Genomic DNA, 57,671 nt, shown 5'->3' with positions numbered 1-57,671 from the left:
CACCACCGCGCCGCGCAATTGGCGGACCATGTGTTGCACTGCATCCAAGCCTACACCGCGCCCGGAGACTTCGGTCACCTTGTCGCGCAGGCTGAAGCCCGGCAGGAACAGGAAGGTCAGCAGTTCCTCTTCGCTCAGGCGTAACGCGGTTTCCAGCGGCGACAGATTGCGCTCGACAATACTGGCGCGCAGGCGCTCCAGATCAACGCCGTTACCGTCATCGCTCAACTCCAGCACCAGCAAGCCCGCCTGGTGCGAGGCGCGCAGGCGGATCAGGCCCTCGGCCGGCTTGCCCGCCAGCAGACGCTGCTCGGGCATTTCGATGCCGTGATCGACGGCATTGCGCAGCAAATGGGTCAACGGCGCTTCAAGCTTTTCCAGCACATCGCGGTCCACCTGGGTCTTTTCGCCTTCGATTTCCAGGCGTACCTGCTTGCCCAGGCTGCGACCCAGGTCACGCACCATGCGCGCCTGCCCCGCCAGTACATCGGCAAACGGGCGCATGCGACACGCCAGCGCCGTGTCATACAGCACCTGGGCACGCTGGCCGGCTTGCCAGCCGAATTCATCGAGCTCGGCGGTCTTTTCTGCCAACAGCAACTGCGCTTCGCCCAGCAGGCGGCGGGCATCGGCCAGGGCTTCCTGGGCTTCGAGGCTCAGGTCGACGGTCTTGAGCTGGCCATCGAGGTTGTCCAAGGCCCGGGCGCCGTTGCTTTGAATGCGTTTGAGGCGTTGCAGGCTGGACAGATACGGCTTAAGCCGCTGGGTTTCCACCAGGGACTTGCTGGACAGGTCCAACAGGCTGTTCAAGCGCTCGGCCGTGACCCGCAACACGCGCTCGCCGCCTTCGATCATGCGTTTGTTCTGACGCGGCGCTTCACTGCCCAGGGGCGGCGCGGCCTCTGGTTCCGGGGGCAATAGCAGCGACTCTTCAAGGGACGCCAGCGGCTGCGCAAGCGGCTCGGGCAGCGGCGGCGGTGCAACCACTTTGGCCGTGGGTTGCGAGGGGTCCAGCAAGCGCTCCATCAGCGCCACATACCCCTCGATATCGGCCGGGCCCACGGTGTTGCCCGGCGTGGCGATGCGCATCAGCAGGTCAGTGCCCTGCAACAACGCGTCGATATGCTCAGGTTGCAGGTACAACCGGCTTTCCTGGGCGCTGACCAGGCAATCTTCCATCACGTGGGCAACGCTGACGCCAGCGTCAACCCCGACAATCCGCGCCGCGCCCTTGAGCGAATGCGCCGCGCGCATGCAGGCTTCAAGCTGGTCAGCCTGGGTCGGGTTGCGCTCCAGGGCCAGCAAGCCGGCGCTGAGCACCTGGGTCTGGGCATCGGCTTCCAGGCTGAACAGTTCCAGCAGCGAGGCGTCGCGCATCTGATCGGGGGTCATGACAGGCTCCGGGTCACGGCAGACAACAGTTGCGCCTCGTCCAGCCAGCGCAGGCTGCGGCCCTTGAACTGCAACACACCCTGGGTGTAGCGCGCACTGGCCTGGGTGCCGGAGGCAGATGCCGCCTTGAGGGTGCGCTCATCGATGGCGTGAATGCCATCCACTTCATCCACCGGCACCACCACCGGGCCATCCTGCGCGGCGATGATCAACATGCGCGGCATGATCCGCCCGCCGCTGGGGCCGCCGGCGGTGCTGTCGAGCCCCAGCAGTTCCACCAGAGACAGGCAGGCCACCAGCGCACCGCGCACATTGGCGACCCCGAGCAGCGCCCGGGAACGCTGGTGAGGCAAGGAATGGATCGGTTGCAGGGGCGCGACTTCCACCAGGCAACGGGTGGCGATGCCCAGCCACTCCTCGCCCAGGCGGAACATCAGCAATGAACGGGTAGCGACCTCATCATCGGCCTGCGCGGCGACGGCATGACGATGGTCTTGCTGGGCCAAGGCATAACGATCCAGCAGGCGGGTGGCGGCTGCGGAATACACCGCGCAATTGCGGCAATGGATATGCTCGGCCAGCAACGGGCAGGATTTATCGCCGTGGATGCCAATGCGGTTCCAGCAATCATCGATAGCCTGGGTATCGGCGACCGTCAGGTCCAGGTGGGTTTCCGGGGATGCAGAGCTACTCATCGTTTACGCTCACTGTCAGCGGCTCGCTCGCTGCGGGCAGCACGGGCTTGCAAGCGCCGCGCCCCCGCCGTATCGCCCTGGGATTCCAGCAGCGCGGCCAGGTGCATCAAGGCCTGCGGATGCTGGGGTTCCAGGTACAAGGCTTTTCGATAATACCCCTGGGCTTCGAGGGCGCTACCCGCCACATCACTGAGCAATCCCAGCCAGTAGAACACCTGGGCCGCCGGTGGATGGTTTTGCAGGTAGCGCTCGCAGGCAGCGCGGGCCTCAAGGCTTTTGCCTTCATTGGCCAGGGTCGCGATCTGACCGAGCAGCTGCGCCGCATCCGAGTGCACGGGAGCAGGCTTGATCGGCACCACCGGCGCCGCGAACGCACTGAATGGCCGGGGCTTGCTCGGAATCGGCGCGGCGCTGCGCTGGGGCACCGCAGGCGCTACGGGGACGTAGACCGGCTCGGGTGCGGCTTCGGCATGACGGCTGAAGGCAAATGACTGCGGCACACCAATCGAGCGCATGCCCAGGCGTCCCAGCAGGCTGCCTTCGGCCGGGCCTATAAACAGCACGCCGTCGACATGGGTCAGGCCCTTGAGCACTTCAAATACCTGCTTCTGGGTCGGCTGGTCGAAGTAGATCAGCAGGTTGCGGCAGAACACAAAATCATAGGTGGGCTCGTTGGCCAACAGCTGCGGATCGAGCAGGTTGCCCACCTGCAGACGCACCTGTTCACGCACCCGGTCGCAGACGCGGTAGCCATCCTCTTCGGCGCTGAAATGTCGCTCACGGAATTCGATGTCCTGGCCACGGAAGGAATTCTTGCCATACACCCCACGTCGCGCCCGCTCCACCGACAGTGGGCTGACGTCCATGCCTTGCACCTTGAACTGGTGAGGCGAAAGGCCCGCATCGAGCAGGGCCATGGCGATGGAATAAGGTTCTTCACCGGTGGAGCACGGCAGGCTGAGGATGCGCAGGGCGCGCATGTGCTTGATCTCGCCCAGCCGCGCCACCGCTAGCCGCGCCAGGGTGGCAAAGGATTCGGGATAACGGAAAAACCAGGTTTCGGGGACGATGACCGCTTCGATCAGCGCCTGTTGTTCCTCGCTGCTGGTTTGCAGGCGCTGCCAGTATTGATCGGCACTCAGCCCCTGCAACGCCTGGCTGCGCTGACGCACCGCGCGCTCGATAATCGCCTCGCCCACCGAGGCGACATCCAGACCGATTCGCTCCTTGAGGAAGTCGAAAAAGCGTTGATCATTGCTCATCACACCTCCCCAACTGTCGGGTCGGGGGCAAACAGCAAGGCACGGACCTCGGCGGTGAGCAGGTCGGCGACGCCGATCCACTGCGTCAGGCCCTGTTCGTCTTCGCGCACCGGGCCCAGATACGGCGCTTGGCGATTGTCCAGGCCATAGGGTTGGAAATCCGCCGGATCGCAGCGCAGGGTGTCAGTCGCCTGCTCGAGGATCAGCCCCAGCCAGCGCGATTCCAGCCAAGCCTCTGGACGATAGTTGACCAGTACCAGCCGTGTACTGGTGCGGGCCTGGGCCGGCGTACCAAAGGTCAGGGCGCTGAGATCGATCACCGGCACCATATTGCCGCGATGGGCAAAGATCCCGGCGACCCACACCGGCGCGTGGGCGATGGGCTTGAGCGGCAGGCGCGGCAACACCTCGGCCACTTCCGTGGCCTTGAGGGCATAGCGCTCGCTGGCGATATGAAACACCAGGAACAAGGCTTTTCTGGCTGCCGCCGCCACGCCGCGTTTCGCCGCCGGATCACTCATCAGACTTTGAAACGCGACACGCCGCTGCGCAGACCCACCGCAACCTGGCTCAATTCATCAATGGCAAAGCTGGCCTGGCGCAGGGATTCCACGGTCTGGCTGCTGGCATCGCCCAACTGTACCAAGGCATGGTTGATCTGCTCAGCACCCGTGGCCTGGGCCTGCATGCCCTCATTGACCATCAGCACCCGCGGCGCCAAGGCCTGGACCTGGTGGATGATCTGCGACAGTTGCTCGCCCACTTGCTGCACTTCGAACATGCCGCGACGCACTTCTTCGGAGAACTTATCCATGCCCATCACACCGGCCGATACGGCGGACTGGATCTCGCGCACCATCTGCTCGATATCGTAGGTGGCCACGGCGGTCTGGTCTGCCAGGCGCCGTACTTCGGTGGCCACCACGGCAAAGCCGCGTCCGTACTCACCGGCTTTCTCGGCCTCGATGGCGGCATTGAGGGACAGCAAGTTGGTCTGGTCGGCCACCTTGACGATCGTCACCACCACTTGGTTGATGTTGCCGGCCTTCTCATTGAGGATCGCCAACTTGGCGTTCACCAGATCGGCGGCGCCCATCACCGAATGCATGGTTTCTTCCATGCGGGCCAGGCCTTGCTGGCCGGAACCGGCGGCCACCGAGGCCTGATCGGCGGCGGTGGACACTTCGGTCATGGTGCGCACCAGGTCCTTGGACGTGGCTGCGATTTCCCGCGAAGTGGCGCCGATTTCGGTGGTCGTCGCGGCGGTTTCAGTGGCAGTGGCCTGCTGCTGCTTGGAGGTGGCGGCAATCTCGGTCACCGACGTGGTGACCTGCACCGACGACCGCTGGGCCTGGGATACCAGGGCGGTCAGCTCGGCCATCATGTCGTTGAAGCCAGTCTCGACTGCACCGAACTCGTCCTTGCGGTCCAGGTTCAGGCGCTTGCTCAGATCACCGGTGCGCATGGTTTCGAGGATATCGACGATGCGTTTCATCGGCGCCATGATCGCGCGCATCAGCAGCAGCCCGCACAGGCCGGCGGCGAGGATCGCGAGGAGCAGCGACACACCCATACTGATTTTCGCGGCAACTACGGCGTCATCGATGGCGGCAGTGGCCCTGTCCGCGACCTGTTTGTTCTCATTGATGATGTCATTGAGCTTCATGCGCCCTGCAGTCCAGGCCGGGGTCAGTTGCTCGTCGAACATCTTGACGGCCTCGGCTTCCTTATTGGCCTGGTGCAATTCCAGGACCTGGGCCAGCACTTGGTTGTACTTCTGGTGCAGGGCCTCGAAGGCGTCGAACTCGCTACGATCCTGGTCGATATTGATCGTCTTGGCATAACTGTCCATGTGCTGCTCAAGGCGCGCCTCGAACGTTTTGTAATCCTGCCGGTCAGCATCGGAAATGCCCTGGTGCTCGCGCAAACCGATCAATTCCTGGGTCTGCAGGTAGCTGTCGACCCAGGCGCTGCGGATCATCGAGCTGAAAAAAACCCCCGGCACGGCGTCGTCGCGCACCGAGTTTTCGCTCGCTTCGATCTTCAGCAACCGTGAATACGAGACCACAACCATCAGCAGCATGATGGCGATAATGACCGCAAAGCTCGCCAATATGCGTTGGCGCAAGGTCCAGTTCTTCACAGTATTTCCTCGAGGGCCGATCAAATGCCGGGGAGTATAGCTGAGGCCGTGCCATCATTTATCAATGGGTTGTGGAGCAAGTCTCAAGGAATACAAAAACACCCCGCAACCTATCCGGGTGCGGGGTGTTTTTTGTGCGGGGCGGGTCAGAGCGTGGCTTGGCGTACCTGTTTTTCCAATTCACTCTTCAAACCCGGTTCCAACTTGAGCTGGCGGGCCAGTTCGTCGAGGTAGGACTTCTCCATGAAGTTTTCCTCGTCCACCAGCATGACGCTGGCAATGTACATTTCGGCGGCCATTTCCGGGGTGCTGGCGGCACGGGCTACATCGGCGGGGTCCAGGGGTTTGTTGAGCTCGGCATGCAGCCAGCGTTGCAGCTCCTGGTCGTTGTCCAGCTTGACGAATTCACCTTCGATCAAGGCGCGCTCGCGCTCGTCCACATGACCATCGGCCTTGGCGGCGGCCACCAGGGCCTTGAGAATGGCCTGGCTATGCAGCTCGACCTGGGCTGGCGGCAGGCGGTCGAGGGTCTGTGGCTCGCCTTTCGGCGCACCGGCCTGTTGTGCTTGCCAGTTGCCGTAGGCCTTGTAGGCAATGACGCCTAGTGCTGCAAGACCGCCATAGGTGAGGGCTTTACCGCCAAAGTTGCGGGCTTTTTTGTTGCCCAGCAGCAGGCCCATGGCCCCGGCGGCCAATGCCCCGCCACCCGCGCCGCCCAACAGGCTGCCGAGCCCGCCACCGCCGAGCAGGCCGCCCAGTGCGCCTTTGTCATCGCCTTTACGTTGACCGCCCGCCTTGTTTTGCAGCATGTCCTGGCCGGACTTGAGCAACTGATCAAGCAATCCACGGGTATTCATTCATAGCCTCCAGAAACTTGGGTTCATAGGTTTAATAGGCTGTCAGCGTAAAACTAAGTGCCAATATTCCTGGATATAGAGTGCTTCCAGATGTAACTCATGACTGGGGTTGGGGTTGGGTACATATCCGTTGCTGCGGTAACGGCGGCTATGGGTTCCGCCCTTACGGCGGGTCACTTTGGAAAAGAGCCCCAAAGTAACCAAAGGGCTCTTGCCCCACCACTCGGTGCCTCGCCTAGGCTCGGCATGCCCGTAATCCGACATTGATTTGGGGGGCCGCCGCGATGGGCCATCCATGGCCCAGCGCGGCTAAACCGGCGTCCTGCCGGTTTACCCCCCAAATCAATATCGGATTACGGCCAGCGTGGTTTAACGGGGCGCCTAAGATCAAAATCACAAGCAAAACGAGGCGGCCTGACAGCCGACCTGATCGTCGAAGCGTGCGCGTATCCTTGGGGGAGCGGGCTTGCTCGCGAATGCAGTCTGTCAGTTGATAAATGTATTGACTGATACTCCGCATTCGCGGGCAAGTCGAATCGTCGCACCGCCGCTCCCACAGGGGGACGCAGCTCCGCGCTCTGGCGTTGCTGTTGCTCAGCTTTTGATCTGGCTTTTGATCTTAGGCGCCCCGTCAAACCACGATGGCCGCAGGCAGGTATTGCGCAGTGGGCACCCCGGCAGGATGCCGGGGTAGCCGCGACACGGCCATGGATGGCCGATCGCGGCGGGCCCACGGAGCAATGCCTGACTGCGGGCATGCCGAGCCTAGGCGAGGCACCGAGTGGTGGGGCATGTACGGGACAACCACATGGGTTACAAAAAAGTGCATTCACATAGGTGACACTTTGATTGAGACATAACCGTTCTTTGCATCTCTCGCATTCACATGGCCCAAGATCACCGGACCGAAGATTACATTCCATACCCCATCACCAATCATCTCCATTCCGATGGTCTGGTGACGAAGTAAATTGCCGATATAAACCCGCATGCCTCCTCGATTGATGATTCCGCTACTGTCGGCCAGGTAACTCTCAATATGGCTCGCATAGGTCATTTCCGGTAGCTTCTCCGGGTACATTCGAGTTGAAGGCGTATAGCAAGCGGCAGGCGTTTTCTGGCCAAGCGCCTCGTGCCCACGCTCGTAATTGTAGTGCTGCAGGAAGCGATCAAAGTGGCGCTGCTGGGCTTCCCAGGCAATTGCCGACGGGTGAGGTAACGTGCTTTTCAGCGTTCGGTGCATACGCTCATGCCGCCCATTCTGATCTGGGCGACCTGGCTCGATCCGCTCAGGAATGATCCCAAGTCTCATCCACCAGATCGACAGCTGTGACAACCCCGCTCGACTGGTGCTGGCAAACGGTATGCCGTTGTCGGTACGAATGCGCTCTGGCAGGCCGTATTCGCGAAAAAACCCTTTCGAAGGTTTGCTGGGTTTCCTTCAGATTGGTGCTGCTCATGCTCTGGCACGCCAGCAAAAACCGGCTGGCATGATCCATGATCGTCAGCGGATAACACCAAATCCCTGCTCCGGTCAGGTATTGGCCTTTGTAATCAGCGCTGAATAACTGGTTGGGATTTTCTGCCTTGCGTAAAGGCTTGGGATACACAGCCACCCGTCGGCGCAATGGCTTGGGGGTAATCAAATCAGCTGCCTTGAGAATGTTGTAAATGGTCGTCTTCGAGGGCGGATCCTGATCTGGGAAACGCTGGATGAGACTATTCTGAATCTTTTTCGGGCCGGGAATCGTCTCGCCACTTAAGCGAAATTCAACGATTGCCTGTTTCACAGCCAAGGGCACCACGTAGGTTTGGTTGTGGCGGCAGCGGCTACGCTCATCAAGCCCACTCGGGCCCTCTGCCTCGTAACGCCTGATCCACTTATACCCAGTCTTGCGGCTGACCTCATAGTCCCGGCACAGCTGGCTAAGGCTGTGCTTCTGGGACAGGTAATCGGCAATGAACAGTACTTTAAGGTCCATAGGTTTCAGCTCTTTCCAGGGCATGGTCAGATCCTCGCGAAATCGACCCTGCCAGTTAAAAACTGTTACCTATGTGCGTGAACTGATTTGTAACCCATGTGGGTGAGTCATACCGGCAAGAGCCCTTTGGTTACTTTGGGGCTTTTCCAAAGTGACCCGCCGTAAGGGCGGAACCCATAGCCGCCGTTACCGCAGCAACGGATATGTACCTCCCCTACAGCCCCCCCCCCGCTGACACGTCTTGTTTCACATGCAACGCCATCATCCCGCTATCAATCAATTTTCCTTCCCCACCGAACCCCTTAAGCTATTCGACATCTGTTTACTGTCCGTTGCGTTTGGCCGAAGGCATGTCCGAACCGTTATTTCTGATCCAGCACGCGCCAGGAACGGCACGGGATTGCTCACCACAGGTTGTATTTATGCACCGCAGGAATTTGCTCAAAGCGTCCATGGCCATCGCGGCCTATACCGGACTGTCGGCCAGTGGCCTGCTCGCCGCTCAGGCCTGGGCCGGGAATCGTGCAGCCGATGGCGACGCCAAAGCGTTCGACTTCGATTGGCTCAAGCTGCAAGCCAAGCAACTGGCTGGCAAACAGTATCAGGACACCCGCCAGGTGCTGCCGCCGACCCTGGCGACCATGACCCCGCAGAACTTCAATGCCATTGGCTACGACGGCAATCATTCGCTGTGGAAAGACCTCAAAGGCCAACTGGACGTGCAGTTTTTCCATGTCGGCATGGGCTTCAAGACCCCGGTGCGCATGCACAGTGTCGACCCCAAGACCCGTCAGGCGCGGGAGGTGCATTTCCGTCCATCGCTGTTCAACTATGAAAAAACCACGGTCGATACCCAGCAGCTCAAGGGCGACTTGGGCTTTTCCGGGTTCAAGCTGTTCAAGGCCCCGGAACTGGACCGCCACGATGTGGTGTCTTTTCTCGGCGCCAGCTATTTCCGAGCGGTGGATAACACCGGCCAATACGGCCTTTCGGCGCGCGGCCTGGCCATCGATACCTACGCCAGCAAACGCGAAGAATTTCCCGATTTCACCCAGTTCTGGTTCGAGACGCCGGACAAGGACAGCACCCGCTTCGTGGTCTATGCCCTGCTCGACTCACCGAGCGCCACCGGCGCCTACCGCTTCGACATCGATTGCCAGGCCACCCAGGTGGTGATGGCCATCGACGCCCATATCAACGCGCGGACCGCGATCCAGCAGATGGGCATCGCGCCCATGACCAGCATGTTCAGTTGCGGCACCCATGAGCGGCGCATGTGCGACACCATTCACCCGCAGATCCACGATTCCGACCGCCTGGCGATGTGGCGCGGCAACGGCGAGTGGATCTGCCGCCCGCTGAACAACCCGGCCAAGCTGCAATTCAATGCCTTCGCCGATAAAGACCCGAAAGGTTTCGGCCTGGTGCAGACCGACCATGAATTCGCCAGCTACCAGGACACTGTGGATTGGTACAGCAAGCGCCCGAGCCTGTGGGTAGAACCGACCACCGCGTGGGGCGAAGGCTCTGTCGACCTGCTGGAAATCCCTACCACCGGCGAGACCATGGACAACATCGTCGCCTTCTGGACCCCAAAGAAACCGGTGGCCGCCGGCGACTCCCTGAACTTTGGCTACAAGCTCTACTGGAGCGCCCTGCCCCCGGTCAGCACGCCGCTGGCGCAGGTCAACGCCACCCGTTCCGGCATGGGCGGTTTCACCGAAGGCTGGGCACCGGGTGAACATTACCCGCCGGTCTGGGCGCGCCGGTTTGCCGTGGATTTCAAGGGCGGTGGCCTCGACCGTCTGCCCGAAGGCACCGGGATCGAGCCGGTGGTCACGTGCTCCCATGGCGAAGTGAAAGATTTCAGCGTGCTGGTGCTCGATGACATCAAGGGCTATCGCATCCTCTTCGACTGGTACCCGACCAGCGACAGCGTAGAACCGGTGGAAATGCGCCTGTTCATTCGCACCAATGACCGGACCTTGAGTGAAACCTGGTTGTACCAGTACTTCCCACCCGCTCCGGACAAGCGCAAGTACAGCTGATGCCAAACGTTCCCACGCGCTGAGTAGCGTGGGAACGCCCTGGCCGGGTCAAAAGCGTGAAATGCTCTTCATCGCGCCAATCAGATAGCGCATTGCAACTTGATCGTTTTCGGTCAAGGCGCGGTACTGCTCCAGCAGTTGAGTCTCATCCGAGCTCAATCGGCGGCCATGCAATGACAGCCTGCGGCTGAAAAAAAGCGTCAGAACCTCTGTTACACCAATGGACTTGGCCATGGAATGTTTCTCCGTGTAATAAACAACAACTCCTAATGCCCATAACCCTGTCCGCGAAGTGCAATGCCTCAGCGAGCAAACAGACTGACTTCCTGGGCCAGAAGCCGCCTTACTTCAAGCGTAGAAACTATCCTGACGCCTGTGAGATTTTTTTAGAGTATTCACTTAAATATTTCTCTCGAAGCAAAAAACTTGCAGAAAACTCTTACGCCTCATAAATTGACTGACCACTCAATTAATTAATGAGACAGGCATGCGCACCATTGATCCCCAACAACGCGAAAGCAAACGCATGGCCCTGTTGGATGCCGCGTCCCAGTGTTTCGCCGAGGCCGGTTTTGTCGCCACGCGCACCGCGGATATCTGTGCCCGAGCCGGTATGAGCGCGGGCAATCTGTTCCACTATTTCGCCAGCAAGCACGAGGTCTTGCTGGCGCTGGTGGCCCGCGAAGGTGCAGAGATCCAACAGGCCATGGCGCCGTTGGCCAAGACGGCTGATCCGATGGCGCAGTTGCTGGCTTTCCTCGATCAGGTCTGCCAATTGGCCTGCGACCGCCACTATGCTGGTCTGGCGCTGGAGATCTCGGCCCTGGGTCACCGCGACGAAGCCGTGGCGCGGCTGGTGAAGGCCAATGACCGCTCGTTGCGTGATGGCTTGGAAGCCCTGGTAAAGGCGGCCGACCAGGCCGGGCAATTACACACCGCGTTGAGCGTGCCCGACGCGGCCAACTGGCTGGCCGCCTTGATCGATGGCATGTTCGCCCGCGTGGCTGTCGACCCGGACTTTCACCCCGAGCAGCAGACCAAGGTCCTGCGGGGCCTGGTGGTTCACCTGCTGCAGGGGCGTTGAACATGCCAGCAACGGCCACTGCGCGCTTGGTGCAGGTCGATGCGCTGCGTGGGTTTGCCTTGTTCGGCATCCTCAGCGTGAATATCTGGGCCTTTGCCGATCCCTTTTATGCCTCGACCTCCAGCAATCCGGCCTACGCCAGCGCGCTCGATCACGGGGTGCGGCTGCTGGTGGCATGGTTGTTCGAGACCAAGTTCTACCTGCTGTTTTCCTTCCTGTTCGGCTACAGCTTCACCCTGCAAATGGCCGCCGCCGAGCGTGCCGAGGCCGCCTTCGTCCCACGCATGCTGCGCCGGCAACTGGCACTGCTGGCATTGGGCCTGGTCCATGGTGCCCTGTTGTACTACGGGGAGATTCTCTCGACTTATGCCCTGCTGGGCCTGGTGCTGCTGGCCGCCCGCAACCTGTCAGCGGCCCGCGCCCGGCGGTGGGCAGTCGGTCTGGTGGTGGTCGCCTGTTCACTGTGGATGGCGTTGGGAGTCTTGCAGGGGCTGGCGGGTGAATCGGTCGGCACTGGCCAGGGCGAAGCCCAGGCAAAACTCACGGCATTTTCCGCCGGGGCCCTGCAAACCTTGCAGTTTCATAGCCGGGAGGTGTGGACCACAGTGCCGGCGTTATGGCTATTGCAAGGACCCAGCGCCCTGGCGATGTTCCTGTTCGGCTACGCCGCTGGGCGACAGCAGTGGCTGGCGTCGCCACAGACCTGGGAACCGCGCACCCGACGCCTGCTACTAATGACCGCCCCACTGGGCCTGCTCGGTGCGCTGCTCTACGCCCTTACCGCCGCTTACAGACCAGGCGGCGGCCTGGAAACCTTTGCCTTCGGCCTCGGCCAACTGACGGCACCGCTGCTGACAGCCGCCTATTGTCTATTGATGTTGGCGCTGTTCAACACCACCAGCGGTGCAAGGCTGTGCGCGTACCTGGCGCCGCTGGGCAAGATGGCCTTGAGCAATTACCTCATGCAATCGATGGTGCTCGGGCTGTTGTTCACCGGCTACGGCGCTGGCTGGATCAATCAGGTCGAGCCATGGTTGCTTTTACCCATGGCGGCCACGATTTTTATCCTGCAAATGTGGCTGAGCACCCACTGGCTACGCCGCCATCCCTACGGGCCGTTCGAGTGGTTGTTGCGCGCCGCGACGTTACTGGCCTGGCCGAACTGGCGGCGCAGCGAATAAACATCAAAATCCCCCGGCCACAGGCAAGAAAAAACCCACCGTGATCAGCGGTGGGTCTGGGTGATAAATGTAAAAAATCAGTCGCGCAAGTCAGACTCATGAATCGGCTGGTCGCGGTGGGTCGCCCGCTGGTATTGCGCCGGCCAGGTCGCCTTGCGCCCGCCCAGGTCGTCATCGGCGTGCAGCGGCCAGTACGGATCACGCAGCAGTTCCCGGGCGAGGAAGATGATATCGGCCTGGCAGGTGCGCAGAATATGCTCGGCCTGGGCCGGCTCGGTAATCATGCCCACCGTGCCGGTGGCCATGCCGGACTCCTTGCGCACACGCTCGGCAAAGCGCGTTTGGTAACCGGGCCCGATAGGGATTTCTGCATTGGCCGCAGTGCCACCGGAGGATACGTCGATCAGGTCCACGCCCAGGTCTTTGAGGCGGCGCGCCAGCTCCACGGTTTCATCCGGGTTCCAGCCGTCTTCCACCCAGTCGGTGGCCGAGACGCGCACAAACAACGGCAGCTCTTGCGGCCACACCTCACGCACCGCTTCGGTGACTTGCAATACCAGGCGAATGCGGTTTTCAAAGGAGCCGCCATATTGATCCTGGCGCTGATTGCTCAGGGGCGAAAGAAACTGATGCAGCAGATAACCATGGGCGGCATGGATTTCCACCACTTTGAAACCGGCAGTCAGGGCGCGTTTGGCGGCGGCTACGAAGTCGGCGATCACCTGCTGGATTTGCCCTTCGTCCAATTGCCGGGGCGCGGTGTGCTGTGGGTCGAAGGCGATGGGCGACGGACCTACCGGCACCCAGCCGCCGTCTGCGGGCTTGACGCTGCCGTGCTTGCCGATCCACGGTCGGTGGGTGCTTGCCTTGCGCCCGGCATGGGCCAGTTGAATACCTGCCACCGCCCCTTGGGCGCTGATAAAGCGGGTGATGCGCTGCAACGGTTCAATCTGGGCATCGTTCCACAGGCCCAGGTCCTGGGCGGTGATGCGGCCATCCGCGGTGACGGCGGTGGCTTCACTGAAAATCAGGCCAGCGCCGCCGACGGCGCGGCTGCCCAGGTGCACCAGGTGCCAGTCATTGGCCAGGCCATCGACGGCGGAGTACTGGCACATCGGCGATACGGCAATGCGGTTGAGCAGGGTCAATTGGCGCAGGGTATAGGTTTCAAGCAACAGACTCATGGGGCACCTCTTCTCGTATCCGGTGGGCATTGGCTCCAGGGTTCTGTCTGACCGGTGCGCGTGACGAAAAGATGAAAGGCCCGTCCCCTTCGGGCTAAAAAACAGACAAGGTCACAAGACCAATCACACAGTGCTTAGAGACTAGTCGACAACCGGGGATTGCACAGGGTTCAGCGCGGTTCGATGTGGGCAATCATCAATTGCACGGTTTCCTGGCCACGGAATTCGTTGACGTCCAGCTTGTAGGCCAGCTCCACCCAGCGAATGGTCGGGTTGGGCCACACTTCGCGGTCGATGCCAAAAGCAATGCCATCGAGTTTCACCGCGCCGCACTCACTCTTGAGCACCACCTTGAGGTGACGCTCGCCCACCACCCGTTGCTCCACCAGTTGAAACACCCCGTGAAACAGCGGTTCGGGAAAGTGCTGGCCCCAGGGCCCGGCATTGCGCAGGGCGCGGGCCAGTTCCAGATGGAACTCTTCCACCGCCAAGGTGCCATCGGACAGCAGGCGCCCGGTGAGGTCTTCTTCACGCAGTTGGCGGCGCACTTCGGCGTCGAACGCTTCGGCGAACAGCGGGAAGTTCGCTTCAGGCAAGGTCAGGCCCGCCGCCATGGCGTGGCCGCCGTATTTGGCGATCAGGTTCGGATGCTGGCTCGCCACCACGGCCAGGGCATCGCGGATATGGAACCCCGGCACCGAACGCCCAGAGCCCTTGAGCAGGCCGTCACCGGCATCGGCAAAGGCAATGGTCGGGCGGAAATAGCGCTCTTTCATACGCGAAGCAAGGATGCCGATGACACCCTGGTGCCACTCGGGGTCGAACAGGCACAGGCCGAATGGCATCGACTCCACCGGCAAGTCCTTGAGCTGGGCCAGGGCTTCGCGCTGCATGCCCTGCTCGATGGTCTTGCGGTCCTGGTTCATGCCGTCCAGTTGCGCGGCCATTTCCCGGGCCTGGGCGAAGTCGCTGGTGAGCAGGCATTCGATGCCCAGGCTCATATCATCCAGGCGCCCGGCCGCGTTGAGGCGTGGGCCGAGAATAAAACCCAGGTCAGTGGAGGTGATACGCGCGTGGTCACGCTTGGCCACTTCGAGGATCGCCTTGATGCCCGGCCGCGCACGACCGGCGCGAATCCGCTCCAGGCCCTGGTAGACCAGGATGCGGTTATTGGCATCCAGCGGTACCACGTCGGCCACACTGCCCAGGGCCACCAGGTCGAGCAACTCGCCGATATTGGGTTGCGGCTGGTTGTCGTACCAGCCCAGGCTGCGCAAGCGCGCGCGCAACGCCATCAGTACGTAGAAGATCACTCCCACGCCCGCCAAGGCCTTGCTGGGGAACTCGCAACCGGGCTGGTTCGGGTTGACGATGGCATCGGCCGCCGGCAATTCGTCGCCGGGCAAGTGGTGGTCGGTGACCAGTACCTTGAGCCCCGCCGCCTTCGCCGCCGCCACGCCTTCGACACTGGAGATGCCGTTGTCCACGGTGATCAGCAACTGCGGCTCGCGTTGCAAGGCCACGGCGACGATTTCCGGGGTCAGGCCGTAGCCGTATTCGAAGCGGTTGGGCACCAGGTAATCGACATGGGCGGCCCCGAGCAGGCGCAGGCCGAGGGTACCCACGGTACTGGCGGTGGCGCCATCGGCATCGAAGTCGCCAACGATCAGGATCCGCTGGCGCTGTTCCAGGGCCGTCACCAGCAAGTCCACGGCGGCATCGATCCCTTTGAGCTGCTGATAGGGAATCAGACGCGCCAGGCTCTTATCCAGCTCATCCTGCGAGGTCACGCCACGGGCGGCATAAAGACGGGTCAGCAACGGTGGCAATTCACCGAGGAACGGCAGGACGGCGGGCAATGGGCGAGGATCGATACGCATGGGGTGATGGGGGCTTCTCTAGCTATAGATAAAAATGCTCACCCTGTAGGAGCGAGCTTGCTCGCGAAAAACGCAAGGGCACCGTATTCATTCTGGATGCCCGCGTTATCGTGGACGCCCTTCGCGAGCAAGCTCGCTCCTACAGAGGGCGGTGTTGAATACTAGCCGCGTTCGCCGACCAGCCACTGCAACTGCACTTCGTGCTGGCCGCGGTCATCGGTGACGAAGATCGTGCCTTCGCTGATCATTACATCCCACTTGATCACCCGTGGCATGTCCTTGGCCAGGGTTTCCAGGATTTCCTGGGGCACGGCAGCGATGTGCACGTTTTTCAGGTTGTTGGCCACCGGCACCACCTTGCCTTCCCACACCCGCAGGCTGCCGTAGGCCAGCAGGCTGGTACGCTCGGTACGGCGCGAACACCAGGTCAGGCGGTCGGCATCGGGCTGACCGACTTCGATCCAGTGCAGAACCCGATCATCCAGGCTTTTTTCCCACAGGGCTGGTTCGTCTACATCTGACAGTCCGCGACCAAACGACAAGTGCTCGTTGTACCAAAGGGCGTAGGCCAGCAACCGTACGGTCATGCGCTCTTCGGTTTCCGACGGGTGACGGGCGATGGTTTGCTTGACGCTCTCGTACACCGAACGATCGAGGTCGGTCAGGTTGAGTTCAAACTTGTAGGTCGTGGACGGCTGGGCCATGAACGGACTTCTAGAGACAGGAAAAGGCGGCCAGTCTAACCGATGGCGGGGTCATTCAACGAATCCTGCGCTGCATCATCCTTATCCCTGCACCGCTCGCCTATGTTAAAAGGCAATACACACCTGCCTGCACTAGTAAGGATCCTCATGTCGTTTACCGCCAAACCGCTTGCCGGCCTGAAAGTCATCGAACTGGGCACCCTGATCGCCGGCCCGTTCGCCTCGCGCATCTGCGCCGAGTTCGGGGCCGAGGTGATCAAGGTCGAATCCCCTGACGGCGGCGACCCGCTGCGCAAATGGCGCAAGCTGTATGAAGGCACCTCGCTATGGTGGTTTGTGCAGGCACGCAATAAAAAGTCCCTGACCCTGAACCTCAAGCATCCGGACGGCCTGGCGATCCTCAAGCAACTGCTGGCAGACGCCGACATCCTGATCGAGAACTTCCGCCCCGGCGTCCTCGAAAAACTCGGCCTGGACTGGGACACCCTGCACGCCCTGAACCCCAAGTTGGTGATGGTGCGGCTCTCGGGCTTTGGCCAGACCGGGCCGATGAAGGATCAACCGGGCTTCGGCGCGGTCGGTGAGTCCATGGGCGGGCTGCGCTACATCACTGGTTTCGAGGACCGCCCGCCAGTGCGTACCGGGATTTCCATAGGCGACTCCATCGCCGCGCTGTGGGCGGTGATTGGCGCACTAATGGCCTTGCGGCATCGCGAGGTCAACGGCGGCCTCGGCCAGGTGGTGGACGTGGCGTTGTATGAAGCGATCTTCGCGATGATGGAAAGCATGATTCCGGAGTTCGATGTGTTCGGGTTTATCCGCGAGCGCACCGGCAACATCATGCCGGGCATTACCCCGTCATCGATCCATACCACCGCCGATGGCAAGCACGTGCAAATTGGCGCCAATGGCGATGCGATCTTCAAGCGCTTCATGCTGACGGTCGGTCGTGAGGACCTGGCCAATGACCCACAACTGGCCAGCAACGATGGCCGCGATAGCCGGCGCGACGAGCTGTACGGCGTGATCGACCGCTGGGTCAACAGCTTGTCGCTGGAACAGGTGGTGGAGCAGTTGAACCTGGCCCAAGTACCTGCCAGCCGGATCTACAGCGCCGAAGATATGCTGGGCGACCCGCAATACCTGGCTCGGGAAATGTTCCTCAAGGCACAACTGCCCGACGGCAAGGATTTCAAGATGCCCGGCATCGTGCCCAAGCTTTCGGACACCCCTGGCAGTTGTGAGTGGGTCGGGCCGGAGCTGGGCGAGCATAATGCCGTGGTTCTGCAATCCCTAGGCTACGACAGCGCCGCCGTAGCCCGTTTGCGCAAGGAGGGCGCGATCTGATGCCGCTCGGAGCACGTTCAAGATAATGGCCTGCCGTTTCATCAAGGCGCTGCGGCGCCTATGGCTCATCGCCCCGCTGCTCGTGGCGCTACCGCTATCGAGCCAGGCACAGGACACGTTAACCTGGGTGGTGCGTGACCTGCCGCCGATGACCATTTTCGATGGCCCGCAAAAGGGCCAGGGCAGCGTCGATAAACTGCTGCCGCTGTTGATCGAGCGCCTGCCGCAGTATCGCCACCAGATTCTGCACGTCAATCGAGCCCGAGGCATGCAAATGCTCCAGGCGCCCTCCTTCACCTGCGATCCATCGCTGGTATGGACACCCGCGCGGGCCAAGAGCATTGTCTTTTCCACACCTGCGTTTGCCGTGCTGAGCAATGGCATCGCGATTCGCCGTAACCGACAGGACGCCCTGGCAAGCTATGTGGTTGACGGCAAGTTCGATCTGGCGCGGTTTCTTGATGCGCAACAGACACGTCTTGGGATCGTCGCCGAGCGTAGCTACGGCCCCGGGATTGACGAGCAGTTGATCCAGGCCGATCCACTCGAACTGGCCCCACACTACGGCAACGACGCACTGGGCAGTTTGCTGCAGATGCAGCGCCTGGGGCGGTTGGAAGCCGTGCTGGGCTACTGGACGGAAATCCGCTACCAGGCAGCGCAACAGGGTATTGATCCGCAAGACCTGTTGTTCTATCCGATCAAGGGCACGACGCACTATCAGCGGATCCATATCGGTTGCTCGAACACCCCAAAGGGACGCGAGGCCATCAGCCATATCAACCGCGAGTTGCAGAATATCCCTCAGGAGACGCTACTTGAGTCCTATGCCAACAGGCTGGACCCGCTGACACGCGAGCAATACCTCAAGGACAACCCGAGGTTTTTCAGCGACGCGCCGCTGCCTTGATAAATCCCGGGCAAAAAGAAACCCCGAGCAGTGGGGAGACAACTCGGGGTTAAACGTGGCCTACAAAGACCAGTACAACAAGCTACAAGCACCGGAGCACAATGCTTGATCCTGCTGTTACAACGTCTGACTCGCCATCCTGTAGGAAGGTTCCAAAGATAAAACTTTCTTCATGCCTGGGCGGTGATGCGTGTCTGGGCGGCGTTGCGCAAGGCCGCGACCACCGAGGGCTCCAGGCGCCCTTCGGCGATTTTCAGGTCGCGGTGCAGGCAATCCACCACGTCCACCAAGGCGCGCTTGTCGGTCAATTGTCCACGATCCACTTCGCGTTCAACCACGATAGCGCCCGTCGGGCTCTTCACCGTCACCAGGCACTCGCCGTGTACACCCGAGGTAGTCAGCGTGACCTGATAAGGGCTCAGCGCTTCACCGAGCAATAGGCTGATACTTTCCATCTCGATCACCACTCAATCATGAGAAAAATAAATAACCACTGTAGGAACGCCGCCCGGACACAAGCTCGCTCCTACAGGTAAATGACCGTCGTCCAAAGCACAAAGTTCGGCTTTGAGCTGAGTCAATCGAGCATGCATGGCAAATATGACAGAGAGAAAACAGCCGCCGACAGGCTAGAATCCCCTGATTATTGCCGGAGCCCACCGTGAGAGACGCGTCTGAACAGCCCTTGCGCATAGTCATCGCCGACGATCATCCGATTTTCCTGATCGGTTTGCGCGCAGTGCTGGAGCGCGATGAGCGGGTACGCATCGTCGGAGAGGCCAACTCGCCCCAGGCCCTCGCGGCCCTGCTGCAACGCTGCCCCTGTGATGTCCTGGTCACCGATTTCATGATGCCCGCCGAACCCCAGGCCGACGGCCTGCGCCTGATCGAGCACCTGCGCCGGCATTACCCCGACCTGCCGCTGGTGGTGGTGACCATGCTCAACAATGCCGGCCTGTTCAACTCGATCCTGGAGCTTGGGGTCATGGGCCTGTTGAGCAAGGCCAGCCTGGCCGACGAACTGCCCGAGGCCATCGAGCAAGTGCGCCAGCAGCGGCCCTATGTGGCGCGCACCATTGAACAGGCGCTGGCCCTGGCGGGCGCTGTGGGGGCTGACCGCCTGCACTCGCAGCACCAACTGTCCCCACGGGAACTGGAAGTGATCCGCCTGCTGGCGAGTGGCAAGACGGTCGGTGAGATTGCCGCGCACCTCAATCGCAGCAAGCAGACCGTCAGCGCACAGAAGGTCAGCGCCATGCGCAAACTCGGGCTGATCAGTGATGCCGCGTTGTTCATCTACGTGCAGGAACACGGGCTGGCCTAGCCATAGGCGGGTTACCTGACACCCTGCATCGCCGGCATGCCAGGGGCTACAAGGCAATCGCCGCAGATTGCGCCAGCCAGTGTTGCAGCACCTGGGCGCTCATCGGATGGGCAATCAGGCAACCCTGTAGCCACGCCGACCCCAGCGCACGCACTGCGTCACGGTCGGCGGGGGTTTCAATCCCGGTCACCACCACGCCAACACCCAGGTGCCGGGCCATGCTCATGGCGCCGGCAACCACCGCGCATTTGCGCTCGTCGCCGGCCATCCCGCTAGCAAACGCCGGGGGAATCTTCAACTCGGTGAAGGGCAACTCCAGCAAACGCTGCAAGCTGGTACCGCCGATGCCGAAATCGCCAATGGACAGCTTGCAACCGATCATCCGCAGGCGCAGCAACCCGGTGACATGGGCGCTGTCTGTCTTCAGGCGCGAGGTTTCCACCAGTTCCAGGGTCAGGGTGCGCGCGGGTACCGCAAAACGTTGCAACAGCCCTTGCAGCGTGAGCGCGAAGTGCTCCTGCTCCAGCAGTCGCCCGGGAATGTTGACCGACACCGGCAGTTCCCGCCCCGTGTCCCGGGTCACCTGGGCGCAAAGCCGCAACACCTGCTCCAGCACGTACCAGGTAAAAGCCTGTTCCAGCCCCGCCAACTCCAGCAGTGGCAGAAACTCACTGGGCATCAACTGACCCTGTTCGGGGTCTTGCCAGCGTGCCAACGCCTCCACCCCTTGCAGATCACCGGCCTGGCTGACGATGGGCTGGTAGCAGACACTGGCGTAACGCTCGATGGCCGCCTCGCCGACCTCGGCGCACAGTTGCTCGGTTGCGAACTCACTCACCCCCAACATCTGGCGCACGCGGTCCCAGGACAAAGCCTGCGGGCTAGGTCGCAAGCGTTGCTGGCACGCCTCGAGCATTTGCCCGATGGCAGTGGCGGAAGCCGGCTTAGGCATGCACCCCAGCACGTTGAGCCCCGCCTGGCGCGCCATGTTGGCCACGCCATCCAGTACATCGGGGTCGGCGTCGCTCAACAGGACCAGCACCTGGGCCTGGCCTTGTTCGGCCATTTCGCGGATCAGCCCCAGTGAGTCGCCCTGCTCCAGGTACAAATCGCAGATGGCGATATCCACCGGGCCCTTGCTCGCCAGCGACTGGCGGGCGACCTCGACGCTGTCGGCCGTGAGTACGTTGAACACGCCGTTGGCGTTGAGCATCTGGTGCAGGGCCATGAGCTGGAACGGATGGTCTTCGAGAATCAGGACTTTGAGTGAGCGCATGGGAAACTCTGGGGCTACGTGCAAGATCGCTCACATTAGCCAAAACCCGCGCAAGCCCCCATAGGACGCGTCCTATTCTTTCACCTATTATTCTTGCGCCTGTAGATAAGGCCGGATTTCTTGCTGCAACACCCCCATGGTCGCGGACAAGGCTTGCCAGTGCTGCGCCAGTTCATCGTCACGGTGCTCCCGGGCACTGGTTTCGAGGGCGACGCAGGCCTTGGCCAATGGCAGCGCATCCACCAGGCAACAGATGCCCTTGAGACGATGCAGGCTGGCCCGCAACTGCGCCAGGTCGTGCTCGGCCATGGCGTTGCCCAACAGGTGGTGCTCGTGCTCCAAATTGTTCGCCAACTCCTGCAACATGCTTTGCAGGATCGGCCCGTCGGCCTGGGTCATCTTGCGCAGGGCCTGCAGGTCGAAGGCAGGCACGGCCGTGACCCGGGCCAGCACCTGGGTCCATTGTTCCAGGGTCACCGGCTTGACCAGCAGCACATCCATGCCCGCCTGGCGGCCGCGTTGCCCTTCGTCTTCCTGGGCATCGGCGGTGCAACCGACCAACGCGCAACGCGGGCGCTGCTCCTGGGTTTCTATCTGGCGAATGGCCTCGGCCAAGGCATAACCGGACATACCCGGCATATGACAATCGGTCACCAGCACGTCGAACGCCTCGCTGCGCCAACGTTGCAATCCCGCCTCGGCACTATTGAGGGCCACCACCTGATGCCCGAGGAATTGCAACTGCTGGGCCAGCACCAGGCGGTTGGCCGGCAGGTCGTCGACAATCAGCACCGACAATGCCCGGCCCGCCGCCAGCACAGGCACGGCGACGGCTGGCGCGGGCACGTCGTCACTGCCAACCCGGTCCAGGCGCAGGTCGATGCACACGGTGGTGCCTTCGCCCAGGACGCTGTGCAGGCTGATTTGCCCACCCATCAAGTCCACCAGTTGCTGGCAGATGCTCAAGCCTAGCCCGGTGCCGCCATGTTCGGCGGCTGTCAGCGGGCTGCCCTGGATAAACGGCTTGAACACCCGGGCCTGCTGTTCAACGCTGATACCGGGGCCGGTGTCCTCGACGCACAAGTGCAGGTATTCGTGACCCTCACCATCGGCCTGGCAGGCCACGCGCAGGCGCACTTCTCCGTGCTCCGTGAACTTCAGCGCGTTGCCCAGCAGGTTATGCATGACCTGGCGCAGGCGCAGCGGGTCGAACCAGTAAAAGCCTTGCGCCTGGGGATCGAAAGCCAAGGTCAGGTGCAAACCCTTTTTTTGTGCGGTGGCTTCAAACAGCCGCTGGATGCCTTCAAAGAAACCTTTCAGGTCGGTGGTCTGTGGTGCCAGTTGCAGATGGCCGGCTTCGATCTTCGCCAGATCCAGGCTATCGCCCATCAAGGCAATCAGCTCCCGTGCCGAACGATGGGCCACCTGCAGCGCCTCGGAGACGGGCACGCCCAAGGCCAGGGCGCGCTCCTGCTCCAGTTCGAGCAGGCCGATAATCGCCGTCATCGGCGTACGGATCTCATGGCTGAGGTTCGACACAAAGGCGCTCTTGGCGTAGTTCGCTGCATCAGCGGCGCGCCGTGCGTCCATCAGCTGGGTTTCCAAGACCTTGCGCTCGTTGATATCCACCCAACCGCCGAGCAAGCCCTGCAACTGACCCTGGGCGTCATAGAACGGCACGGTCCATTGATAAATATGGGCGATGCCGCCGTTGAACTCCAACTGGCGGTCGACAAACAGTGACTGTTGCGTGGCCAGTTGCTCCATATGCCCGGTGTGCAGGCGCATGGCCGTGGCGGCTGGCAGGATTGCGCTCTGCGGCAGGGTCAGGCCGCGAATCTGTTCAAGCCGGGTAGCCATCTGTTGCTCATAGCTTTTGTTACAGGTGACCAGGCGGCCAGCAAGATCGCGCACAAAGACCGGGTTGGGGATACCGTCGAGCAAGGCCCGCTTGAAGGCCAACTGGTCATTGAGCCGCCGCTCGGCCTCGACCCGCTGGCGGATCTGGCGCTTGAGCCGGCTGTTCCAGACCAGCGAAACCAACACAAACAGCAGCGCCGTGGCGACCGTCCAGTAGGCCCACGACGGCACCCGCTGCCAGGCGGGCACCGGGACTGCCACCGCGCCCATCCAGCGCAGGCGCAGAGCGCTCAACTCGGCCACCGGCAAGGCTTCCAGGGCCTTGTTCAAAATACTCAGCAACTCGGGATGGTCCTTGCGCACTGCCAGGCTGTCACTGGACCACTTGCCATCGACACTGCGACCGACCCGCAACTCATCGGTCGGATAACTTTGCACCTCCACTTCACTCTGGATGGTCGCGTCGGCGTCTCCCCGGGCGACCAGGGCGCGGGCCTCGGTGTAGTTGGGCGCCAGGCGCAGGCGGACCTCTGGGTATTCGCGGCGGATATAGGCCTGCAGCACATGCCGCGCGGGCAACGCCAAGACCCTGCCCGAGAGGTGGCTCAGGCTGATCACCGGCGGCGCATCGACCCGTTCGACAAACACCCAGCCGGCGCCGCCAAACCCATGGCTGAAATCGAGAAAGCGCCGGCGCTCGGTATTTTCCACCAGGGTGGTACTCATATCCGCACCGTGGGTTTCCAGGAGCTCCAGAGTTTGCGCGGTAGAAAACACTTCTTTGAGAACAAATTGCATACCGGTCATACGCGACAGGCGATTAAGCAGATCGATATTCAGCCCTACCCAGCGACCGTCCTTGTCCTTGAATACATACGGCGAATATTGCTGGGCCGCTACCACCACCTGGGGATGGCGCAGCATCCAGGCCTGCTCGACGGCGGTCAGGGGGATGCGTTCACCGTCAACGTCCACTCCCAGCCCGGTGGTCCAGCGGGCGAGGATTTCGCGGCGTACCGAGTTATCGATGCTGTGCAGTGCGCGGTCCATCATCCGGCCCAACAAGGGATCGGCCTGGCGCGTGGCGAAGGCAAAGCCAATCGGCGCCAGGCGGCTCTGCTCCTTGATCTGCATCCTCAGGTAAGGTCGCAGGGACTTGTAGGCGCGCACAATCACTTCATTGCCGATAAACGCATCCACATCGCCCTGGGCCAAGGCTTCCAGGCCGCTGTAGAGGTTGGGGGCGAGCATGATGTGGCTTTGCGGGTACGCCGCATGCACGTTCTTGACGTTGGCATAGCCATCAAGCAACACGACTTTCTTGTCCTTGAGGTCGTCTTGCATGGCGTCGTCAGTACGCACCACCACCACGGAACGATCCGGCATATAGTCCGGGGTAAAGGCCAGGCCGGGCACATCCCGCTCGTAGCCGTTGGCACTGGTGAGGATATCAATAGCCCCGCTGCGCAACGCCTCCACCGCCTGGGCCCGCTCGGCAAAGCCCATCACTTGCATGGGCACGCCGAGGCGCGCGCCCACCAGGCTCAAGTAGTCGGCGCTGATGCCCTGGTAGCGATTGTGATCACGGGTGATATCGATGGGTTGGTAATCATCGATGGAGATCCCCACTTTCAAGGTGCGATGCTGTGCCAGCCACTGCCGTTCGGCGGGCGCCAGGGTCATAGGCGTCAGGGTGATAAACGCCGGCACCAGATTGAACGGCAGGCTGACGGCGGCCAGGCTTACGGGCAGGTAGCCGAGCAGGAGCAGGCTCAGTAGGCACTGGCGCCATCGGGTCGTGAACCGCACCGGGGGGCTTCCTTGTTGGCTGTTATTGAGTGTACGGCGCAAGGATCAACTCCCACCTGTGGCGAGGGGGCTTGTCCCCCGTTGGGCTGCGTAGCAGCCCCAAAATATGCCATCCCGGTGTGTCAGATAAAACTCGGTGAGGCTTATTTGGGTTGGGGCTGCTGCGCAGCCCAGCGGGGGACAAGCCCCCTCGCCACAGGTGACCAAGAAAAACGGCGCTTCCCCATTTCTGGGCAAGCGCCGTTTTCATTACGCGAGCAGCGCTCCTGGTCTTAGAGCGGCTTCCCACGATTGCCATGCTGGCTGACAAACGCCTGGATGGCTTTCAGGTCGTTAGGCAGCACCGTGCAACGCTCTTCCCGCTCGAACAGGTCAGCCAGGTGCGGTGGCAGTTCCAAGGCTTTGCCGACACCGGCCTTCTGCACGGCTTCGGGGAATTTAACCGGGTGGGCCGTGCCGAGGATGACCATCGGGATATCCAGGCTACGGCGGCATTCGCGCGCGGCCTTGACGCCAATGGCGGTGTGCGGGTCCAGCAGCTCGCCAGTCTGGGCATAGACTTCGGCGATGGTCTCGCAGGTCTGGGCATCGTCCACCGCCAGGGAATCGAACAGCTTGCGGGTTTCGGTCCAGCGTTCCTGGTCGACGCTGAAACCGCCCCCCTGCTTGAAGCTGTCCATCAGGCCGGCCAGGGCTGCGCCGTTGCGACCGTGCATGTCGAACAGCAAACGCTCGAAGTTCGACGAGACCATGATGTCCATCGACGGCGACAGTGTGGCGTGCAGGGTTTCCTTGACGTACTGGTTGCCACTCATGAAGCGATGCAGGATGTCATTGCGGTTGGTGGCGACGATCAATTGGTTGATCGGCAGGCCCATGTTGCGCGCCAGGTAGCCGGCGAAGATATCGCCGAAGTTGCCGGTCGGCACCGAGAACGACACCGAACGCGCCGGCCCGCCCAGCTGCAGCGAGGCGTGGAAGTAGTAGACGATCTGGGCCATGATCCGCGCCCAGTTGATCGAGTTCACCGCCACCAGACGCGTGCCCTTGAGGAAGCTCTGGTCGGCGAAGCTGGCCTTGACCATTTCCTGGCAGTCATCGAAGTTGCCTTCGACCGCGATGTTATGGATGTTCTCGCCGAAGATGGTGGTCATCTGCCGGCGCTGCACGTCCGAGACCCGGTTGTGCGGATGCAGGATGAAAATGTCGACGTTTTCGCAGTGCTTGCAGCCTTCGATGGCCGCCGAGCCGGTATCACCAGAGGTGGCACCGATGATCACCACACGCTCGCCGCGCTTCTCCAGCACGTAGTCCAGCAGGCGACCGAGCAGTTGCAGGGCGAAATCCTTGAACGCCAGGGTCGGGCCGTGGAACAGCTCCAGCACCCATTCGTTGCCGTTCAGTTGGCGCAACGGGGCAATGGCGCTGTGGGAGAACACGCCGTAGGTTTCTTCGAGGATCTTTTTGAAATCGGCATCGGGAATGCTGCCGGTGACGAATGGGCGCATGACCCGGAATGCCAGTTCGTGATACGGCAGGCCAGCCCAGGAGGCGATTTCTTCCTGGGTGAAGCGTGGCAGGTTTTCCGGTACGTACAGGCCACCGTCAGTGGCGAGACCTGCGAGCAGGACGTCTTCGAAATTCAGGGCCGGTGCCTGGCCGCGGGTGCTGATGTAACGCATGACTGGCTCCTCTACAACATTCTTGAGCAGAGGCCGCCGAACCTGCGGGGCCTCTGCGACCTATCGTTAGTTAAGGTGTTCGACGCGGATCCGTACCACCGGCCCGACCACGCCTTGCAAGGCTTCCAGGGCGGCGATGGCATCGTTCATGTGCTGTTCCAGCACACGGTGCGTCAGCAGGATCATGGGCACCAGGCCGTCGTGTTCTTCGACTTCCTTCTGCATGATCGACTCAATGTTGATACCGCGCTCCGAGAGGATGCTGGCCACCTGGGCCAACACGCCCGGATGATCCTTGGCCTGGATACGCAGGTAGTAGGAACTTTCGCAGGCTTCGATCGGCAGGATCGGGTGCGCCGACAGCGAGTCCGGTTGGAACGCCAGGTGCGGCACGCGGTTTTCCGGGTCGCTGGTCATGGCGCGGACCACGTCCACCAGGTCGGCAATCACCGAGGAAGCAGTCGGCTCCATGCCGGCGCCGGCGCCGTAGAACAGGGTCGAACCGGCGGCGTCACCGTTGACCATCACCGCGTTCATCACGCCATTGACGTTGGCGATCAGGCGATCGGCCGGGATCAGGGTCGGGTGTACGCGCAATTCGATACCGGCCGCGGTGCTGCGCGCTACGCCCAAGTGCTTGATGCGGTAGCCCAGGGCTTCGGCGTAGTTCACGTCGGCGGTGGTCAGCTTGGTGATGCCTTCGGTGTAGGCCTTGTCGAACTGCAGCGGAATGCCAAAGGCGATGGACGCCAGGATGGTCAGCTTGTGCGCTGCGTCGATGCCCTCGACGTCAAATGTCGGGTCGGCTTCGGCGTAACCCAGGGCCTGGGCTTCGGCCAGCACGTCTTCGAAGGTACGGCCCTTCTCGCGCATTTCGGTCAGGATGAAGTTACCGGTGCCGTTGATGATGCCGGCTACCCAGTTGATGCGGTTGGCCGACAGGCCTTCACGGATCGCCTTGATCACCGGGATACCGCCGGCCACCGCCGCTTCGAACGCGACGATCACGCCCTTCTCGCGGGCCTTGGCGAAGATTTCATTGCCGTGTACGGCAATCAGCGCCTTGTTGGCAGTGACCACATGCTTGCCGTTTTCGATGGCCTTGAGCACCAGCTCACGGGCGACGGTGTAGCCGCCCACCAGCTCGATGACGATATCGATTTCAGGGTTGGTGGCCACGTCGAAGACATCGTTGGTAATCGCAATACCGGTCGTTTGGTACTGAGGCTTTGGCGTACGCATGGCAATTTGTGCCACTTCAATCCCACGCCCTGCACGGCGGGAAATTTCCTCAGCGTTACGCTGAAGTACGTTCAAGGTGCCGCCACCGACGGTCCCTAACCCACAGATGCCTACTTTGACCGGTTTCACTGAAGAACTCCCCATGAAACGGCCGACTCAAGGTCGGCCGTGAAAAACAGCCGCACAACTGCGGCTCGCTATTAATGACCCGTCGACTGCTCGGCGGGTCTGACCGTCAAAGGCTCGACGATACTGTTTATTTGGCACCCAGCGCCAGTTTGGCGATTTGTGGTGCAGGCTGGTAGCCCGGAATGACCTGACCGTCCGCCAAAACGATGGCCGGCGTACCGTTCACGCCGATCGACTGGCCCAGGTTGAACTGCTTGGACACCGGGTTGGCACAGGCAGCAGCCTTGATGTCCTTGCCGTCGACCATCTTGTCCATGGCGGCTTTCTTGTCAGCCGAACACCAGACCGCTTGCAACTGCTTGTCGCCCGGCGAACCCAGGCCCTGGCGCGGGAACGCGACGTAGCGCACTTCGACGCCCATCTTGTTCAGCTCAGGCACTTCGGCGTGCAGTTTGTGGCAGTACGGGCAGGTGGTGTCGGTGAACACGGTGATGTGGGTCTTGGTCTCGCCAATGGCCGGGTACACCACGGTTTCGGCAACCGGAATGGCGTTGATCAACTTGGACACGCCCAGGCGCTCGGCCTTCTCGGTGAGGTTGACCGGCTTGCCGTCTTTCAACTGGAACAGGTACCCCTGGACGATGTACTGGCCGTCAGCGCTGGCGTACAGCACGCGGCTGCCCTTGAGCTTGACTTCATACAGGCCGGCCATGGGGCTGGCGCTGATGCTTTCTACCGGGGTTTCGAGTTGGAGGCTTTCCAGACTCTTACGGATTGTCTTCTCGGCGGCGTCATCGGCGACGGCAAAGGTTGAGACCAACGCAATGGCTGCGGCGGCAAAAATCTGGGTCAAGCGCATGGGAACTCCTGAAGGCAGATGCAGGGACGATGGCCAGGACGCCGATCTGGAAACACGGCTCGGGGCCGTCCCCGTTGCAAACCGGCAAAGCCTACCACAATTGGGCGCCAGGGCAGACGCCAGCGGCCAAATTGGGGCCTGTCAGCCCCTTGGGTGATGTTTGGCGTGCAGGTCCTGCAACCTTGCGCGCGCCACATGGGTGTAAATCTGCGTGGTCGACAGATCGCTATGGCCCAGCAACATCTGCACCACCCGCAAATCCGCGCCATGGTTGAGCAGATGAGTGGCAAACGCATGGCGCAGGGTGTGGGGGGACAGCGACTTGCCGATCCCGGCTACCTTGGCCTGGTGCTTGATGCGATGCCAGAAGGTCTGGCGGGTCATCTGCTCGCCGCGCAGGCTGGGGAACAGCACGTCACTGGGGCGCCCGCCCAGCAGCTCGCTGCGGGCATCGCGCATGTAGCGCTCGACCCACACAATCGCCTCTTCGCCCATGGGCACCAGGCGCTCCTTGCTGCCCTTGCCCATCACCCGTAACACGCCCTGGCGCAGGTTGACCTGCTCCAGGGTCAGGCTGATCAGCTCGGTGACACGCAGGCCGCAGGCATACAACACCTCCAGCATGGCGCGGTCACGCTGGCCGATAGCCTCGCTCAGGTCGGGCGCGGCCAGCAGGGCGTCAACGTCGGCTTCCGACAGGGATTTGGGCAATGGCCTGCCGAGTTGCGGCATATCGACTTGCAGGGTCGGGTCGACAGCAATTAGCTTTTCCCGCAGCAAATAGCGATAGAACCCACGCACTCCCGAGAGGAATCGTGCGGTGGAGCGCGGCTTGTAGTTTTGTTCAAGGCGCCAGGCCAGGTGATCGAGGATCAACTCGCGCCCGGCATGGCTCAACTCGAGGTTTCTCTCCAATAGCCAGCCATTGAACAGTGCCAGGTCGCTGCGGTAGGACTGGCGAGTGTTGTCCGACAGGCCTTTTTCCAGCCAAAGCGCGTCGAGGAAGCGGTCGATCAGGGGGTGGTCAATGGCGGGCATGGGGGCTCAGGCTGATTACGTCAGTGTCTGGTAGATCCTATCGCAGGCAAGCCAGCTCCCACAGGGAAATGCATGCCTAATGTGGGAGCTGGCTTGCCTGCGATAGCCGCGACTCGGTCTCAAGTCAGTCTACAAACCCTGGCAGCACCGGCACCGGTCGCTTGTCAGCATCGATCGCAACAAAGCTGAACACGCCCTGGATCGCCTTTTCGCGACCATCGGCACTCATGCTCTCGACAAACACCTCCACCTCAACCTTGAGGCTGGTGTTGCCGACCTTGATCACGCGACCGATCAACTCAACGATGGAACCGGCCGCAATCGCGTGGTTGAAGTCGATACGGTCGGTAGACACCGTCACCAACGGCAAGCGGCAGAAACGTGTGGCGGTGATGAACGACACTTCGTCCATCCACGCCAACGCGGTGCCGCCGAACAAGGTGTTGTGGTGGTTGGTGGTCGGTGGGAACACGGCCTTGGTCACGTGGGTAACGGACAGGTCGGTGCGGCGCTGGATTTCTTCAAGGCGGGTGGTCATGACTGGATACCGGCAGATAGACAAATTTCAGGCACAAAAAAGCAGCCCGTAGGCTGCTTTTTTCTGCATCGGGAAGCTGGACTTAAGCCAGTTTTTCCTTGATGCGAGCTGCTTTACCGGACAGGTCACGCAGGTAGTACAGCTTGGCTTTACGTACGTCACCGCGACGTTTAACGGCCATGCTGTCGATTTGCGGGCTGTAGGTCTGGAAAGTACGCTCTACGCCAACACCGTTGGAGATTTTACGAACAGTGAAAGCACTGTTCACACCACGGTTACGCTTGGCGATTACTACGCCTTCGAACGCTTGCAGACGCGAACGGTCGCCTTCCTTCACTTTCACCTGAACGACAATGGTGTCGCCCGGGGCAAAGGTAGGGATCTCTTTGGTCATCTGCTCTGCTTCGAGTGCAAGGATGATTTTGTTAGTCATGCTGTGCTCCTAAGGTAAATCGTCGGATCTACCATCGATACGTTGTTAACTATCGTCCCGCGCGAGGATGTATTCCTCGAGCAGCTTCTTCTCTTCTCCAGAAAGCGAGCGGCTTTCCAGAAGATCGGCGCGTCGTTCATAGGTCCGACCAAGGGACTGCTGTAAACGCCAACGCCGGATGTGTGCGTGATTGCCACTTAGCAATACGTCGGGAACACGCTGATCCGCATACACCTCCGGTCGGGTGTAGTGCGGGCAATCCAGCAAACCATCCGTGAAGGAATCTTCCTCCGCGGAGTCCGCATGCCCTAAAGCTCCAGGCAGCAGTCGTGTAACCGCATCTATCAGGACCATCGCCGGCAGCTCACCGCCAGACAGGACATAGTCCCCAATCGACCACTCTTCATCGACATGAGCGTCAATAAAACGCTCGTCAATGCCTTCATAGCGACCGGCAATCAGGATCAGTGCTTCCTCATTCGCCAGTTCGCGTACCGCAGCCTGTTTCAGCTGGCGGCCTTGAGGGGACAGGTAAATTACCTTCGCCTTCTCCCCTGCTGCTGCCTTGGCCTGAACCAGGGCGTCTTCCAGGGGCTTGATCTTCATCACCATGCCCGGGCCACCGCCAAATGGGCGATCGTCCACAGTGTGATGTCGATCCGTCGTGTAGTCTCGCGGGTTCCAACAAGTGAGCTGCAAGAGCCCTTGTTTCACCGCCCGACTGGTGATGCCGTACTCGCTGATGGCGGAAAACATCTCGGGAAACAAACTGATCACTTCAATGCGCAAATTAGCCACGCTTAGAAGTCCGCATCCCATTCCACCTTCATCTCGCCCGCTGCCAGGTCGACGGCCAACACACATTGCTCGGTATAGGGCAACAGGCGTTCGCGATCATCCAGGCTGCCAGCGCAAGGCTTGACCACCATTACATCATTGGCGCCGGTTTCCAGAAGATGATCGATTTTCCCAAGCAATTGCCCGAGTTGATCAATAACCTTCAGACCTTCCAGCTGGTACCAGTAGTACTCGCCGTCGGTCAATTCAGGGAACAGGTTGCGCGGCACGCAGATCTCATAACCGGCCAGAAGACGTGCTTCTTCACGATCATCGAGACCCTTGAGCTTTGCGACCAGGAACTTGTCGTTCCCGCGTCCACTGACCAGCTCGACCTGTTTCACACTACCTTCGCGCTTGAGCGTCCAGGTCTTGTACTGCAACAGGTTTTCAGTCGGATCAGTAAAGGAATACACCTTCACTTCGCCGCGAACGCCATGAACAGAGTAAATCTTGCCGATAACGATCAAATCATCAGCAACAGCTGGCGTCGCGTTCATATTGCTCAGGCTGCGGCCTTAGCCGAGTCCTTCAACAACTTGGCAACACGCTCGGAAGGCTGTGCACCAACGCTCAGCCAGTAGGCTACGCGCTCTTGGTTCACGGACAGACGAACTTCTTGACCACGAGCAACAGGGTTGAAGAAACCAACCTGTTCCTTGTGCGAACCGTCACGCGGGTTGCGGCTGTCGGTTACGGTCAAGTGGTAAAACGGGCGCTTTTTGGAGCCGCCAAGGGCAAGACGGATTGTTAGCATGTGAACATCGTTCCTGTAGTCGGTGCTGCAAATCTAAATGCACAGCGGGCATGGGTGCCCGAAAGGCCGCATATTCTAAGGAATATCCGGACTTTTGCAAATGTCTTTTTCCGGCGCCTGACCGCGTGCCATTCAGATCTGCTATAGAGCCGTCGGTTAAAACGGCGAGTCAGCTCCCGCCAACGGCGGGTTTGCTGGAGATCCCACGTCCATGTGGGTCTGCACAAGAGCGAACTCTTGCGCGAATTCTTTACATCTTCGGCATGCCACGACCGGGCATCATACCGCCCATACCGCGCATCATTTTGGCCATGCCGCCTTTGGCCGAGAATTTCTTCATCATCTTTTGCATCTGCTTGTGCTGCTTGATCAAGCGACCAATGTCCTGCACCTGGGTGCCGGAACCCATGGCGATCCGACGCTTGCGCGAACCGCTGATCAGCTCAGGGTCGCGGCGCTCGGCCGGGGTCATGGAGTTGATGATGGCTTCCATCTGCTTGAACTGCTTCTCTGCCGCGCCCTGGGCATTGCCCATTTGCGCCAGGTTCACACCGCCGATGTTCGGCAGTTTGTCCATCAGACCGCCGAGGCCGCCCATGTTCTTCATCTGTTGCAACTGATCACGGAAGTCTTCGAGGTCGAAGCCCTTGCCCTTCTTCAGCTTCTTGGCCAGTTTGTCGGCCTTGTCTTTGTCGAGGGTCTGTTCGGCCTGCTCGATCAGGCTGAGCACGTCGCCCATGCCGAGGATACGCGAGGCGATACGCTCAGGGTGGAACGGCTCGAGCGCTTCGGTCTTCTCGCCCATGCCGATGAACTTGATCGGCTTGCCGGTGATTGCGCGCACCGACAGTGCGGCACCGCCACGGGCGTCACCGTCGACCTTGGTCAGGATCACGCCGGTCAGCGGCAGTGCATCACCAAAGGCCTTGGCGGTGTTGGCCGCATCCTGGCCGGTCATGGCGTCGACCACAAACAGCGTTTCTACCGGATTGATCGCGGCATGCAGCGCCTTGATCTCGCCCATCATCTCTTCATCGATGTGCAGGCGACCGGCGGTATCGACGATCACCACGTCGATGAACTTGAGCTTGGCTTCTTTAATGGCAGCGTTGGCGATGTCGACCGGCTTCTGGCTCAGGTCGGACGGGAAGAATGTCACGCCGATTTCACCGGCGAGCATTTCCAGCTGCTTGATCGCGGCCGGACGGTATACGTCGGCCGAGACCACCATCACGGACTTTTTCTTGCGCTCTTTGAGGAAGCGCGCCAGCTTGGCAGCGGTGGTGGTCTTACCCGCACCCTGCAAACCGGCCATCAGCACAACGGCCGGCGGCACGGCGCTGAGGTTCAGGTCTTCGTTGGCCGCGCCCATCAGGCTTTCGAGCTCGGCCTGGACGACCTTCACAAAGGCCTGGCCCGGCGTCAGGCTGCGGGACACTTCAGTGCCGACCGCGCGCTCTTTGACCGAGTTGACGAAATCCTTGACCACAGGCAAGGCAACGTCGGCTTCCAGCAACGCCATGCGCACTTCGCGCAGGGTATCTTTAATATTGTCCTCGGTCAGCTTGGCCTTGCCGGTGACATGGCGCAGCGTCTGCGAGAGACGGTCAGTCAGATTTTCAAACATGCGCGATCCTTTCAGGCCCTATTCATCGAAATGCATTGGTAGACCGAGGTAATGGCGGCCCAGGCTGTGATAAATCGCTATTAAAAACAGCGCTCGGCGAGCCTGCGGCGTGGGCAGGTCGCGGATTATAGCGAAGACTGCCGCCATGCACACCCGCTGTCTGGCCCGGTGGTCTTTCGTGGAACGCAGGTGTGTGCCAAACTCATCGGCTTTCGGGCTTGCCTAACAGGATTTATGCTCCCTTTGTCACCCAGTTTGCTACCCAGTCTCGCCGCCGCACTCTTGTATGCCGCTGCGACCCTCTATCAGGGCACCCGCCTGGCTCAACGCGCCAAGGCGGACAAACGCCTGCTGGCCGGCCTCGGCGTGTTCGCCTTGCTGGCCCACGCTGCCAGCCTGTTCACCCACCTGATGACGCCGGTGGGCCTGGGCCTGGACTTTTTCAGCGCCGCCAGCCTGATTGCCGCCGCGGTCATTGCCTTGACGCTGCTGGCCTGCGCGCGGATCCCGGTGGAAAACCTGCTGCTGCTGCTCTTCCCCCTGGGGATGTTGACGGTGCTGCTGGCGCAATTCGCCCCCACGGGCACCGTGCAGGTGATCGATGAGGAACCGGGCATCCTTGCCCATATCCTGTTGTCGATCCTCGCCTACGGCATGTTTACCATCGCCGTGTTCCAGGCTTTGCTGCTGCTCCTGCAAGATCACCAGCTCAAGCACAAGCACCCTTCCGGGCTGATCAAGAACTTCCCGCCGCTGCAGACCATGGAAAGCCTGCTGTTCGGCTTCCTCTGGGCCGGCTGGACGCTGCTGTCGCTGTCGCTGATTTCCGGCTGGCTGTTCGTCGAAAACCTGTTCGCCCAGCACCTGGTCCACAAGACCCTGCTGGCGTGCCTGGCCTGGGTGGTGTTCAGCGTCCTGTTATGGGGTCGCAATCGCCTGGGCTGGCGTGGGCACAAGGCGATCCGCTGGACCCTGGCCGGTTTCTGCCTGCTGATGCTGGCGTATTTCGGCAGCAAGCTGGTTCGCGAATTCATCCTGCATATCTGACGGGCAGCGATCATGGACAACTTGCCCCTTGAGCCAATGCTCGCGGTAGTCGCGCTGCTGGTGTTGTGGTCGGCGCTGTTTACCGCCATCGAAGCCGCCCAGCACCATTTGCTGGCCCTGCGCCCCGGTACACGCCAGGGCGACAAGGCCGCTGCCCGCCTCAGCTTCCCGCGCAACAGCCTGATCCTTTGCAATACCTTGTGCCGTGCGGTGGTGGTGATTCTCTGCACCCTGCTGGCGATCCATGCCTGGGCCGAAAACGGTCCCTGGCTCGGCTGGCTGATCTCCAGCGCGCTGTTGCTGGTACTGGCCGACTACCTGCCCCGCACCTTGGCCACCCGCTACCCGCAAGCCGTGCTGGGGTTTGGCAATACACTGCTGGGCATCCCGCTAAAGATCCTCTACCCCCTGGCCTGGGTGCTCAATGGCATCAGCCTGCTGTTGCTGCGTCCTTTCGCCCGCAAGTCGGGGATCGTCAAAAATAGCGACGAGCCACAGCCCGACCGCTCCGACGAGCAGGCCACGGACGACAGCGAAGACCGCGCCCCGGGCATGCCCGGCATCCACGCCCTGGACAACATCACCGTCAATGACATCCTGGTGCCACGCAGTGAAGTGGATGGCATCAACCTCGATGACCCTATCGAGCAGATCATCGAACAACTACGCACCTCCCGGCGCACCCGCCTGCCGGTGTTCCACAGTGATATCAACCAGGTCGAGGCGGTGCTCAACACCCGGCAGATCCAGCATCTGCTGCCAGATGCCAGCCTGACCAAGGATGCCCTGCTCGCGGCCTGCCATGAGCCGTACTTCGTCCCGGAAAGCACACCGCTGCAGTTGCAGTTGCTGAACTTCCACAAGCAGCAACGGCGCCTGGGCATGGTCGTGGACGAATATGGCGAAGTGCTGGGCATCGTCACCCTGGAAGACATCCTGGAAGAGATCGTCGGCGAATTCGAAAGCGAACAGAGCCTGGACAACCCCCTGATCCAGCCGCAGCCAGATGGCCGCTATGTGATCGACGGCGCGGTGTCGATTCGCGAACTCAACAAATGCCTGGGCTGGCACCTGCCCAGCGATGGCCCCAAGACTCTCAATGGCCTGGTGACCGAAGCGCTGGAGACCATTCCCGATTGCGCAGTTTGCGTGAAGATCGGCCGTTATCGCCTGGAAATCCTTGAAACCGAGGACAACCGGGTGAGCAAGGTGTTGATCTGGCATATCGGCTCGGCGCCGATTACCACCTGACTCACCGTGGATGGGCTTGTGTGGGAGCGGGCTTGCCCGCGATAGCATCACCTCGGTATCACTGATACACCAAGGCGCCCGCATCACGGGCAAGCCCGTTCCCACATTTGATCTCCTGCATTCGCACCTCTTGTTGTATCCGCGCGCGCCTTCCTATAATCGACCCCGCTTACCCAAGCCCCGCCCGACCGCGTGCTATCCGCACTGAGCGTGTCCAGGCACCGCTTTATCGTGTCTGACCGGTACTCGCTCCCATCCCGAGCCGACGCCGCGCACTGCCCTGATCCATGGGTGCAAGACCAATAATAATCCGCGCCAAAGGCGCAATGACCATCAGGGATACCTCAATGAGCACCACCTATAACGAGGCCGCTCCCGCCGCCCCGACCAACTCGACCAGCCGCGTCGCGACCGCGAGCATCATCGGCACGGCCATCGAGTTCTACGACTTCTATATCTACGCCACGGCCGCCGCGCTGGTGATCGGCCCGGTGTTTTTCCCGCAGAGCTCCGGCACCGCACAGATGTTGGCCGCGTTCCTGACCTTCGGCATCGCGTTTATCGCCCGACCATTGGGCTCGGCGCTGTTCGGCCATTTCGGTGACCGCATCGGGCGCAAATCGACGCTAGTGGCCTCGTTGCTGCTGATGGGCGTGTGCACCACCTTGATCGGCTTGCTGCCGGGTTACGACACCATCGGCGCCTGGGCACCGATCCTGTTGTGTGTACTGCGTTTCGGCCAGGGCCTGGGCCTGGGCGGGGAATGGGGCGGCGCCGCCCTGCTGGCCACCGAGAACGCGCCCAAGGGCAAGCGCGCCTGGTTCGGCATGTTCCCGCAATTGGGGCCTTCCATCGGCTTCCTGGCGGCCAATGGGCTGTTCCTGATCCTGGCGATGAACCTGGACGATGAGCAATTTCGCAGCTGGGGCTGGCGCATTCCGTTCCTGCTCAGCGCCGCGCTGGTGATGGTGGGCCTGTATGCACGCCTGAAACTGCACGAAACCCCGGTATTCGCCAATGCCGTAGCCAAGGAAAAACCGGTGAAAGTGCCGCTGGTGGAGCTGTTCAGCCAGCATTGGCTGCAGGTGCTGCTGGGCGCCGCAGCGATGGTGGTGTGTTATGCACTGTTCTATATCACCACGGCATTTTCCCTGAGCTACGGTGTGAGCACCCTGGGCTACAGCCGCGAAACCTTCCTCGCCCTGCTGTGCTTTGCCGTGCTGTTCATGGGCGCGGCCACGCCGCTGGCAGCCCTGGCCAGTGACCGTTACGGGCGCAAGCCGGTGCTGATCGTCGGTGCGGTGCTGGCAATTCTCTCGGGCTTCACCATGGAACCGTTGCTGACCCATGGCTCGACCTGGGCGGTGGCGTTGTTCCTGTGCCTGGAGCTGTTCCTGATGGGCGTGACCTTTGCGCCGATGGGGGCGTTGTTGCCGGAATTGTTTCCGACCCGCGTGCGTTATACCGGGGCTTCGGCGGCGTATAACCTGGGCGGGATCGTCGGGGCATCGGCCGCACCGTTCTTTGCGACCAAGCTGGTGGCGATGGGTGGGCTGAGTTATGTCGGCGGGTATGTGTCGGCGGCAGCGTTGCTGAGTTTGATTGCGGGGCTGTGCCTGAAAGAGACACGGGACAACGATTTGAATCGCGTCGCCTGATAGACAGCTATCGCGGGCAAGCCCGCTCCCACACTGGGAATGTATTCCAAATGTGGGAGCGGGCTTGCCCACGATGCTTTTACAGCTCTACAACCACCGCCTGCGAGGCGCGGGTCGCCTTGGCCCGGGCAGCCTCGATCGACTCATCCCGCGCCAACGCCACGCCCATACGGCGCTGGCCATTCACTTCTGGCTTGCCGAACAGACGCAGCGCGGTATCCGGCTCGCTCAGGGCTGCACCGAGGTTGGCAAACGCAGTCTGGGTCGACTGCCCTTCCACCAGGATCACCGACGACGCCGAAGGCCCGAACTGACGGATCAACGGAATCGGCAAGCCCAGAATCGCCCGTGCATGCAGGGCAAACTGCGACAAGTCCTGGGAGATCAAGGTCACCAGGCCAGTGTCGTGGGGGCGCGGCGAAACTTCGCTGAACCACACCTGATCGCCCTTGATAAACAGCTCGACACCAAACAGGCCACGACCCCCCAGGGCCTCGGTCACGGCTTTGGCGACGCGCTCGGATTCAGCCAGGGCCGCCGGGCTCATGGCCTGTGGCTGCCAGGACTCCTGGTAGTCGCCCTTCTCCTGGCGGTGGCCCACTGGCGCACAGAAGGTGGTGCCACCGACGTGACGCACGGTCAGCAGGGTGATTTCGTAGTCGAAATCGATAAACCCTTCGATGATCACCCGGCCCTTACCGGCGCGGCCGCCTTCCTGGGCGTAGTCCCAGGCCTTTTGCACGTCATCTGCGCTGCGCAACAGGCTCTGGCCCTTGCCCGACGAACTCATCACCGGCTTGACCACACATGGGAAACCCAGGTCTTCGACGGCCTTGCGGTAGTCTTCGACGGTGTCGGCAAAGTGGTACGGCGAGGTCGGCAGGTCCAGCTCTTCAGCGGCCAGGCGCCGGATGCCCTCGCGGTTCATGGTCAGCAGCGCCGCACGGGCGGTGGGGATCACGGTAAAGCCTTCAGCTTCTAGCTCCACCAGGGTGCCGGTGGCGATGGCTTCGATTTCCGGGACGATGAAATGCGGCTTTTCCGCTTCGATCACCGCACGCAGGGCCGCGCCGTCGAGCATGTTGATCACATGGCTGCGATGCGCCACCTGCATCGCCGGCGCGTTGGCGTAGCGATCCACGGCAATCACTTCAACGCCCAGGCGTTGCAGCTCGATTACCACTTCCTTGCCCAGCTCACCGCAGCCACACATCAATACGCGGGTCGCGGTTGGCGACAATGGAGTTCCGATTCGGGTCATCTCAGGTCCTCAGGGGAGCGGATCAGGGGGGAGAAAGGCCGGCATTTTACATGAACGGCCGGCATTGGCCTCAGTTGGCGACACGCTGGCGACGCAAACGCCAGGCCATGGCCAGCCACACCACGGTGACCCCGGCAAATTTCGAGGCCAGGGCGGTACCGACCACCGCGGGCGTCAACGCGCCGATCAGGCCAAAAAAGATAAAGGTATCGAGGGGAATACTCAGCGCCGAACTGATCCACAGCCGGTCGTGCAACGGGCGCTTGGTGATGCTGAAGACCAGCCAGTCGATACACTCGGACACCGCGAACGCCGTGGCACTGGCCAAGGCGATAGACGGATCGGAGGTGATATAGGACAGCACCAGCGCCGCGAGCATGGCGATGATCGCGCCGTGGCCGAAGCGGGTTTGCACCATGTCGCGCAGGATAAACACCAGGCCACCCCAGGCGGACCAGATGACATCCAGGTGCGGAGCGGTGGAAAAGGCGAAGTTGATCAGCACGACGCTGCTGATATAGGCGATCAGGAAGAGCATGGGGCGAGGGACCTGTGGGCAATGCGCACAGGGTACTGCACCAGAAACCCTGTGGCGAGCGGGCCTGTTGTGACCACTGAACCTATTGTGGCGAGCGGGCTTGTCGGAACGCCGCATCGCCCGCGCTGGGCTGCGTAGCAGCCCTAAAAACAGGCGCCGTGGTTTACCTGAAAGTCCATGGAGGTCCTATTGGGGCTGCTGCGCAGCCCAGCGCGGGCGATGCGGCGTTCCGACAAGCCCGCTCGCCACAGAGGCCCTCTCCAAGCGCCCTAGGTACTCCAGACACACCGCGCCAGCTCAGCAGTTATTTTTTGTGGCCAGCGGACTTGTTGTGACCACTGGACCTATTGTGGCGAGCGGGCTTGCCCCGCGCTGGGCTGCGCAGCAGCCCTAAAAACAGGCGCTGCGGTGTACCTGAACGTCCGCGGAGGTTTTATTGGGGCTGCTGCGCAGCCCAGCGCGGGGCAAGCCCGCTCGCCACAACAGGTTGGCTCGCCACTCAAAAATATCAGGTGCCGGATTTTCCGGGAATCATCCACAATACCCCACTGGCCTTCGCCCGCTCATGACACAGCCCCAGCACCACCCGGCGCTCGGCATTGTCCATGCGACTCCAACGCGTGATTTCATCGACATTGCGCTGGCAACCGGTGCAGATATCGTCGTCATCCAGCGCACAAATACTCACACAGGGCGAGGCGACGGGGCGTTCTACCGGGTTCATTCTGACTGCTCGACCAGATCACGGGCATAGCGCTGGGAGTTATGCACATAGTGCGCAGCACTGGCCTCCAGCATTCTTTTCTGCTGCTCGGTCAACTCCCGCACTACCTTGCCGGGCGAGCCCATCACCAGCGAGCCATCGGGGATTTCCTTGCCCTCGCCGATCAACGAGTTGGCGCCGATGATGCAATGCCGGCCGATCTTGGCACCGTTGAGGATCACCGCATTGATGCCAATCAGGCTGTAGTCGCCGACGGTGCAGCCATGCAGCATGGCGTTATGCCCCACCGTCACACCGGTGCCCAGGGTCAGGGGGTAGCCCATGTCGGTGTGCATCACGCTGCCGTCCTGCACGTTGCTGTTCTTGCCGATCAGGATCAGTTCGTTGTCGCCACGCAACACCGCGTTGAACCAGACGTTGGCCCCCTCTTCCAGCTTGACCTTGCCCACCAGCGTGGCATTGGGGGCCACCCAGCTGTGTGGATGGGTCTCGACGCGGGCATCGCCCAGGCGGTATTTCATGGTCTTCCCTCACGGCTTGCCATTCAAACGATGGCTTAGGTATTGATGAAGCTTTTCGGCGGACGGTGCAGGCTGATGTCGGCATCGTCATAGAGCAGGTTGATCAACTCTACGATCATGATCGCCGTCAGGCCCCAGATCTTGTATTCACCGAACCGATAGCTGGGCACGTACCAACTGCGGCCCTGGTAATCGATGCGATGGGTATGCTCGCGCGGGTCCTGGCGGAAAAACTCCAGGGGCACGCTGAATACCGCAGCAATCTCGGCGTCGTTGGCCAGGTACTCGACATAATCGGGAATTACCCCCACATACGGCGTCACGCGGATGCCGTGCAGGGAGATCAGCGGGCTCAAGGGGCCGATTACTTCCACCAGGCCCGGCGGCAGGCCGATTTCTTCTTCGGCCTCGCGCAGGGCGGTGAACACCAGGTCCGGGTCTTCCGGGTCGCGGCGCCCACCCGGAAAGGCCACTTCACCGCCATGGGTCGATAGCCCGCTGGCACGCAGGGTCAGGATCAGCTCGGGTTCGTCACTACGGGTAATCGGCACCAGCACGGCGGCCTCGGGGAAACGTGCGTCAGTTTCCAGCGTGCGTGGCGTGTGATTGCTTACCCGGCGAAGTAGCTCGTCCAGCATGAGTCATCTCGATCTGTTGGCTACCTTGCATCATGCACCAAAGCGTACGGGCGCCCAACCCCAAAACCCCGGCGGTGTCGCTAAACGACAACTTGCAGGCCACTGCCCTGCACGCCAAGATAGGCGCAGTCCCCAGGAACCCAAGCATGAATTTCTGCAGCCAGTGCGGTAAACCGGTCACCCAGCGCATTCCCGAAGGCGATGCACGCCTGCGTTATGTGTGTGACCACTGTCAGACCATTCACTACCAAAATCCCAATATCGTCGCCGGCACCCTGCCCGTCTGGGGCAACCAGGTGCTGCTGTGCCGACGGGCCATCGAGCCGCGCCTGGGCTTCTGGACCCTGCCTGCAGGCTTTATGGAAAACGGCGAGACCGTCGAACAGGGCGCCGTGCGCGAGACCCTCGAGGAAGCCTGCGCCAGGGTGCGCAACCTGAGCATCTACACGTTGATCGATGTACCGCACATCAGCCAGGTGCATATCTTCTACCGCGCCGAACTGATCGACCTGGACTTTGCCGCCGGCCCCGAGAGCCTGGAAGTCAGGCTGTTCGACGAAGCCGATATCCCTTGGTCCGAGCTGGCTTTCCGCACGGTCAGGCGTACCTTAGAATGCTTTTTCGCTGACCGTCGGCAACAGGTGTTCCCCGTGCGCAGCGAATCGGTGCCACCCCTGACTCAACCGGCGCAATAAGCCTTTATACGGATATCGTTTCAATGCGTTGGTTGCTTGTTCTGCTCTGCCTGTCGTTCGCCAGCCTGTCGTGCGCCACCACCCTGCAAACCCTGGGCGGCAAACCCGTCGAGAAGATCCTGGTGCTCAAATCCGCGCACCAGTTGCAACTGATCAACGATGGCAAGCCGCTCAAGACCTACCGGATTTCCCTGGGCAAGAACCCCAAGGGTCACAAGCTGGTCGAAGGCGACCGCCGCACGCCGGAAGGCTTCTACTGGATCGACTGGCGCAAGACCAGCGACCGCTTCAACCTGTCCATGCACATCTCCTACCCCAATATCAGCGATGCCGCCCGCGCGCGCCGCGAAGGGGTCAAGCCCGGCAGCATGATCATGATCCACGGCACGCCAGACAGTGAGGAATACCCCGAACAGTGGTTCCACACCCTGGACTGGACCGACGGCTGCATCGGCATGCGCAATGTCGACATGCGCGAAGTGTGGAACCTGGTCAAGGACGGCACAATGATCGAGATCCGTCCGTAACCTGTACCGTTCGTAAAATAATTCAAAAAAAACCTGTCTCCCCCACAGCCCCTGCCGGTGAATACCATTTCACTGCCAGGGGCTGCGTCTTTCTGCGCGCTATAAAGACCTCTCTAATACCACTTGATGCCAGGCACCTTTAAGGTGCCTGTAAACAGCCATGCGCACGCTTTTGGCGGCATTGACATGGTATTTAAGTGGTATTAATTTCCGGCCATTACCGGGCGACAACACTCCAATAACGCATCGGAAACCCTACAGATGAATCCCATCCAGACCCTGCGTCCTGACGACCGACAATCCACGCCGCTGTACCTGCAACTGGCCCGCAACCTCGAAGCCGCCATTCATGCTGGCCAGTGGAAATCCGAGCAGGCCTTGCCCTCGGAGCGCGTGCTCAGCGAGCAGTTGAGTATTTCCCGGGTCACCGCCCGTAAAGCCCTGGAAGTGTTGTTTGCCCAAGGCCTGATCCGCCGTAGCCAGGGCTCTGGCACGTTTATTACGCCACGCCTGGAACAGCCACTGTCGCGCCTGTCGGGGTTCAGCGAGATGCTGCGGCTCAAGGGCTTTGTCCCCGGTTCCCAATGGCTGGAGCGGGAAATCACCCCGCCGACCCATGAAGAACTGATCCGCCTGTGCCTGTCGCCCACCGACAAAGTGGCGCGCCTCAAGCGCCTGCGCAAAGCCGATGACACCGTCATGGCGATCGAGATGAGCGCCCTGCCCGCCTCGATCATTCCAAAGCCCCAGGCCATTGGCAGCTCGCTCTACGAATACCTGGAAGGCATCGGCAAACCGGTGGTGCGGGCCCTGCAACACATCCAGGCCATCAACGCCTCGGATGAGTTCGCCGCCCTGGTGGGCATCGCCCCTGGCACCGCCATGCTGCTGATGACCCGGGTCGGCTACACCGCTGATAACACGCCCATCGAGATCACCGACACCTACTGCCGCAACGACTACTACGACTTTGTCGCCGAGCTGCGGCGCTATGACTTTGCCGCCGAGTTGCGGCCTTAGAGAACTGCCCATGTCCGAAGACAATATCCTCACGCCCCACGGCTGGATTCGCGGCCGCCTGGTGCACCACGAAGGCAAGGTCAGCGCCGTCGAAGGCGTGCCTTGCAACCCCGCCGACAACGACCTGCCCTACCTGCTGCCGGGTTTTATCGACCTGCATGTGCATGGCGGCGGCGGCAAGGACATCATGGAAGGCAGCAGCGCCTTCGAGACCATCACCCGCACCCATGTGCGTTTCGGCACCACTTCGCTGCTGGCCACCACCATGACTGCGCCGGTCGAGGAAATCTCCCGGGTACTCGGCGAACTCGGCCAGTTCTGCGAACAGCGCCCAGCCGGCAGCGCCCGAGTGCTGGGGGTGCACCTGGAAGGTCCCTACATCAATCCGGGAAAACTCGGCGCACAACCCAACTTCGCCCACACTGCCTTGATGGCCGAGGTTGAGCAATACCTGCACCTGGCGCCCATCCGGGTGATCACCATTGCCCCGGAAATCGCCGGGCATGACGGCCTGATCCGCACCCTCAGCCAACGCGGCGTGCGCATGCAGATCGGCCATACCCTGGGCAGCTATGAAGAAGGCGTCGCTGCCCTGGCCGCCGGCGCCACCAGTTTTACCCACCTGTATAACGCCATGAGCCCGTTGCATCACCGCGAGCCGGGCATCGTCGGCGCCGCACTGGCCCATGCCCAATACGCAGAACTGATCCCGGACCTGCTGCATGTACACCCCGGCGCCATGCGTGTGGCCCTGCGCTCGATCCCCTGCCTGTACTGCGTCACCGATTCCACCGCTGCCGCGGGCATGCCCGACGGCGAATACAAGCTGGGCAGCCACACCGTGACCAAATGCCTGGGCGGCGTACGCCTGGCCGACGGCACCCTGGCCGGCAGCACCCTGACCATGGATCAGGCACTGCGCAACCTGGTGAAGATTGGCCTGCCCGTCAGCGAAGCCTCACAGCGCCTGTCGCAGTTTCCTGCGGACTATCTGGGCCTGGAACAACGCGGCCGCCTGCAACCCGGCAGTTTTGCCGACTGCGTGCGCCTGGACCGCTCCCTGCACCTCACCGACGTAATGGTCGAAGGAGAAACCATTGACTTCAAAAATGCTTGAAGAGGCACTGTCCTCCAGTGAGGCCGTCGCGGCCCAATTGCAATGCCTCGACCCGCTGCTGGCCGAGGTCGCAGGCCGCCTGCGCCGCCAGCCGCCGCAAGTGGCGATGACCGTCGCCCGTGGCAGTTCGGACCACGCCGCCAGCTACTTCGCCTACCTGACCATGCAGCACGTGGGCGTGCCGGTGGCGTCGCTGCCGATGTCGGTGGTGACGCTGGCGCAGGCGCCGCTGAAAGTCAGCGGTCAGGTAGCCTTCGGGTTTTCCCAGTCGGGGCAAAGCCCGGACCTGGTCAACAGCCTACGCCTGCTGCGCAAGCGCGGGGCGTTGAGCGTATCCATGGTCAACGCCGAAGACTCGCCTTTGGAGGCCGCGTGTGAATTCCATGTGCCCCTGTGCGCCGGCCCCGAACGCAGTGTGGCCGCGACCAAGAGCTTTATCGCCACCTTGAGCGCCAGCGCCCAGTTGGTCGGCCACTGGAACCAGGAAGATGGCCTGCTCGAAGCCTGCCACGCCTTGCCCGCTGGCCTGCGCGAAGCGGCGACCCAGGACTGGAGCCTGGCCATCGACGCCCTGCGCGATTGCCAGCGCCTGATGGTCATCGGCCGTGGCGCCGGATTTGCCATCGCCCAGGAAGCCGCGCTCAAACTCAAGGAAACCTCGGCGATCCAGGCCGAAGCCTTCAGCAGCGCCGAAGTGCGCCATGGGCCGATGGCCTTGATCGACGCCAACTACCCGTTGCTGGTGTTCGCCCCACGCGGCGCCGAACAGCCGGGCTTGCTGACCCTGGCCACGGAAATGCGCCAACGCGGCGCCCGCGTGCTACTGGCCGCACCCGACGATATCGCCGAGCGTGACCTGACCCTCAGCCGCGCCGAACACCCGGCCCTGGACCCGATCCTGGCGATCCAGAGCTTTTACGTGATGGCCGCCGGCCTGGCCCAGGCCCGGGGCATGGACCCCGACCAGCCGCGCCACCTGAGCAAAGTCACCCGCACCCACTGAAGTGATGTGCAGCGTTTTCCTGATGAGTACCGTGCCCATGACCAACAATAACAATGACCTGACCCTCAACGCGCCCTTGACCGGGCCGGTGCGGACCCTGGGCAACGTGCCAGACGAGGTGTTCGCCAGCGGCGCCATGGGCGATGGCCTGGCCATCGACCCGCTCAACGATTGCCTGTATGCGCCGTGCGATGGCGTGGTGATTCACCTCGCCCGCACCGGGCATGCGCTGACCCTGCGTGCCGACAACGGTGCAGAAATCCTGTTGCACGTGGGCATCGATACCGTCGAGCTCAAAGGCGAAGGCTTTGCCCTGCTGGTCAAGGAAGGCACCCGCGTCAGCAGCGGCCAGGCCCTGGTGCGCCTGGACCTGGACCGCATCGCTCGCCAGTGCAAAAGCCTGATCAGCCTGATCATCCTCACCAACAGCGATCAGTTCGAGCTGCGACCGTTCAGCATGCAAATGGCGACCGTGGGCCAACCGCTGATGCAGGTCTGCCCGCGCCACACCTCGGCCACCCGCACAGTTGCCGGCACGCACACCGCCAGCGTAAGCAGCGCCAGCATTCGCATCACCCACAAGGGGGGCCTGCATGCACGCCCCGCTGCGCTGATCCGCAAGACCGCCCAAGGTTTCAGCAGCCAGTCGCACCTGCATTTCGCCGGCAAGTCTGCGCCGTGCGACAGCCTGATCGGCCTGCTGGGCCTGGGGATTGGCGAGCAAGATGAGGTGCGCGTCAGTTGCCAAGGCGAAGACAGCGAAGCCGCCTTGCAAGCCCTGCTCACAGCGTTGTCCCTGGCGGTTCCCCACAAAGCCCCGGCCACCGTCGCTGCGCAGCGCGCCCCCGCCCAAGCCGGTGTTTTGCAAGGCGTCTGCGCCGCACCTGGCCTGGTCTGCGGGCCTTTGTGGCGCATGAGCAGCATCGAGTTGCCTGCAGACCCACGGACCCACGTCGCCGATGAACAGTTGCAGCAACTGGACGCCGCCTTGGAGCAGGTGCGCGGGGAAATCCGCCGCACCCTGGAGCACGCCCGTCGGCACAAGGACGTGGACGAAGAGGAGATCTTCGCCGCCCACCTGGCCCTGATGGAAGATCCCGCCCTGCTGGAGGCCGCCACCGCTGCCATCGAGCAAGGCAGCGCCGCCACCCACGCCTGGCGCGATGCAATCCAGGCCCAATGCGCCGTGCTGCTGGGATTGGGCAAGCCGTTGTTCGCCGAGCGCGCCAACGACCTGCGGGACTTGCAGCAACGGGTCCTGCGGGCGCTGCTGGGCGAAGCCTGGCAGTTTGAGTTGCCGTCCGGCGCAATCGTCGTCGCCCATGAATTGACCCCCTCGGACCTGCTGCAGTTGAGTGAGCAGAACGCTGCGGGCCTGTGCATGGCCGAAGGGGGCGCCACCTCCCATGTGGCGATCCTGGCCCGGGGCAAAGGGTTGCCCTGTGTGGTCGCCCTGGGCAGTGCAGTGCTCGACGTGCCCCAAGGCCAGCGGGTGGTGCTGGACGCCGCCAACGGCCGCCTGGAGCTGACGCCGGATGATGCACGCCACGCCGAAGTGCACCAGATCCGCGATGCGCAAAAACTGCGGCGCCAACAGCAACAGGCCCAGGCCCAGGCAGCGGCCAGCACCCTCGATGGCGTGGGCGTTGAGGTGGCGGCCAATGTCGCCTCCAGCAGCGAGGCGCAGACGGCCTATGAAAACGGCGCAGATGGCGTTGGCCTGTTGCGCACCGAATTTCTGTTTGTCGACCGCCGCACCGCGCCCGATGAGCAAGAGCAGCGCCAGGCCTACCAGGCGGTGCTGGACGCCATGGGCGACAAACCAGTGATCATTCGCACCATTGATGTAGGCGGCGACAAACAGCTCGACTATCTGCCACTGCCCGCCGAAGCCAATCCGGTGCTGGGCCTGCGCGGCATTCGCATGGCCCAGGTGCGCCCGGAGCTGCTGGACCAGCAACTGCGCGCCCTGCTGCAGGTCAGCCCGCTGCAGCGCTGCCGAATCCTGTTGCCGATGGTCAGTGAAGTGGACGAGTTGCTGCACATTCGCCAGCGTCTCGATGAACTGTGCGCCGAACTGGAGTTGACCCAGCGCCCGGAACTGGGAGTGATGATCGAAGTGCCGGCCGCCGCGCTGATGGCCGAGCAACTGGCCGAGCATGCGGACTTTTTGTCGATCGGCACCAATGACCTGTCCCAGTACACCCTGGCCATGGACCGCGACCATGCGGGCCTGGCGGCCCGGGTCGATGCATTGCACCCGGCGCTGTTGCGCCTGATCGCCCAGACCTGCGCCGGCGCGGCGAAACATGGACGTTGGGTCGGTGTGTGTGGCGCCCTGGCCTCCGACCCGCTGGCCACGCCGGTGCTGGTGGGCCTTGGGGTGCGCGAGCTGTCCGTCAGCCCGCCGCAGATTGCTGAAATCAAAGACCGTGTGCGCCACCTCGACGCCGCGCAATGCCGGCAACTGAGCCAGGGCCTGCTCAACCTGAGCAGCGCCGGGGCCGTACGCCAAGCCTGTAACCAACACTGGCCGTTGAGCTGACAACAACAAGAAAAAGGAGACTCGCCATGTACCAACACTTTATCGAAGGCCTGCAACGCCTGGGCCGCGCGCTGATGCTCCCCATCGCCATCCTGCCGATTGCCGGCCTGTTGTTGCGCCTGGGTGATACCGACCTGTTGAACATCGCGGTAATGCACGACGCCGGGCAAGCGATCTTTGCCAACCTGGCCCTGATTTTCGCCATCGGTATCGCCGTGGGCTTTGCCCGGGACAACAACGGCACCGCCGGGCTGGCGGGTGCCATCGGGTACCTGGTGATGATCTCGACCCTCAAGGTGCTGGACTCGACCATCAACATGGGCATGCTGGCCGGGATCGTCAGCGGGTTGATGGCCGGCGCCCTGTATAACCGCTTCAAGGACATCAAGCTGCCGGAGTACCTGGCCTTTTTCGGCGGGCGACGCTTTGTGCCGATTGTCACCGGGTTCTCGGCAGTGGGCCTTGGCGTGGTGTTCGGCCTGATCTGGCCGCCGGTGCAGCACGCCATCAACGGCTTCGGCGTCTTGCTGATGGAAAGCGGCAGCCTGGGGGCGTTTGTGTTTGGCGTGTTCAACCGCCTGCTGATCGTCACCGGCCTGCACCATATCCTCAACAATATGGCCTGGTTTGTGTTCGGCAGCTTCACCGACCCGGTGACCGGCGCGGTGGTGACCGGCGACCTGACCCGCTACTTTGCCGGCGACCCCAATGGCGGCCAGTTCATGACCGGCATGTTCCCGGTAATGCTCTTCGGCCTGCCGGCGGCGTGCCTGGCGATGTACCGCAATGCCTTGCCGGAGCGGCGCAAGATCATGGGCGGGATATTCCTGTCGATGGCCCTGACCTCGTTCCTCACCGGGGTGACCGAGCCGATCGAGTTCGCGTTCATGTTCCTCGCGCCGTTTCTGTATCTGTTGCATGCACTGCTGACGGGCCTGTCGATGGCCGTCACCAACCTGCTGGACATTCACCTGGGCTTTACCTTTTCCGGCGGGTTCATCGACATGGTCCTGGGCTGGGGCAAATCCACCAATGGCTGGCTGGTGGTGCCCGTGGGCCTGGCCTATGCGCTGATCTACTACAGCGTGTTCAACTACTGCATCCGCCGCTTCAACCTCAAGACACCGGGCCGCGAAGACATTCAGGTGGCCCAGGCCGAAGTCATGACCGATAACCAGCGCGCCCATGGGTACCTGCGCGCATTGGGCGGTGCCGCGAACCTGTTGAGCGTCGGCGCCTGCACCACGCGCCTGCGCCTGGACATGGTGGACCGCAACAAGGCGGTGGATGCCGAGTTGAAAGCCCTCGGCGCCATGGCCGTGGTCCGTCCCGGCAACGGTGGCAGCCTGCAGGTGGTGGTCGGGCCGATGGCCGACAGCATTGCCGACGAAATCCGCCTGGCCATGCCCACGTCCGCTAACGTGCCGGTGCCCGGCGCCGCCCTGCCAACGCCAGCGGCCAGCGTCGCCACCGTCGCCACGGCCCAGGCCCAGCAATGGCTGGATGCATTGGGCGGGCAGGCCAATGTGCTGCAACTGGACTGCATCGCCATGACCCGTATCCGCCTGCAACTGGCCGATGAAAAAGGCCTGTCGCAAGCACAGCTCAACAGCCTCGGCTGCCAGGGTGTCAGTCGGTTTGAAGATGGGGTGTGGCATCTGCTGATCGGCGACCAGGCCCAGGGTTTGAGCGACGCCCTCAAGGCCCTGGCACACCGCAACCCGGTGCGCGCAGGCGTCTGACCTACCTATCTACCGCCCCGCCCGGGGCGGTCCTGCCCATGCTGAGGGCTCTAATCCTTCAGCATGGAGCCTGTGCCTGTGAGCACTTCCAATCCCCCCCTGAGCTTTGACGAGATCAAAAGCTCACTCAACCTGATCGGCCATCATCTGCTCGATGTCGATAGCCCTTTGCTGCCTGCGCAAACCCCGTCGGCAGACCTGGCTTATCTGGAGAGCTTGAACACGCTTCTCAAGCAGTACCGTCAACAGTTCCTGGCCAAGAGCCGCGCGCTGTACCAGGGTTTGGCCCAACACGATCTGCAAAGCACTGAAGGCCAGACCCTGCTGGCCACCCTCAAGACCACCCTGAACACGCAACTGCTGGAGTTGGACCGACGCGAGCAGATTGACGGCAAGGCGCGCAAATCCTTCATGACCTTTGAAGCGGGCTTCACCGCACAGGCCAAGGAGGCGGCGCTCGGCGCGACAGATCGCCTGCTGCATCCGCAAGAACGGGCGATCCTCGATCGCATACCGCTGGGGGCGACTCTGCGTCCCGGCCTGTACGCAGTGACCCTGCAATACCAGGGGCACACCGTGGAGCTGGCCGGTGCGTTTGTCCTCACCGAGCAGTCGAGCCCGGTCGTCACCGACCTGACGTCTGTCACGCCGGTGGGCCGCGTAGGGTTGTTCACGCCCTCACGAGGGTTCGAGTTTTTCGACTCGTTGGCCAGCCTCTACAGCCAGTTGTTCCAGCGCCTGGCCAGCCCCGAAGAACGCCGCCACTTCATGGACCTGCTTGCCCGCAGCTATCACGCACTGACACCGAGTGCCATCTGGCCACTGGCGTTGACACCAATCCAGGATAGACCGCTGTACGAGCATCTCGATAACGCGCTGATCGCCAAACGCAGCGAGGACATTGATCGCGCACTGAGCCTGGTGGACAACCCGGGCAACGACAGCCAAGCGTTGATCGATGCCCTGGAACAGGCGATCCGTGGCGCCCTGCCCGACCTCACGGCGCGCTTGCAATGGCGCGCCCAGGCCCTGCTGGACCGCTGGCTGCGCCACAGCGCACCTGATTGGTACCGCAGCGCCAGCGATGCGCGGCGTGCCCTGCTGGCCGAGTACCTGCATCGCTACAACGAGGCCCGGCAGAATCTGGAGCAGTTGCTCGGCCCCCTGGCCACACCGCACGCCCTGGCGCGGCATCAGTGGCTGGAGCGTCTGAGCGATGACCTGGAGATCCACGATCTGGCCCCCGAACAGTTGCAGGTCAGTACCCGGCGCTTTGTCAGCGCCGTCGGCGAATATACCCACGAGCGCAACCTGATCGAACTGGCCCTGCGCGGCCTGCATCCGGGCGATGAACAACCCGGCTCCGAATTCCTCAAAAAGACCACCCTGCGCTACGCCGGCGCAGCGCTGCCCAACACCTATGTCGAGCTGACACCCGCCTGGCTCGTAGAACAACTGAGCACGTTGCAGCCGCGCATCGACTTTGGCGAGTTGCAAAAGCACCTGCACGCCAAGACCGAACTGCGCCAGGCCATCGAAACCCTGTTCGACCACAGAATCAACGCCCTGGCCTACGCCGCAATGCTGCAAGGGCATTTGCGCGAAGACGACTTCGAGCGCATACAGCGCCTGCGCCAAGGCAGCGATCCACAGCTGAGCGCTTCGACCCTGGCCCTGCACGAGGCACAACTGCAAGACCTTTGGGTACTGCGCCAGCGCAACGCCCAGGGTGTGGTCGACCGTGTGCTGCTGTGTACCCCACAGGCCCCCCGCGAACAGCAGTTCCAAGCGTTCGACAGTGAAATCGCGTGCCAGAACCATATCCTCGGCTGGGCCCTGGACAACGGCGGCACGCCACCGCAAGGCAGCCTGACCGACTACCTGCTCGGCCGTGTCGCCCTGCGCTTTCGCGCCAAAATGAACCAGGTGCTCAGTGGCCTGAGCTACAAGTCCCATGCCCAGGAACACCAGGAAATCACCTTCGGCCCCGCCCACAGCCACGCCGAATGCCTCAAGGCCATGGCCAGCCATGTGCTGGCCACGCGCACTGATGACGATGCGTTCAACACCCCCGACTGGTATCGCTCGGCCCCGGCGGACACGCGCCGCACCCTGATGAAGCGGGCGGACGACAGCGACGAGGGCTTGCGTTTCTACAACGCGTTTTCATTGTCCGAGGCGCAGATGCCCAGTTTCGCGGCCTATCTGCATGAGCAAGCCCGCAAACGCCTGAATCAATTGCTGGGACGCGCAGGCAACGATGTGGATCCCGACACTGTCTGGGCCTATTCGCCCACCGCCCTGATCGGCACCTCGACGCCCGCCCCCCTCAGCTATACCCAGCTGTATCGCGATGGCTATGCCGACGGCATTGGTTTTCTGGAGGAGAAGTTCTCGCGCTCGGCCCGCTTCAAAGGCCCCGAAGGCGTGGACCTGAGCCCGCTGACCGCTGAAAAGGTTGCCCGCTCGGTCACCGGCGTGTGGATCGGCCAGCGCTATATCGATGAGGTCAAGAGCCGCCTGCTGAATGTCGGCCAACCCGACTACGAAATGCGCCGCAATGCCACCCTCGCCCTGACCCAGATGCAACTGCGCAACGCGGCCCTTGAATGTCGCTTGCAAGGGCACATCGCCTCGCTCGATCTGAAATGGCTGGAGCGCACTCTTTCGAGCATGGACCAGACGTCACCCCAGATCCGTGGCGAGCACGCCATCCATCGTCTGGTCATCGACGGTGAATGGGTGATCGGTTGCTACCTGTTCAGCCACGACAATCACCCGACGCTGCTCTACACCCCAAATGCGCCGGACGACATCAGCCTGCGCGAAGCCCGGCTATTCAATTACCTGCTGAAAAAACTCCCTGGCATGTTGGGCTATCTGCTGGAGCGGGTTGCGGTTCAATCCAAGGCGCGGGTGCGTACGTTCCTGGAAGAGGCCAGGCGCCAGTTGCCCGAGGATCTGGATAAAACCAGCAGCAGCCCGGCACGCCATGACCCGATCCGCTCCCAGACCCAAGTGCAGGACCTGCGGCGCGAGCTGTACGACTTGAGGTTGCAGCGCACGATTGACGATGTGCAAGCGACCACCGTCAACCGCACTCAAATGATCAGTGGCATTTTCTGGACCTGCGTGGAATGGGTCGCCGCCATCGCCACCGCGCCCTTCCCGGTCCTGAGCCTGAGCGTCGGCCTGGCGTTGGCGTTCAAGGACGGCATGCTCGCCCTGCACGCTTACCATCAGGGCGATAACGCCCAGGCCCTGGAGCACTTCATCGGCTATCTGCTCAACAGCGCAGGTGGCTTGTTCACCGATCTGCGGCCCGCCCTCGGCACCCTGCAGCAATTCGTCCGCCCTGTGGTGCGCCAGGCGCCACGGCGCATCGCGCAAAGCCCGGCGCTGAAACTGATAGCCCCTCTGGAACCCACGCCGGCGAAGCCTGCGGGCATGCAATCGGTGCTGTTCAATGGCGAGTTTCTTTGGGCGCCGCTGACCCCGGACCCCATCGGTCGCTATTTGCTGTACCGCCTGGACCCGGTCACCGGCAAGCTGGTCTCGACCACCCGTCTGGCCGCGCCCGATGCCCAGGGCGTGTGGAAACGTACCGGCGTGACCGGCGGCGCGCCGAAATATGAAAAAGTCCCGGAGACCCCCGACAGCCTGAAAAACTACGAGATGCCGGCCAAGTACATGGACAAGGTGGAGCACGTTCTGAACCCGGAACTCAAGGCCCAACTGCGCAAGCAAGGGGATTGGGTTTACGACAATCCGCACGTCACCCTGGCAATCGCAGCACAGGATCTGCAGCCGGTGCGCCAGGTGTACCAGCAACAGGTCAGCCAACTGCGCAAGGATGCCGAGGTTTTTTTCAGCACCCCCAGAGCGCCAGCGCAGCGTGCCGCGTTACAGCCGGTCACGGCAGATACTTCGCTGGCAGCACTCGTCGGCACCCCGGCCAACACTCGCGCGCCGAACCTGATTATCGGCGCCGAACCGAGCTCCATCGCCAGCCAGCAAGTACTGATTGATAACATCGAGGCGTTGGCTGCCAAGGGTTACAAGCGCCTGTATGTGGAATACCTGCCCGGCGATGTGTTCCGCCAGAAACTGGCGAAACTCAACAACGGCAAATCCTGGAAGCATATCGAGCGCCACCTGAAGGTGGTCGACAAAGCGTTTGGCTTCGCGGAGAACGGGCCATTTTCCTATCTTGCGCTGGTGCGCAAGGCCTCGGCCAAGGGCCTGAAGATCAAGGCACTGGACGCCTCGACGTCCTACCATTTGGAAGACGCCCTCGTCCTGGGCGACACACCGCCCACCACTGCCCGAGAGCCAGGGCTGCGCAATTTCTATTCGTCCAGGGTGCTGGAGGCCGATAGCGAAGCGTTGCCCGACGAACCCTGGATCGCTCTGGTCGATCCGGCGCGCATGAGCACGGTCAATCAAAGACCTGGCCTGGCCGATCTGCACAACGCCATTGCTGTGCGAGTGGAGGAAGTCGGCCCTGGCCAGGCGACCGGGATGCGTATCGACAACCTCGGCGCCACCGTGGCGGATGGGAAATCGGCCGATTACGTACTGGCGGTGCAAACGCACACCACAACCGTCGACCTGCCAGGGCCCTCTACCACAACGGCGCCCGCTGCGGCCGGGCATTACAGTGATTACGATATTGCCCCACAACTGCGTGAAAGCATTCGCGTCCAGTCAAGCGAGGCCCGCCGCTTGAGCAATATTTATGAACCCACTCATGAAAAATACCGCAAGGCGCACTACGCCTTCAAAGACGCCCAAAAGCGCCTGAACGAACACGCCAAACAGTATTTAAGCAGTCACACCCTACCCGCCCGGCCGGACCTTGCACCGCTCAGCGCGCAAACACAGCCGGTGCCGTTTCTCCAATCGGTAAGCGAAAGCTCCTTGCCCGGATTGGTTATCGGCGAAGCGAAAAAAGCGCAATCGAGCAAGGCGTTCCTCATTGAACATATGCAAACACTCAAGGACCTGAAGTTTGACACCCTTTACATCCAACGCCTGCTCACGGACCAGAACCAAGCAGATCTGGACGCTTTCCTCAATTCAAGAAAGATGTCTACCCACCTCAAGGACGACATCAAAAAACTGGATACCTACAGTGGCTCCCACAGCTATTTCGAAGTGATTCAAAAAGCCAATAAATACGGGATCCGGGTCCGCGCACTCGACTGCAATGCCAGCTACCACGCCAAAGACGCCGGCCCAGAGGCCCGGAACCGGATGTTCAGCTACTTCGCCTCGCACGTAATCAGTGCGGACCAGGCGGCAAACGGCCCGCATAAGTGGGTGGCTTTCGTTGACGCCTCCCATACCAACACCAACCGCCAGATACCAGGCCTGGCCGACCTGCAAGGGACCGTCAGCCTGAATATCCGCGATAGCGCATCGTCTCTGTCCAGCGACATTCGCCCCGGTCGCTGGGAGACGAGCCTTGCGGCCGAATGGACAGCGTCACGCAGTGACTTTACGTTGGAGGTCGGCGTGACGGGCACACCGCCTTATGATTTTGTGCCGCTGGATAGAACGCGCTTGAAGGCGTCCGGACATTTCCTGGTTGAACGCCCCTCGATGAGTGAAACCAACCTGCTGCACAAATCCAGGACCGGAGAAATCGTCTCGACGCCAATCCAGGTGGATGACCAAGGGCTGTTTTTCATTGATCGCTGGGGCATGAAAGATCAGCGCTTCCCCCACCAGGACACGTTGATTACTGCCATCCGAAGGAACATGGAGCTGACCCCGGCACCGTAACGGCCTGACACGCCAACGCAGTAGCAGGCAAAAAGAAACCCGCTGGCCCAGACGGTCCAGCGGGTTTGTTTTTTTGCCAATCAGCGCATCAGAAATCCGCCAACTGCCACACCTCGTACGCCGGTGTTTCGTAGGGATGACTGAGCTTCAATGCCGCCACAACGGCCTGGATCAACTCATCCGCCACCACCAGCTCAACCTTCCATTCTTCGACGACTTCGACCTGGCCAACCTGGCCGATAAACGGCTGGCTACCGTCCAGGGCGCGGAACTGGCCACGCCCCAATACCTGCCAGGCGCAGTTGTCGTAGTTGCCGATGCGCCCACCACCTGCGGCGAAGAGGGCGGTTTTCACCGTCTCCACATGGCTGTCGGGCACAAAGAAGCTGAGCTTGTACACAGCCTTAGTTCACCCACACGCGAGCGTTACGGAACATGCGCATCCACGCGCCGTCTTCGTTCCACTCTTCAGGGCGCCACGAGTTCTGCACGGCGCGGAACACACGCTCCGGGTGCGGCATCATGATGGTGACGCGACCGTCGCGGCTGGTAAGGCCGGTGATCCCGCGCGGCGAGCCGTTCGGGTTGGCCGGGTAGCTTTCAGTGACCTTGCCGTGGTTGTCGACAAAACGCAGGGCCACGGTGCCGGACAGATCGGCTTCCAACAGGGCTTCTTCGCTTTCGAACTCGGCATGGCCTTCACCGTGGGCGATGGCGATCGGCATGCGCGAACCGGCCATGCCCTGCAGGAAGATCGAGTTGGACTCCTGCACCTGCACCATGGCCACACGGGCTTCGAACTGCTCGGAACGGTTGCGCACAAAGTGCGGCCAGAACTCGCTGCCCGGGATCAGTTCGCTGAGGTTGGACATCATCTGGCAACCGTTGCACACACCCAGGGTGAAGCTGTCGTTACGTTCGAAGAACCCCTGGAACGCATCGCGGGCACGGCTGTTGAACAGGGCCGACTTGGCCCAGCCTTCACCGGCACCCAGCACGTCGCCGTAGGAGAAACCACCGCAGGCCACCAGGCCTTTGAACTCATTGAGGTCAACGCGACCGGCGAGAATGTCGCTCATGTGCACGTCGATCGCATTGAAGCCGGCACGGTCGAACGCCGCCGCCATTTCCACCTGGCCATTGACGCCCTGCTCACGCAGTACGGCAACTTGAGGGCGAATGCCTTTCTTGATGTAAGGCGCGGCAATGTCCTGGTTGACGTCGAAGCTGAGCTTGGCGCTCAGGCCCGGGTTGTCTTCTTCCAGGATCACCTCGAATTCCTGCTCGGCGCAGTCGACGTTGTCACGCAGGCGCTGGATCTGGTAGCTGGTCTCGGCCCACTGGCGTTGCAGCAGGCGGCGCTGGCCGGCGAACACGGTGTCACCGTTGAACGAGATATTGATCTCACCGTTGTTGATCGGCTGGCCGATCACGGCCACGCAATCGTCCAGGCCAGCGGCGCTGAATTGTGCGAGTACATCCGGGGTAGCGTCCTGGCGCACCTGGATCACCGCGCC

Annotated in this window: 47 protein-coding genes and 1 pseudogene (2 of these 48 only partly in view); 17 read left to right on the top strand and 31 right to left on the bottom strand. The window is 61.8% G+C overall.

What is annotated here, in order from left to right; genetic code table 11:
• The 7 genes and pseudogenes from JTY93_RS05505 to JTY93_RS05475 form a co-directional block, all read right to left on the bottom strand.
• On the bottom strand, positions 1 to 1,392 hold the 5' portion of the coding sequence (locus tag JTY93_RS05505) for a hybrid sensor histidine kinase/response regulator (protein ID WP_205477602.1). It extends 906 nt beyond the left edge of the window; 1,392 of the gene's 2,298 nt are visible here — the first part of the coding sequence; it begins with the start codon at positions 1,390 to 1,392; its stop codon lies off the left edge, out of view.
• Positions 1,389 to 2,087, bottom strand: coding sequence for a chemotaxis protein CheW (locus tag JTY93_RS05500; protein WP_205477601.1), 699 nt, complete (start codon positions 2,085 to 2,087; stop codon positions 1,389 to 1,391). The genes JTY93_RS05505 and JTY93_RS05500 overlap by 4 nt, the downstream gene beginning before the upstream one ends.
• Positions 2,084 to 3,349 (bottom strand): CheR family methyltransferase, encoded by a 1,266-nt coding sequence (locus JTY93_RS05495; RefSeq protein ID WP_205477600.1) that lies wholly within the window; start codon positions 3,347 to 3,349, stop codon positions 2,084 to 2,086. Before JTY93_RS05495 ends, JTY93_RS05500 begins: the two co-directional genes overlap by 4 nt.
• Positions 3,349 to 3,870 (bottom strand): chemotaxis protein CheW, encoded by a 522-nt coding sequence (locus JTY93_RS05490; protein ID WP_205477599.1) that lies wholly within the window; start codon positions 3,868 to 3,870, stop codon positions 3,349 to 3,351. Before JTY93_RS05490 ends, JTY93_RS05495 begins: the two co-directional genes overlap by 1 nt.
• Positions 3,870 to 5,492 carry a methyl-accepting chemotaxis protein gene (locus tag JTY93_RS05485; protein ID WP_205477598.1) on the bottom strand — a complete coding sequence of 541 codons (1,623 nt, stop codon included), beginning with the start codon at positions 5,490 to 5,492 and terminating at the stop codon, positions 3,870 to 3,872. The genes JTY93_RS05490 and JTY93_RS05485 overlap by 1 nt, the downstream gene beginning before the upstream one ends.
• Before the next feature lie 146 nt (positions 5,493 to 5,638).
• Complete coding sequence (locus tag JTY93_RS05480; protein WP_038442903.1) at positions 5,639 to 6,349, bottom strand: tellurite resistance TerB family protein; 711 nt, start codon at positions 6,347 to 6,349, stop codon at positions 5,639 to 5,641.
• 829 nt (positions 6,350 to 7,178) lie between these two features.
• Positions 7,179 to 8,355: pseudogene (locus tag JTY93_RS05475) on the bottom strand (integrase core domain-containing protein).
• A gap of 398 nt (positions 8,356 to 8,753) precedes the next feature.
• Between JTY93_RS05475 and JTY93_RS05470 the strand changes: the two are divergent.
• On the top strand, positions 8,754 to 10,379 hold the full coding sequence (locus JTY93_RS05470; protein ID WP_169997345.1) for a glucan biosynthesis protein D: 1,626 nt from the start codon (positions 8,754 to 8,756) through the stop codon (positions 10,377 to 10,379).
• A 48-nt stretch (positions 10,380 to 10,427) separates the two neighbouring features.
• Here the strand turns inward: JTY93_RS05470 and JTY93_RS05465 are convergent, their stop codons facing one another.
• Positions 10,428 to 10,613: a hypothetical protein gene (locus tag JTY93_RS05465; RefSeq protein WP_169997343.1), complete on the bottom strand. Its 186-nt coding sequence runs from the start codon at positions 10,611 to 10,613 to the stop codon at positions 10,428 to 10,430.
• A gap of 253 nt (positions 10,614 to 10,866) precedes the next feature.
• Here JTY93_RS05465 and JTY93_RS05460 point away from each other — a divergent pair, with 253 nt between their 5' ends.
• Both JTY93_RS05460 and JTY93_RS05455 read left to right on the top strand, forming a co-directional pair.
• Positions 10,867 to 11,463 (top strand): TetR/AcrR family transcriptional regulator, encoded by a 597-nt coding sequence (locus JTY93_RS05460; RefSeq protein WP_205476082.1) that lies wholly within the window; start codon positions 10,867 to 10,869, stop codon positions 11,461 to 11,463.
• Positions 11,464 to 11,465: 2 nt separating this feature from the next.
• Entirely contained in the window at positions 11,466 to 12,644 is a 1,179-nt protein-coding gene (locus JTY93_RS05455; protein ID WP_205476081.1) for a DUF418 domain-containing protein, read from the top strand.
• Positions 12,645 to 12,721: 77 nt separating this feature from the next.
• On the opposite strand, the gene JTY93_RS05450 is transcribed toward JTY93_RS05455, so the two are convergent.
• From JTY93_RS05450 to JTY93_RS05440, 3 genes are all read right to left on the bottom strand, one after another.
• Positions 12,722 to 13,828, bottom strand: coding sequence for an NADH:flavin oxidoreductase/NADH oxidase (locus JTY93_RS05450; RefSeq protein ID WP_205476080.1), 1,107 nt, complete (start codon positions 13,826 to 13,828; stop codon positions 12,722 to 12,724).
• 170 nt (positions 13,829 to 13,998) lie between these two features.
• Positions 13,999 to 15,708, bottom strand: a complete 1,710-nt coding sequence (gene recJ, locus JTY93_RS05445; protein ID WP_169997335.1) for a single-stranded-DNA-specific exonuclease RecJ — start codon at positions 15,706 to 15,708, stop codon at positions 13,999 to 14,001.
• Positions 15,709 to 15,869: 161 nt separating this feature from the next.
• Positions 15,870 to 16,412 (bottom strand): YaeQ family protein, encoded by a 543-nt coding sequence (locus JTY93_RS05440; protein ID WP_205476079.1) that lies wholly within the window; start codon positions 16,410 to 16,412, stop codon positions 15,870 to 15,872.
• A 147-nt stretch (positions 16,413 to 16,559) separates the two neighbouring features.
• On the opposite strand from JTY93_RS05440, the gene JTY93_RS05435 reads away from it, so the two are divergent.
• Together JTY93_RS05435 and JTY93_RS05430 are read left to right on the top strand one after the other, a co-directional pair.
• Complete coding sequence (locus tag JTY93_RS05435; RefSeq protein WP_205476078.1) at positions 16,560 to 17,759, top strand: CaiB/BaiF CoA transferase family protein; 1,200 nt, start codon at positions 16,560 to 16,562, stop codon at positions 17,757 to 17,759.
• A gap of 25 nt (positions 17,760 to 17,784) precedes the next feature.
• Positions 17,785 to 18,669, top strand: coding sequence for a TIGR02285 family protein (locus JTY93_RS05430; RefSeq protein WP_205476077.1), 885 nt, complete (start codon positions 17,785 to 17,787; stop codon positions 18,667 to 18,669).
• A 170-nt stretch (positions 18,670 to 18,839) separates the two neighbouring features.
• Here JTY93_RS05430 and JTY93_RS05425 read toward each other — a convergent pair whose 3' ends face one another.
• The gene (locus JTY93_RS05425; RefSeq protein WP_169997328.1) at positions 18,840 to 19,124 is read right to left on the bottom strand and encodes a DUF3509 domain-containing protein; all 285 of its coding nucleotides are present in this window, start codon (positions 19,122 to 19,124) and stop codon (positions 18,840 to 18,842) included.
• Between the two features lie 206 nt (positions 19,125 to 19,330).
• On the opposite strand from JTY93_RS05425, the gene JTY93_RS05420 reads away from it, so the two are divergent.
• Positions 19,331 to 19,993, top strand: coding sequence for a response regulator (locus tag JTY93_RS05420; protein ID WP_205476076.1), 663 nt, complete (start codon positions 19,331 to 19,333; stop codon positions 19,991 to 19,993).
• A gap of 46 nt (positions 19,994 to 20,039) precedes the next feature.
• On the opposite strand, the gene JTY93_RS05415 is transcribed toward JTY93_RS05420, so the two are convergent.
• From JTY93_RS05415 to ffh, 12 genes are all read right to left on the bottom strand, one after another.
• On the bottom strand, positions 20,040 to 21,269 hold the full coding sequence (locus JTY93_RS05415) for an EAL domain-containing response regulator (protein WP_205476075.1): 1,230 nt from the start codon (positions 21,267 to 21,269) through the stop codon (positions 20,040 to 20,042).
• An 87-nt stretch (positions 21,270 to 21,356) separates the two neighbouring features.
• Positions 21,357 to 24,938 (bottom strand): transporter substrate-binding domain-containing protein, encoded by a 3,582-nt coding sequence (locus JTY93_RS05410; protein WP_240357270.1) that lies wholly within the window; start codon positions 24,936 to 24,938, stop codon positions 21,357 to 21,359.
• Between the two features lie 272 nt (positions 24,939 to 25,210).
• On the bottom strand, positions 25,211 to 26,620 hold the full coding sequence (thrC, locus tag JTY93_RS05405) for a threonine synthase (protein ID WP_205476074.1): 1,410 nt from the start codon (positions 26,618 to 26,620) through the stop codon (positions 25,211 to 25,213).
• A 66-nt stretch (positions 26,621 to 26,686) separates the two neighbouring features.
• Complete coding sequence (locus JTY93_RS05400) at positions 26,687 to 27,991, bottom strand: homoserine dehydrogenase (protein WP_029296281.1); 1,305 nt, start codon at positions 27,989 to 27,991, stop codon at positions 26,687 to 26,689.
• A 127-nt stretch (positions 27,992 to 28,118) separates the two neighbouring features.
• Positions 28,119 to 28,850, bottom strand: coding sequence for a bifunctional protein-disulfide isomerase/oxidoreductase DsbC (gene dsbC, locus JTY93_RS05395; RefSeq protein ID WP_169997318.1), 732 nt, complete (start codon positions 28,848 to 28,850; stop codon positions 28,119 to 28,121).
• Positions 28,851 to 28,991: 141 nt separating this feature from the next.
• Positions 28,992 to 29,888: a site-specific tyrosine recombinase XerD gene (gene xerD / locus JTY93_RS05390; protein ID WP_205476073.1), complete on the bottom strand. Its 897-nt coding sequence runs from the start codon at positions 29,886 to 29,888 to the stop codon at positions 28,992 to 28,994.
• A gap of 124 nt (positions 29,889 to 30,012) precedes the next feature.
• Positions 30,013 to 30,426: an acyl-CoA thioesterase gene (locus JTY93_RS05385; protein WP_169997314.1), complete on the bottom strand. Its 414-nt coding sequence runs from the start codon at positions 30,424 to 30,426 to the stop codon at positions 30,013 to 30,015.
• An 82-nt stretch (positions 30,427 to 30,508) separates the two neighbouring features.
• Positions 30,509 to 30,859, bottom strand: a complete 351-nt coding sequence (gene rplS, locus JTY93_RS05380; protein WP_003175895.1) for a 50S ribosomal protein L19 — start codon at positions 30,857 to 30,859, stop codon at positions 30,509 to 30,511.
• A gap of 45 nt (positions 30,860 to 30,904) precedes the next feature.
• Complete coding sequence (gene trmD / locus JTY93_RS05375) at positions 30,905 to 31,678, bottom strand: tRNA (guanosine(37)-N1)-methyltransferase TrmD (RefSeq protein ID WP_205476072.1); 774 nt, start codon at positions 31,676 to 31,678, stop codon at positions 30,905 to 30,907.
• Complete coding sequence (gene rimM, locus JTY93_RS05370; RefSeq protein ID WP_010565276.1) at positions 31,660 to 32,196, bottom strand: ribosome maturation factor RimM; 537 nt, start codon at positions 32,194 to 32,196, stop codon at positions 31,660 to 31,662. Before rimM ends, trmD begins: the two co-directional genes overlap by 19 nt.
• Before the next feature lie 5 nt (positions 32,197 to 32,201).
• Complete coding sequence (rpsP, locus tag JTY93_RS05365) at positions 32,202 to 32,453, bottom strand: 30S ribosomal protein S16 (RefSeq protein ID WP_003175899.1); 252 nt, start codon at positions 32,451 to 32,453, stop codon at positions 32,202 to 32,204.
• Between the two features lie 250 nt (positions 32,454 to 32,703).
• Positions 32,704 to 34,080 carry a signal recognition particle protein gene (gene ffh, locus JTY93_RS05360; RefSeq protein WP_029296179.1) on the bottom strand — a complete coding sequence of 459 codons (1,377 nt, stop codon included), beginning with the start codon at positions 34,078 to 34,080 and terminating at the stop codon, positions 32,704 to 32,706.
• A 234-nt stretch (positions 34,081 to 34,314) separates the two neighbouring features.
• Here ffh and JTY93_RS05355 point away from each other — a divergent pair, with 234 nt between their 5' ends.
• The 3 genes from JTY93_RS05355 to JTY93_RS05345 all read left to right on the top strand — a co-directional run bounded on the left by JTY93_RS05355 (position 34,315) and on the right by JTY93_RS05345 (position 38,036).
• Positions 34,315 to 35,127: a cytochrome C assembly family protein gene (locus tag JTY93_RS05355; protein ID WP_375373136.1), complete on the top strand. Its 813-nt coding sequence runs from the start codon at positions 34,315 to 34,317 to the stop codon at positions 35,125 to 35,127.
• Positions 35,128 to 35,139: 12 nt separating this feature from the next.
• Positions 35,140 to 36,378: an HlyC/CorC family transporter gene (locus tag JTY93_RS05350; protein ID WP_205476071.1), complete on the top strand. Its 1,239-nt coding sequence runs from the start codon at positions 35,140 to 35,142 to the stop codon at positions 36,376 to 36,378.
• Between the two features lie 347 nt (positions 36,379 to 36,725).
• Positions 36,726 to 38,036, top strand: coding sequence for an MFS transporter (locus JTY93_RS05345; RefSeq protein WP_205476070.1), 1,311 nt, complete (start codon positions 36,726 to 36,728; stop codon positions 38,034 to 38,036).
• Positions 38,037 to 38,115: 79 nt separating this feature from the next.
• Here the strand turns inward: JTY93_RS05345 and purT are convergent, their stop codons facing one another.
• The 5 genes from purT to JTY93_RS05320 form a co-directional block, all read right to left on the bottom strand.
• Positions 38,116 to 39,297 (bottom strand): formate-dependent phosphoribosylglycinamide formyltransferase, encoded by a 1,182-nt coding sequence (gene purT, locus JTY93_RS05340; protein ID WP_029296172.1) that lies wholly within the window; start codon positions 39,295 to 39,297, stop codon positions 38,116 to 38,118.
• Positions 39,298 to 39,367: 70 nt separating this feature from the next.
• The gene (locus tag JTY93_RS05335) at positions 39,368 to 39,835 is read right to left on the bottom strand and encodes a VUT family protein (RefSeq protein ID WP_029296170.1); all 468 of its coding nucleotides are present in this window, start codon (positions 39,833 to 39,835) and stop codon (positions 39,368 to 39,370) included.
• Positions 39,836 to 40,343: 508 nt separating this feature from the next.
• Positions 40,344 to 40,559: a DUF1289 domain-containing protein gene (locus JTY93_RS05330; RefSeq protein ID WP_205476069.1), complete on the bottom strand. Its 216-nt coding sequence runs from the start codon at positions 40,557 to 40,559 to the stop codon at positions 40,344 to 40,346.
• A complete protein-coding gene (locus JTY93_RS05325; protein ID WP_104911692.1) occupies positions 40,556 to 41,080 on the bottom strand; it encodes a gamma carbonic anhydrase family protein in 525 nt (174 codons plus the stop codon). The genes JTY93_RS05330 and JTY93_RS05325 overlap by 4 nt, the downstream gene beginning before the upstream one ends.
• A 35-nt stretch (positions 41,081 to 41,115) precedes the next feature.
• Positions 41,116 to 41,718 (bottom strand): CoA pyrophosphatase, encoded by a 603-nt coding sequence (locus JTY93_RS05320; protein ID WP_169997301.1) that lies wholly within the window; start codon positions 41,716 to 41,718, stop codon positions 41,116 to 41,118.
• 146 nt (positions 41,719 to 41,864) lie between these two features.
• Here JTY93_RS05320 and JTY93_RS05315 point away from each other — a divergent pair, with 146 nt between their 5' ends.
• From JTY93_RS05315 to JTY93_RS05280, 8 genes are all read left to right on the top strand, one after another.
• On the top strand, positions 41,865 to 42,413 hold the full coding sequence (locus JTY93_RS05315; RefSeq protein WP_169997299.1) for an NUDIX hydrolase: 549 nt from the start codon (positions 41,865 to 41,867) through the stop codon (positions 42,411 to 42,413).
• 23 nt (positions 42,414 to 42,436) lie between these two features.
• Positions 42,437 to 42,940 (top strand): L,D-transpeptidase family protein, encoded by a 504-nt coding sequence (locus JTY93_RS05310; protein WP_205476068.1) that lies wholly within the window; start codon positions 42,437 to 42,439, stop codon positions 42,938 to 42,940.
• A 261-nt stretch (positions 42,941 to 43,201) separates the two neighbouring features.
• A complete protein-coding gene (locus tag JTY93_RS05305; RefSeq protein ID WP_169997295.1) occupies positions 43,202 to 43,960 on the top strand; it encodes a GntR family transcriptional regulator in 759 nt (252 codons plus the stop codon).
• 10 nt (positions 43,961 to 43,970) lie between these two features.
• Positions 43,971 to 45,077: an N-acetylglucosamine-6-phosphate deacetylase gene (gene nagA / locus JTY93_RS05300; RefSeq protein ID WP_205476067.1), complete on the top strand. Its 1,107-nt coding sequence runs from the start codon at positions 43,971 to 43,973 to the stop codon at positions 45,075 to 45,077.
• Positions 45,058 to 46,080 carry an SIS domain-containing protein gene (locus JTY93_RS05295; RefSeq protein ID WP_205476066.1) on the top strand — a complete coding sequence of 341 codons (1,023 nt, stop codon included), beginning with the start codon at positions 45,058 to 45,060 and terminating at the stop codon, positions 46,078 to 46,080. Before nagA ends, JTY93_RS05295 begins: the two co-directional genes overlap by 20 nt.
• Before the next feature lie 37 nt (positions 46,081 to 46,117).
• The gene (gene ptsP / locus JTY93_RS05290; protein WP_205476065.1) at positions 46,118 to 48,625 is read left to right on the top strand and encodes a phosphoenolpyruvate--protein phosphotransferase; all 2,508 of its coding nucleotides are present in this window, start codon (positions 46,118 to 46,120) and stop codon (positions 48,623 to 48,625) included.
• 26 nt (positions 48,626 to 48,651) lie between these two features.
• Positions 48,652 to 50,367 carry an N-acetylglucosamine-specific PTS transporter subunit IIBC gene (gene nagE, locus JTY93_RS05285; RefSeq protein ID WP_205476064.1) on the top strand — a complete coding sequence of 572 codons (1,716 nt, stop codon included), beginning with the start codon at positions 48,652 to 48,654 and terminating at the stop codon, positions 50,365 to 50,367.
• Positions 50,368 to 50,445: 78 nt separating this feature from the next.
• Positions 50,446 to 56,154: a membrane-targeted effector domain-containing toxin gene (locus JTY93_RS05280; RefSeq protein ID WP_205476063.1), complete on the top strand. Its 5,709-nt coding sequence runs from the start codon at positions 50,446 to 50,448 to the stop codon at positions 56,152 to 56,154.
• 88 nt (positions 56,155 to 56,242) lie between these two features.
• Here JTY93_RS05280 and JTY93_RS05275 read toward each other — a convergent pair whose 3' ends face one another.
• Positions 56,243 to 56,554 (bottom strand): YqfO family protein, encoded by a 312-nt coding sequence (locus JTY93_RS05275; RefSeq protein ID WP_205476062.1) that lies wholly within the window; start codon positions 56,552 to 56,554, stop codon positions 56,243 to 56,245.
• Between the two features lie 4 nt (positions 56,555 to 56,558).
• A protein-coding gene (gene purL / locus JTY93_RS05270; protein WP_133715846.1) for a phosphoribosylformylglycinamidine synthase crosses the window boundary here: on the bottom strand, positions 56,559 to 57,671 show its end. It continues 2,784 nt past the right edge of the window; only the last 1,113 of its 3,897 coding nucleotides appear in the window; the start codon falls outside the window, past its right edge — the gene reads right to left on this strand; it ends in the stop codon at positions 56,559 to 56,561.

This window comes from Pseudomonas hygromyciniae (genome assembly GCF_016925675.1).
Lineage (GTDB): Bacteria > Pseudomonadota > Gammaproteobacteria > Pseudomonadales > Pseudomonadaceae > Aquipseudomonas > Aquipseudomonas hygromyciniae.
Note: the sequence above shows the minus strand (reverse complement) of the source record. Positions and strands in the feature narration are given on the sequence as shown.

What these genes read in the sequence shown, in the direction of transcription:
- JTY93_RS05490 (WP_205477599.1), bottom strand. Translation starts at nt 3,870, where the DNA reads ATGAGTGATCCGGCGGCGAAACGCGGCGTGGCGGCGGCAGCCAGAAAA.
- JTY93_RS05455 (WP_205476081.1), top strand. Translation starts at nt 11,466, where the DNA reads ATGCCAGCAACGGCCACTGCGCGCTTGGTGCAGGTCGATGCGCTGCGT.
- JTY93_RS05470 (WP_169997345.1), top strand. Translation starts at nt 8,754, where the DNA reads ATGCACCGCAGGAATTTGCTCAAAGCGTCCATGGCCATCGCGGCCTAT.
- JTY93_RS05355 (WP_375373136.1), top strand. Translation starts at nt 34,315, where the DNA reads ATGCTCCCTTTGTCACCCAGTTTGCTACCCAGTCTCGCCGCCGCACTC.
- JTY93_RS05345 (WP_205476070.1), top strand. Translation starts at nt 36,726, where the DNA reads ATGAGCACCACCTATAACGAGGCCGCTCCCGCCGCCCCGACCAACTCG.
- rpsP (WP_003175899.1), bottom strand. Translation starts at nt 32,453, where the DNA reads ATGCTAACAATCCGTCTTGCCCTTGGCGGCTCCAAAAAGCGCCCGTTT.
- thrC (WP_205476074.1), bottom strand. Translation starts at nt 26,620, where the DNA reads ATGCGTTACATCAGCACCCGCGGCCAGGCACCGGCCCTGAATTTCGAA.
- recJ (WP_169997335.1), bottom strand. Translation starts at nt 15,708, where the DNA reads ATGCGTATCGATCCTCGCCCATTGCCCGCCGTCCTGCCGTTCCTCGGT.
- JTY93_RS05335 (WP_029296170.1), bottom strand. Translation starts at nt 39,835, where the DNA reads ATGCTCTTCCTGATCGCCTATATCAGCAGCGTCGTGCTGATCAACTTC.
- rplS (WP_003175895.1), bottom strand. Translation starts at nt 30,859, where the DNA reads ATGACTAACAAAATCATCCTTGCACTCGAAGCAGAGCAGATGACCAAA.
- JTY93_RS05315 (WP_169997299.1), top strand. Translation starts at nt 41,865, where the DNA reads ATGAATTTCTGCAGCCAGTGCGGTAAACCGGTCACCCAGCGCATTCCC.
- trmD (WP_205476072.1), bottom strand. Translation starts at nt 31,678, where the DNA reads ATGGGATGCGGACTTCTAAGCGTGGCTAATTTGCGCATTGAAGTGATC.
- JTY93_RS05305 (WP_169997295.1), top strand. Translation starts at nt 43,202, where the DNA reads ATGAATCCCATCCAGACCCTGCGTCCTGACGACCGACAATCCACGCCG.
- purT (WP_029296172.1), bottom strand. Translation starts at nt 39,297, where the DNA reads ATGACCCGAATCGGAACTCCATTGTCGCCAACCGCGACCCGCGTATTG.
- JTY93_RS05425 (WP_169997328.1), bottom strand. Translation starts at nt 19,124, where the DNA reads ATGGAAAGTATCAGCCTATTGCTCGGTGAAGCGCTGAGCCCTTATCAG.
- nagA (WP_205476067.1), top strand. Translation starts at nt 43,971, where the DNA reads ATGTCCGAAGACAATATCCTCACGCCCCACGGCTGGATTCGCGGCCGC.
- dsbC (WP_169997318.1), bottom strand. Translation starts at nt 28,850, where the DNA reads ATGCGCTTGACCCAGATTTTTGCCGCCGCAGCCATTGCGTTGGTCTCA.
- JTY93_RS05430 (WP_205476077.1), top strand. Translation starts at nt 17,785, where the DNA reads ATGGCCTGCCGTTTCATCAAGGCGCTGCGGCGCCTATGGCTCATCGCC.
- ffh (WP_029296179.1), bottom strand. Translation starts at nt 34,080, where the DNA reads ATGTTTGAAAATCTGACTGACCGTCTCTCGCAGACGCTGCGCCATGTC.
- JTY93_RS05435 (WP_205476078.1), top strand. Translation starts at nt 16,560, where the DNA reads ATGTCGTTTACCGCCAAACCGCTTGCCGGCCTGAAAGTCATCGAACTG.
- JTY93_RS05450 (WP_205476080.1), bottom strand. Translation starts at nt 13,828, where the DNA reads ATGAGTCTGTTGCTTGAAACCTATACCCTGCGCCAATTGACCCTGCTC.
- JTY93_RS05385 (WP_169997314.1), bottom strand. Translation starts at nt 30,426, where the DNA reads ATGACCACCCGCCTTGAAGAAATCCAGCGCCGCACCGACCTGTCCGTT.
- JTY93_RS05465 (WP_169997343.1), bottom strand. Translation starts at nt 10,613, where the DNA reads ATGGCCAAGTCCATTGGTGTAACAGAGGTTCTGACGCTTTTTTTCAGC.
- JTY93_RS05350 (WP_205476071.1), top strand. Translation starts at nt 35,140, where the DNA reads ATGGACAACTTGCCCCTTGAGCCAATGCTCGCGGTAGTCGCGCTGCTG.
- JTY93_RS05500 (WP_205477601.1), bottom strand. Translation starts at nt 2,087, where the DNA reads ATGAGTAGCTCTGCATCCCCGGAAACCCACCTGGACCTGACGGTCGCC.
- JTY93_RS05495 (WP_205477600.1), bottom strand. Translation starts at nt 3,349, where the DNA reads ATGAGCAATGATCAACGCTTTTTCGACTTCCTCAAGGAGCGAATCGGT.
- JTY93_RS05330 (WP_205476069.1), bottom strand. Translation starts at nt 40,559, where the DNA reads ATGAACCCGGTAGAACGCCCCGTCGCCTCGCCCTGTGTGAGTATTTGT.
- JTY93_RS05310 (WP_205476068.1), top strand. Translation starts at nt 42,437, where the DNA reads ATGCGTTGGTTGCTTGTTCTGCTCTGCCTGTCGTTCGCCAGCCTGTCG.
- JTY93_RS05415 (WP_205476075.1), bottom strand. Translation starts at nt 21,269, where the DNA reads ATGCGCTCACTCAAAGTCCTGATTCTCGAAGACCATCCGTTCCAGCTC.
- ptsP (WP_205476065.1), top strand. Translation starts at nt 46,118, where the DNA reads ATGACCAACAATAACAATGACCTGACCCTCAACGCGCCCTTGACCGGG.
- JTY93_RS05440 (WP_205476079.1), bottom strand. Translation starts at nt 16,412, where the DNA reads ATGGCCCAGCCGTCCACGACCTACAAGTTTGAACTCAACCTGACCGAC.
- JTY93_RS05325 (WP_104911692.1), bottom strand. Translation starts at nt 41,080, where the DNA reads ATGAAATACCGCCTGGGCGATGCCCGCGTCGAGACCCATCCACACAGC.
- JTY93_RS05460 (WP_205476082.1), top strand. Translation starts at nt 10,867, where the DNA reads ATGCGCACCATTGATCCCCAACAACGCGAAAGCAAACGCATGGCCCTG.
- rimM (WP_010565276.1), bottom strand. Translation starts at nt 32,196, where the DNA reads ATGAACGCGACGCCAGCTGTTGCTGATGATTTGATCGTTATCGGCAAG.
- nagE (WP_205476064.1), top strand. Translation starts at nt 48,652, where the DNA reads ATGTACCAACACTTTATCGAAGGCCTGCAACGCCTGGGCCGCGCGCTG.
- JTY93_RS05320 (WP_169997301.1), bottom strand. Translation starts at nt 41,718, where the DNA reads ATGCTGGACGAGCTACTTCGCCGGGTAAGCAATCACACGCCACGCACG.
- xerD (WP_205476073.1), bottom strand. Translation starts at nt 29,888, where the DNA reads ATGCCCGCCATTGACCACCCCCTGATCGACCGCTTCCTCGACGCGCTT.
- JTY93_RS05480 (WP_038442903.1), bottom strand. Translation starts at nt 6,349, where the DNA reads ATGAATACCCGTGGATTGCTTGATCAGTTGCTCAAGTCCGGCCAGGAC.